This is a genomic window from Arthrobacter sp. P2b, assembly GCF_900168295.1.
Classification (GTDB): domain Bacteria; phylum Actinomycetota; class Actinomycetes; order Actinomycetales; family Micrococcaceae; genus Arthrobacter.
The window spans coordinates 282,606-337,452 of sequence record NZ_FVZL01000001.1 but is presented as its reverse complement, the minus strand read 5'-3'; the positions used below and the strand labels follow the sequence as shown (position 1 = coordinate 337,452).

Below are 54,847 nucleotides of genomic sequence, written 5' to 3'. Positions count from 1 at the left end.
CCGGCAGCCACCTGGACTCCGTTCCCGGCGGCGGCGAGTACGACGGTCCGCTGGGCGTCGCATCGGCGCTGGCCGCCGTCGACATCCTCAAAGCCCGCGGACTCCGCCCCCGGCGGCCGCTGGCCATCGCCGTTTTCCCCGAGGAGGAGGGCTCGCGGTTCGGCGTGGCCTGCCTGGGCTCCCGTCTATTGACGGGCCAGCTGGATCCGGACAAGGCGCGCCGGCTCAAGGACCCGGACGGCGACACGTTCGCCGACGTCGCTGCCGCCAACGGGCAGGACCCCCGGCTGATCGGTGCGGACTACAGGACGCTGCAGCAGCTGGGGGTCTTCGTGGAGCTGCATGTGGAACAGGGCAGGGGATTGGTTGACCTGAACCAGCCCGTGGCCGTTGGTTCCTCAATCCTGGGCCACGGCCGCTGGAAACTCAGCATCAGCGGGCAGGGCAACCATGCCGGCACCACGCTGATGGCGGACCGCAAGGACCCCATGATCGCTGCCGCCAAGATCATGGTGAACATCCGCGATACCGCCAGGAAGTACCGGGACGCACGTGCCACGGTCGGCAGGGTCCAGCCCGTTCCGGGCGGGACCAATGTGATCGCTTCCAGGGTGGACCTGTGGATCGACGTCAGGCACCCGGACGACTCCGTCACCGCGGCCCTGGTGGAAGCCATCGGCCTCAACGCCCAGGTGTTCGCCGCTGAGGAAGGCTGCGGCGCCAGCCTCACCATGGAATCGCTCAGCCCCACAGTGCATTTCGACGGCGGCCTGCGGGACCGGCTGAAGGAACTGCTTCCCGGAGCGCCGGTCCTGGACACCGGCGCCGGGCACGATGCCGGCGTCCTGGCAAGCCATATTCCCACCGCCATGCTGTTCGTCAGGAACCCCACCGGCATCTCGCATTCCCCGGACGAGCTGGTGGAGGACTGGGACGCGGAAGCCGGTGCCGTGGCGCTGGCAGATGCACTCGCAGGGCTGATGGGCGAGGCACGCGCCATCGGATAGCGGCTGTGGCCCGTCGTCTGAGTTGTTTGACGAATCCCGCGGCATCGGCGGACACCAGTTCCACTCCGGGCGGGGACTCCTTCAGCGTGCGGGAGAGGATGTAGGTGGCGACCGGCGGAATGCCGGTAGCCTCGTTGCTTGCCGAGCGGCTGCCCGGGTCTGCCTCGCCGCCCATGCCCTGGGCGGCGGCGAACTCCCACGTCTTCCGGCCCATCAGGATGGCATCCACCGTAGTCCAGTACTCGGCCATGATGTCTTCCACGTCCCTGCTGAAATGCAGCCAGTCAATGGCACCGCCGCTGCCGGCGATGTACCCGTCGAGGCTGCACGCCGCGCCATATGTCACGGTCCGCATGATGCGTCCTTTCCTCCTGCCCTACTTGCAGGGTACGCGCGTCCCGCATGTAAGGAAGGGGCTGGTGAAACTCGCGTGCGGACGACTGAAACCATCATTTAACACATCCGAAACCCACCCAAAAAAGCCCGCCATACAGTTGGAACCAGACGGCAATAGCCGCCCTCCGATGAACGTGGTACTGACTCCGCGTCCCTCCTCCGGAGTGGCTTTGACGGGCGATTTCCGTTCTCTCCTCGCATCACGAAAGGGGTTTCCCAATGGATTCGGGAAATGTCGCTTGGATATTGGCCAGCTCGGCGCTGGTCTGCATGATGATCCCCGCCCTGGCCCTGTTCTACGGGGGCATGGTGGGGTCGCGCCGCATTCTCAACATGATGATGATGTGCTTTGGCGGCGCCAGCCTGGTGGCTGTCCTCTGGGCACTGTTCGGGTACTCGATGGCCTTCGGAAATTCCGTGGGCGGACTGGGCCTGATCGGTGACGTCACCGAGTTCCCCGGGATGGGGCAGCTGCTGGCCGCGGATGAAGAGGCGTCCATCCCGGTCATCCTGTTCGCCGCGTTCCAGCTCTTCTTCGCCTGCGTCACCACGGCGCTGGTGGCGGGAGCTGCGGCCGGGCGCATGAAGTTCGGCGCGTGGATGCTGTTCGCCGGCATCTGGGCCACCATCGTCTATTTCCCCATCGCGCACTGGGTGTTCGCCTTCTCGTCGGCGGACGGCAGCGTGACCGGCGGCTGGATCGCCAGCGGCATCAAGGCCATCGATTTCGCCGGCGGCACCGCCGTGCACATGAACGCCGGCGCCGCCGCCCTCGCCCTGGCACTGGTCCTCGGCAAGAGCTCCGGCTGGCCCAAAGTGGAACACGCGAAACCGCACAGCCGGCCGCTGGTGCTCATCGGCGCCGGATTGCTGTGGGTGGGCTGGTTCGGGTTCAACGCAGGCTCGGCACTGTCCGCCGGCCAGTCGGCGTCGGTGGTTTTCCTGAACACCGCCGTGGCTGCTTCGGCGGGCCTCCTCGCCTGGGCACTCGTTGAGCGCCTCCGCCGCGGGGCCGCCACCAGCATGGGCGCGGCGTCCGGCCTGATTTCCGCGCTGGTCGCCATCACCCCGGCCTGTGGTTCCGTCAGCCCGTTGGGTGCCGTGGCTATCGGCCTGATTGCCGGTGCCGTCTGCTCGCTGGCCATCGAACTGAAGTTCCGCCTGGGCTACGACGACTCGCTCGACGTCGTCGGTGTCCACCTGGTGGGCGGCATCCTCGGCACCCTGCTGATCGGCCTCTTCGCCACCGACGCTGCCCCCAACGCCGTCAACGGCCTCTTCTACGGAGGCGGCGTTGAACTGCTCGGTGTCCAGGCGCTGGCAACCGTCACGGTGCTGGTCTACTCCTTCGGCATCACCTGGATCCTCGCGAAGATCCTGGACAAGACGATCGGCCTGCGCATCAAGCCCGAGGACGAAATGCGCGGCATCGACCTCGCCGCACACTCCGAGCTTGCATACCTCACGGACGAGGACCCGGTGGAGCTGGGCTCCCCCCAGCGTGCGTAGGGACCTCCCGGAAGTCCGGTAACCACTCCGGCGGACGAGTCAGGCAGAGGGCCAAACCTTGGACCGGTGCCAGCAGCAGCTGGCTTATAGTTCCAAGGTTTGGCCTTTTGTCGTGCCGGTTCTGCTGCCTGCTCTACTAGTGCCCGCTGCAGACCAGGTTGCCGTTCCGCACTTCCAGGACGGCCGCCCGGACGTGGCTGAGGCGTGTCCTGGGCTCCGGGTCCATGGTGCCGATGTCTTCGCCGCCCCAATACGGATGGGTGAAATACACCAGCAGGGCGCGTTCCCTGCCGTCCTCCCCGGGTGCCAGGGGAACCACGTCCGCATGGCGTCCGACGACGGGCCTTCCCTCCACGGATTCGGGGGCCGTGAGGATGAGGCCGCCACGGTGTTCCTGCCGCGTCCAGTTGCCTGTGGCGTCGGCGGAGCGGTAGATCGCCTGGCCACGCCACTCGTCCACGATCATCCAGTAGTGGCCCTCCAGCCGGAACACCTTCGGTCCCTCATGCGGGCGGCCGGGGATCGTGAGGCCTTCCACTACCCATGACGACGGGTCCTGGGGCCTGTCGCTGACCGCGCTGTAGGTGTTGGAACCCCGGGCCTCGTCCTTGTACCAGAGCCGGTAGCGGCCATCGCCGCAAGGTGCGACGGCGGCATCAATGACCCGGGGCGAGTCCAGGTCTACCTGCCCCAGGTACTCCCACGTCTCGAGGTCCGGGCTGGCGAACTGCACGATGGACGCACTCCCGGTCCAGTCCGTCCGGACACCGCCCAGGACGGTCAGGTACATGATCCACTGGTCCCCAATGCGTACGACGTCGGGCGCCCAGAGTGTAGCGGGACGTTCAGTTTCCGGCGGCACCAGTCCGTCCGCGGTGCCTTGGTAGTTCCAGGTGGCCCCGCCGTCGGAAGACCGCGCGACGCCGATGGCCGTGCCATGTACCCATTCCACGCCCGTCAGACCGGGTTTCGTGGCGCGGCGCTGGGTGTAGAAAAGCACCCACTCGCCCTTCAGGTGGTCGGCCATGAGGACCGGATCGGTGGGCCCGTCCCAGACGGGATCACGGTAGGGGACCGAAAACGCGTCCGCGCGCAGCGGAAGAAGATGCGGCAGGCGAGCCCGCCCGATAGACGGGAGGGCCACCGTGGCGGCGGGCTGCTGGTGCACGGTTTCTCCAACGTTGTAGTTTCTGGTTGCACCAAGAATAACGTGTCGAGAAGCCGGGCAGCAGCGGGGCAACTACTCCTTGAACAGCCCCGCCAGGTCCTCCGCCGTGATGGCGCCGCCGGCCAGGGCGTCGCCCTCCATCACGTCGGCGAACAGCTGCGACTTCCGGGCCTTGAGCGCCATGACCTTTTCCTCGATGGTGTCCTTGGCCACCAGCCGGTACACCATCACGTTCCTGGCCTGGCCGATCCGGTGGGTCCGGTCCACTGCCTGCGCCTCGGAGGCCGGGTTCCACCAGGGATCCAGCAGGAAGACGTAGTCGGCCTCGGTGAGGTTCAGGCCGAAGCCGCCGGCCTTCAGCGAGATCAGGAATACCGGGGCGCTGCCGTTCTTGAACTCACTGACCACGTCGGCACGGTTGCGGGTACCGCCGTCGAGGTAGCAGTACTCGATCTTCTCCTCATCAAGCCGCTCGCGCACCTTCCCCAGGAACCCGGTGAACTGGCTGAAGATCAGGGCACGGTGGCCCTCGGCAACGAGGTCCTCGAGCTGCTCGAACAATACGTCAAGCTTGCTTGAACGGACCCCCGAAAGCGACGGGTCAACCAGCGAGGCGTCCAGGCTGAGCTGCCGCAGCAGGGTCAACGACTGGAAGATGGTGAACCGGTTCTTGTTCACGTCCTCGATCAGCCCCAGGATCTTTTGCCGCTCGCGCTGCAGGTGTGTCTGGTAGACCTTCTGGTGGCGCGGGTTCAGCACCACTTCCAGGATCTGCTCCTGCTTGGGCGGCAGGTCCTTGATCACCTGGTCCTTGGTGCGGCGCATCATCAGGGGACGGACCCGGCGCCGGAGCTTGTCCAGCTGCCCCTTGTCGCCGTTCTTCTCCACGGGCTTCTGGTAGTACTCCGCGAAGCGCTTGGGGCTGGAAAAGAGGCCCGGTGCCACGATGGACGTCAGTGCCCAGAACTCCATGAGGTTGTTCTCCAGCGGCGTGCCGGTAATGGCCAGCTTGAAGGCGGCCGGCAGCTTGCGCGCGCACTGGTAGGCCTTGGACTGGTGGTTCTTCACGAACTGCGCCTCGTCCAGCACCAGGCCGGACCACTCCCGGGAGGCGTAGGCGTCGTAATCGATGCGGAACAGGGCATACGAGGTGATCACGATGTCCGCCCCGGCCAGCGCGTCAGCCACCTCCTGCCCGCTCTTTGCGAACGTCTCGCCGACTGCCTGCACCTTCAACCCGGGCGCAAAGCGCGCGGCCTCCGCCGCCCAGTTGCCCACCACGCTGGTGGGCGCAACCACCAAAAAGGGAGCCACGGCGTCGGGGGACTTCTCCCCGGCCTGTTCCTTCGCCGCGCACATCAGCGCCAGGGCCTGCACGGTCTTGCCGAGGCCCATGTCGTCGGCCAGGACGCCGCCCAGGCTGTGCCGGTACAGGAAGGTGAGCCAGTTGAAGCCCTCGAGCTGGTAGGGCCGAAGCTCGGCATTCAGGGTGGCCGGCAACGGCAGCCCGTCCACGCCGCCTTCCAGGAGGCCGCCCACCGCCGAACGCCAGGCGGCGGCCTGCTCGTCCACGATGCCCAGCTGCGCCAGCTCGTCCCACAGCCCGGCCTGGAAACGGCTGATCTGCAGCGGGGCGTCCTTGTTGTCCTGCAGCGACCGGGCTTCCTCGATCAGCGCCCGCAGCTGGTGCAGCTCCGGCAGGTCCAGCGAGAAGTAGGCGCCGCTGGGGAGCAGCATCTTGGTCTGGCCGGCGGCCAAGGCGGAGAACACCGCCGCGAAGGACACCGGCTGGCCCTCGAGGGAAATCTGGATGCCGAGGTCGAACCAGTCGCGTTGCTCGGTGGCCTTGGTGGAGATGGAGACGACCGGGGCTTCCTCGGCCTCGCGGTAATCGGCGATGTCGCCTGCCGTTTCCACGTCCACATCCGGAGCTTCACGCAGCCGCGGCAGCACTTCCTCGGTGAACGCCAGCGTGTCCAGGCCCGTGAGCTCGGCCGACGCCGCCAGGCGGGGAGTGCCCCAGCCGCCGGTCGCCGACTCGCCCAAGGCGGGAACCACCTCCCACGGGTGGCCGATGCCCTCAAGGATGCGGGCTTCTGCGATGTCGTCGCGGTAGCCGTGGTCGCCGGGGTGGCGCCACAGCGGCTGGGCGGTGACCAGGTTTCCGGTCTTGTAGTGCCACTCCCAATGCAGCCGCACCTTGTGGTCCGCGCCGTAGTTTGCCAGCAGCGAGAGCGTGGGAACGGCCAGCGCGGGAAGCTCGACGGATTCGTCCCGCGCCGTCACACGGGCCGCCTGCTTCAGCTTGGGATAGAACCCGGTGAGGAAACGGGACTCATCCTTGGCAGGAATATGCAGCGTGCTGCCGGCCGTGACGAACGCCAGCAGTTCCTCGCTCAAGCCACCCTCCAGCGGCGCCAGGGTGATGGTGCCGTCGGGGTCCGGAACTCCGGGCAAGGCAGCCTCGCCGGAGGTGAAGAACAGGCCGTGCGCAGGGCGGCCGATCGTCCCCACGGCGGCCGGATCAACCTCGACCCCCTCCACGGTGATGGTGGGCGAAAGCTCCAGCCCGCCGTCGTCGGACGCTTGCTGAGGCGCGTCGCCATCCCCTGCGGGGTCAGCGCTGCCTGCCGCGGGCGCGCCATACCGCCCGAGATTAAGCCCGACGGCGGCAGGGGCCTCCGCCAGGCGCACCGGTTCGGTGCCGCGCGAGTGGACCAGGGCGAGCCCGATCTTTCCTGCGTCGGACAGCAGGCTCCACAGGTTCTTCCCGGAGTAGGAGTTCAGGCCGAGCCACAGGCCGGACGAATTGTGCATCCGGCTGGCCGACGCGGAATGGGCGGCCAGGAACTCCTGCATCCACTCAACGTGCGCCTCGTTGCACTCGCGGCGGAAGTTCAGGTAGCTCAGCGTGTTCCAGGAGACGTCGCCGCGGATCCACTTGCCCTTGGCACCCATAATGACGGGGCGGGCCTTGAGCTGGCGGACGCTGCGCAGCGGATCCCGGCGGCCTGTGTAGGAGAAGTGCGGGGCCGGTTCCTCTATCTCGAACTGCAGCGCCAGCGGAACTCCGGTGCCCGAAGGCGCACCCCCTGGCTGCGAGATCAGCGGGCTGAGGGCCTGTTCCCAGTCGGACAGGGCGGCGGCCGACGGCTCCCGGGCCACTTGGGTGGCGGTTGCCGGTGACAGCAGCTGGACCCGGATGGCGGGGTTGTCCTCGGCCGCGAAGAGCAGCGCCGCAACGTGCTTGCAGTCCTTGCGGACGGGACAGCTGCACACCCCAACCGTGCAGCTCCAGCCGCCGGCTTTGCGGACCAGCTTGGCCGTGGTGGAGTACGGAACCTCGGCGCCTCCCCGGACCTTGCCCAGCATCAGGCCCGTGCCGGCATCAAACGAGATCCCGGAGACGCGGCTGCCCATGGCATAGGCCAGTCCCGCCGCAAGGGAGCGGTCGTTGATGGCGGGTGTCTGAATCGCCAGTGCCGCACTCTCGTCCGGTTGGGATGGCATGGTGCGCGCTACTTTCAGCAGGACACGGCGGAACCGCGTCCGGTGGTTGGTTATCTGATCCATCTTAGTTCGCTGCCGGGGCGGGGTGCGCGCCGCCCCTCGAGGAGTGAACAACCTGATCAGCAAAACATGCGGCAGAACGAACGAAGCCGTGGCATGCCGCTGCGGAAACAGCGGCACGCCACGGCCTGCGGGAAGGGTGGCTGGATGCTAGGAGAACCGCTCCGGACGGAAGGTTTCGAGCATGGGATGCCGTTCCCCTGTAAGGATTTCTCCCGCCAGGAGCTCGCCCGCGATCAGGCCGAGCGTCGCGCCGGAGTGCGTAAAGGCCACAAAGCATCCAGGAACCTTGCCGAGTTCGCCAAACACCGGTTCCCCGTCACCCGGGATCGGCTTGTATCCGATCTTCCACGACGCAGGCTTGAGCTCGGGGTTGCCTTGAACCAGCTTGGAGGCTTCGTCTGCCAGTTCCTGGACTACCTCATCGGGGATGCTGAAGCTGCCGTCAGCATGCTCAGTGATGTTCTCCTCGTACCAGTCGTGGTCCAGGGCGAGGGTGTTTCCGGGGTTGGGCCGCACGGCCGCGCGGGGCGTGTTCAGCACCGGGGCCAGGCCGTGCTCCACCGGCTTGGTGATAACCAGCATGGAGACCGGCGAACCATTGGGGATATTGACACCCAGCGGCGCCACAACGGCCGGGGTTGCGGCCCCGCAAGCAACCAGGACGGCGTCGGCACCGTGCACGGCACCCGAAGCGGCCTGGACACCGACAGCCCGCCCGCCTTCAACCACCACCGAGGCTTTTCCTGCATTAAGGACCAGTTCACCCCCGAGTTCGTGGAACTCCGCCATCAGGAACTCCACCAGGTCCGGCAGGCTCACCCAGCCTTCGCCGGGGTTGAAGATAGCGTTCTCGGGCACGGCTGCGGCATCCACGCCCGGGGCCGCCTGGGAGATCTCGGCGGGGGCCAGCAGCTTCGAGTCGTAGCCCTTGTTCCGTTCATAGCGGTGGCGGGCAGCCGTGGCATCCGCCTGGCCTTCCGCGTTCCACATCAGTCCGCCGTCAAACTGGAGCCATTCGCGGGACGGGTCGGCAGCGAACAGCGTCCGGTACCGGTCAACCCCCGCCATGCGGAGCAGGTGATAGGGCGTGGAGCGTTCCCCCGCGGAATTGAGCCATGAGAGCGACCTGCCTGAGGCCTCGCTGGTCAAACCGCTTTCGGTGAGCAGGACTACCGAGGCACCTTCGCGCAGCAGGTGGACGGCGGTGGAAACACCAAGGATTCCGCCACCGATAACGGCAACTTTCCTGGCGGAGTTGGTGGAAGACATGGGTACTCGCTTTCCTGTGTAAAGGGCTGTGCCGTGACGTGCTGTGTCAGGCAAGGGCATGGACTTCTTCAATGACTTTCAAGACTTCGACGGCGTCTGCCGGGTCAACCGGGAGCGGCGCCCCGCGGAGGAGTGCGTCGGCCAGGAGCCGGTAGAACTCGGGATAGGCCCCCCGCTCGGCGGGAACGGCGCTTGTGGCGCCGTCCACCCCCAGGACCCCCCAAGAGACCTGGGGGTCCACACCATAAGCGGGATCGGTGGGGAGGACCCCGGCATCAAGTGCACGTTCCTGCCCGTCCAGTCCCCACTTGGTGTACCCGGCGGCCGAGCCGAGCACATGGAACCGGGGGCCTGCCTGCGGGGCGGCGCCGTTCATCCAGAGCCGGGAGCGTACGCCCGAATCGTGCAGCAGGGACACGAAGGCTTCCTGTTCCGGGCCTGACCGGCCGGTGCCCTGCCCTGCTGTTTCGCCGTAGCTGCGCGCCACCGGCCCAAACAGCTGGATGGCCTGGTCGATGAGGTGGGCGCCCAGGTCATGGAGGATGCCGCCGCCCTCCGCCGTGGTGGCGGAGTCGCGCCAGTTCCCGAAACCTTCCGGGCGCCACCACTCGAACCGTGATTCGAACGTCCGGACCTCGCCCAGCTCACCGGCGTCCAGGAGCTTTTTGAGGGTCAGGAAATCCGCGTCCCACCGGCGGTTCTGGAAGACCGTCAGCTGAACGCCGGCGTCGGCCGCTCTGGCGGCCAGCTCTTCGCCGTGTGCGGATGTGGTGACGAATGGCTTGTCCACCACAACGTGCAGCTTGTGGGCGATCGCCCTCGAAGCGAAGTCGAAATGGGTGACCGGAGGGGTACCCAGGACCACCAGGTCAAGGTCGGCTGACAGCGCGAACAGGGCCTCCGCCGTCGGGACAATCCGGGCCCGCGGGTAGCGGGCTGCTGCTGCGGCAGCGCGGTCCGGGTCCGCAGTGACAATCACGTCCAGTGAATAGGACGGGTCCGCCTCGATCAGGGGTGCATGGAAGACGCGTCCGGAAATCCCGAAGCCGACGACGGCGGTACGGATGGGTCCTTTGCTGACATTCGCCATCACAGCACCTCGGAGAGGAAACGCTGGAGGCGTTCGCTCTTGGGGTTGTCGAAGATGTCCGCGGGCGTGCCCACTTCGACTACTTCGCCTTCATCCATAAATACGACCTGGTCGGCCACTTTCCGGGCAAAGCCCATTTCGTGCGTCACCACCACCATGGTCATGCCCCGCTTTGCAAGCGACGCCATGAGGGTCAGGACGCCCTTGACCAGCTCGGGGTCCAGGGCGCTGGTGGCCTCGTCGAAGAGCATCACTTCGGGTTCCATGGCGAGGGCACGGGCAATGGCCACGCGCTGCTGCTGTCCGCCGGAAAGGTCCCGTGGACGGTGGTCGGCACGTTCGGCAAGGCCCACCTCGGCCAAGCGGAGGCGTGCCCGCTCCCGTGCCTCTGCCTTGGGCATCTTCTTGACGCTCCAGAGGGCGAGGGCCACATTCTCCAGGGCTGTGTGGTCCGGGAAGAGGTTGAAGTGCTGGAAGACCATCCCGATCCGGCTGCGCAGGATGTCGGGGTTGACCTTCAGTACGCTCTCACCCGCCAGGAGCACGTCGCCGCTTTTGGGTTCGTGGAGCCTGTTGACCCCGCGGAGCAGGGTGGACTTGCCCGAGCCCGACGGCCCGATGATGCAGGTGGTGGTGCCGGGGGCCACGGTAAGGCTGACGTTGCGGAGCACCTCGATGTCCCCGTACGCCATAGTCAGGTTTTTGAGTTCCAGGCTGGATCCGTGGAAGGTCTGGATGTCAGCGGTGGGGTTGGCGCTGGTGCTGGTGATCATGTGTTGCTCCCGGTAGTGAGCGGCGAGGCCGCGTCGAGTTCCTTGACTTCCTTGAGGCCGCTGGAGGGGGCCGCGGGACGGCGTTTTCCTGCCCGGAAGCGGCTGTCGAAGTAGTTCACCAGGTGCGTCAGCGGCACGGTGATGATGAGGTAGAAGATGCCGGCCATCACCAGCGGGGAGAGGTTTCCGGAGAGGACTGCGGCGTCCTGGCCCACGCGGAAGAGTTCACGTTCGCTGACCAGCAGGCCGAGGAAGTAGACGAGTGAAGAGTCCTTGACGATGGCGATGAACTGGTTGACCAGTGCCGGCAGCACGCGGCGGATGCCCTGGGGAATGACCACGAGTGCCATTGATTTGCCGTAGCTCATGCCCAGGGCGCGGCAGGCCTCGCCCTGGCCCTTGTCCACGCTTTGGATGCCGGCACGGAAGATCTCACCGATGTAGGCGCTGGCGATCAGGCTTAGGGCGATGATGCCCAAGGGGTACGGCGAAGGGCCGAAGATGGACTGGCTCAGCCGGGCGAACCCCTGGCCGATCAGCAGGATGGTAAGGATGGCCGGCAAGCCACGGAACAGGTCCGTGTAAATGCGGGCCGGGACCCGCAGCCACCGGGACGGTGAAATGCCCATAACGGCGACGATCATGCCGAGCACCAGGCCGATGATCGTGGCTGAGACGGAAATGATGAGGGTGTTCAGGAGGCCCACGCCCAGAAGTTGGGGCAGGACTTCGACCATTGCTTCGAAGTCGAAGAAGGTGCGGATGATGGTGTTGAGCCAGTCCATGGTTGCTCTCAGACGTTGTTAGCTGGTGGAACGGGGGCGGTCATGGCGGGTAATTCCGGTGGACCGCCCCCGCAACCTTGGGAGGGGTTAGTTACTGGGCGCCGGGCTGGACGTCTGCTCGGCCTTGGGAAGGTACTGCTCGGGCATCGGGGAGCCCGGGAACCACTTTTCGTAGAGCTTCTTCCAGGTGCCGTCCTCCATGGCTTCGGCCAGGCCCTTGTTCAGGGCCTCCTTGAATTCGGTCTTGCCCTTGGCGACGGCGAAGCCGGCGGGAGCGTCGAAGGACGGGATATCAGCCGCGCTCACCAGGCCAAACTGTTCCTGGTAGGACTTGGCGGCCTCGTAGTCGAGGAAGTGCGCGTCGACAGCGCCGCTGTTGACGGCCGAGACTGCCGTGTTGTTGTCCGGGAAGCGCACCAGGCTTGCGGAGGTGAAATTCTTGACCGCGTAGGCCTCCTGCAGCGTTCCCTGGACAACGCCCAGGCGCTTGCCGGAGAGCCCTTCCGGATCGTTGATGCCGGACGTCTTGGTGGTGATGATGGTCAGGTAGCCGGCCAGGTAGCCGTCGGAGAAATCAACGGTTTCCTTGCGCTTGTCCGTGATGCCGATGGCGGCGACCCCGGCGTCGAACTGCCCGTTGGCGACGGCGGCGAGCAGGCCGGAGAAGTCCTGGCCGGTGAAGACCACGTTGTCTACACCGGCGCGGCGGGCCACGTCCGTAAAGAGTTCGACATCGAAGCCCGTGAACTTACCCTGGGCGTCGGTGAAGGTGTACGGCTTCGAGTCACCCAGGCTGGCGACACGGATGGATCCGGGCTCAATCAGGCCGTACGGGTTGTCCGCGGACGAGGATGAAGCAGGAGTGGATGCTCCGCAGCCGGACAGTGCCAGGACCGCGGCGACGGCCACGGCAACCAGTGTTGCGGGGCGGAAAGTCTTTCGAGTAAACACAGCGAGTTTTCCAATCGAGAGAAGCGGGAGTGGAGGATCGAGATCCGCCGTGGGGTGATGCTTGGCCGGTACCTCTTGCTGAGTCCGGTCTCAGTCTCTACGATTGAGACCGGACTCACACCGATTGATAGAAATGTAACCCAAGCCACAAAAGGGCGTCAAGCGTCCTACGGGAAAGGCCGAAATGAGTACTGACGCTTCACGACGACGCGATGTAACAGTCGCCGACGTCGCCAAGGCCGCACAGGTATCCAAGGCCCAGGCAGCACGTGCGCTGGGCAACTATGGCGCAGTGAGTGACGATGTGAGGGAGCGCGTACTGGCAGCAGCGGAAGAGCTGAACTACCGCCCAAATGAACTCGCGCGCAGCATGAACACGGGGAAGTCAAACACTATCGGCGTGGTGGTGGGCGACATCGAGAACCCGCACTTTGGCCTCGCGACCAGGGGCATTACTGACACCGCGAAGAAGAGCGGGTTCAACGTCATACTGGTCAATACCGATGAGGACACAGCAGCCGAAGTCGACGCAGTGAAGGTGCTGCTGGACAAGCGCGTTGACGGCCTGATCATCGCGCCGGCTTCATCGGTTGATACCCAGCACCTGGCAAGCGTTCACACGTCCGGAAGGCCCTTGGTGCTCCTCGATCGTAAGGCCCAGGGGGTGGAGGTGGACACGGTGGCGGTGGAGATGGAGGGGATCTCCTATGAATCCACCACTTACCTGATCGGGGAAGGGCACCGCCGGATTGCCTTCATTTCCACCATTCGGACGGATGAGCCTTACTTCGCCGGCCTGCCGCTGGACTCCTCGCAGATATCGGACCGCCGGGACGGTATGAAGCGTGCGTTCGACGAGGCGGGGCTTCCCCAACCCGAGGACCTGGTCCGGCTCAACGCCGGCGGTCCGGAGTCCATCAGGAAAATCACCCGTGAACTGCTGCAGCAGCCTGATCCCGCCACGGCGATCATTGCCTCGGACGGACTCATCGGCCTCAGCGTCGTCGAGGCGATCCAGGACCTGGGGCTCTCGATCCCGGACGACGTCTCATTCCTGATGTACGACGACTTTGCCTGGACCCGGCTCACCACACCGCCTCTGACCGTGATTGCGCAGCCCGTCTACGAGATGGGCGTCGCCGCCGCTGAAGCCCTCATCCGCCAGATCCAGGGCAGGAAGGCGCCCGCTGCAAAACCTGAATTTTCCGCAACCCTGGTCAAGAGGGGGTCTGTGGGAGTTCCCGGCAGCAGGGCGAACGGTTAACCCTTGTGCAGTTGCTGAAAACTTCGCTAGACGTTCACTTCCTCCTCAATGGGCCGGTAATCCCTCAGCCGTAGCGTGAAAAGTGTCCTGAGCACCACCAGCGAACAGCAGTAAGGATTGCCATGATCACCAGCCAGCAGCCCGTCGTCCTGACCAGCAGCAGCATCGAAGCCAGCGATGAGGAGGCAGTTGAGGCCAATGTGAGCGTGGTGGACGCCATGCACACCGCTCTTCTGCACACCGAGGAGATGTCGCCGGTGGCGGTCCGCAGCTACTACGTGGATTTCTACCTCACGCAGTCACTCGAGGGCGGCTTCGCGCAGTACTCCTTCATGGCCGTGGACCGGTCCGAAACGGACACCCTGATCCGCGAGGGTATGGCCGGCATGGGAGCAACCGCCCACCTGGACCTGTTCAACCGCGCTGTTGCGGCCTACGACGCCCTGACCGAGGAGGAGGCCGAGCACTACCTCGACGGCGGACTGGACCAGGGTGAAGAGACCCCCGACGCCGTCCTGCGGATGGAAGAGCTCGACGGCGAGTTCGAGGAGCTGCTGGAGCGGGAGAACATCACCGCACTGAATGCCGCCTGGCTGCGCGGACAGGCCGATCTCCTGGTGCTCGACGACGAAGAGGTGGGCGCGTACATCCAGCGGCTGGCTGCCTTGATCCCGGATCTGCCCGAACGCCAGGCCCAGGCAGAGGCCGAAGCGCTGGAGGACTCCCCGGACTTCGAAATCATCATCCGCGAGCTCTGCAGCGTTGCCGGGTACCAGCTCCTCAAGATCACCATGGGGGACCCTAACTACCTGCACGACGGCGAGAAGACCCTGGCCTGGCACTTCTCCACGGACCACGGCGACTTCCTGATGGTGGAGGAAGACGACGAAGCCTTCATGATCAACCCCGAAACCCTCGAAATCGTCGCAGCCGTGGAGTTTGAAGAGGCCGACGCGGACCTCGTGCAGGCCTAGAAACAGGTCGCACGTCCTTCCGGTCCGCCAATTCGCGGGACAGCCACCGGGGCCGCCGTGAATATCCGGCGACTCCGGCGCCTGTCCCGCGAATCAGCAATTTCCCTAGCTGTTCTGCTCCAGGGCCGCGGCCAGGATTTCCAGCAGCTCGTCGTCCACCTGCTCGGGGGACACCAGCCGCACCCGGAGCGTAAAGGGATCGTCCGCCCGTGTCCTGACCTGTTCCAGCCGGCCCCCGGCGGGAGCATCAAGGCGCAGGGTCACGTCCACCGCCGAGTTGGTGGACCGGGTCACCTGGGCGAACTTTCGGCGCGGGCTGTGCAGGGACACGTAGCCCTTCCGCATCTGGATCTGGACGCCGTCGGCGGCTGACGCCCAGGCAAGGATGGAATCGGCGATGGGCCGCAGCTGCGGGTGGTTGGCGTATTGGCCGTCGATCAGTTCGTCGGCGTCGCGCAGCATGAACTCCGGGTAACCGAACATCTCCCAGGACACCGCGTACTGGGCATAGCCCGTCACGCCAAAACCGTCCCGCATCCAGTCGCGGAGTTCCCGGTCGCTGCGGATGCCTGCCGCCCGGGCCTGCTCCACCCAATGGGCCGTATCCTGGCCGGTCTTCCGCAGGAGCAACGCCTTGTTGTTGTCCACCATGGATTGCCAGGTGCCGGCCTCTTTCCGGGGCGCACCGGTTTGTGTGTCGGACTGCTGCGGCTGGTTGCTGTTGGACATGCATCGATCGTAAGGGCGACGGTCCGGTGGTCCTGATACGGACGGGCAATAAAAAGATTTCCAGCGTCCGTAACCTTTCCGCTGCCCCCGGCGATGTAGGAGGTGATGGGTCCGCACGCCGGGCCCAACCCGATATGTTGTCCAGGTTTGGAGTACTTGATGTCTTTGTTCACCGTTCTCGCCACCAGTAAAGTCGCCGCCGGAGTCCTGGCAGCAGGCACCCTGGCCGTCGGCGGAACCGGCGCAGCCGCCGTTACCGGTGTCCTCCCCGCTGACGCGCAGCAGGCCGCGCACGAACTGTTCGGCGCTCCCGCCCCGCAGCTTGCAGCCGAGGCAGCCTCTGACGCCCAGGCCGGTGCGGAGTCCACCACGGATGCGGCAGCCGACGCCGATGCAACGGCAACTGCTGATGCAGCTGCCGACGCCACGGTCAGCGATGAGGAAGCCGCCGCCCAGGCTTCGGCTTCCGTTGCCGCCGGTACTGCCGTTGACGCAGCAGGCGCCGCAGCCTTCGGTCTCTGCACCGCTTTCACCAACGGCAGCCTCAACGCGTCTGCCCAGGGCTTCTCCTCGCTGGTTATTGCTGCCGAAGGCGAAGCTAACGTTGGGGACTTCTGCGCCGATGTTGTTGCGGACGCGGATGCCGCCGCCGAAGCCGGAGCGGCTGCCACAGGCTCCGCCGCCGTTGAGGTTGAACGTCCCGAGCTTCCGGCCGTTCCTGCCGTCCCCGCCGTCCCGGGTGTCGACGGCGAGCCCGCCGTTCCTGCCGTGCCTGCTGTTCCGGTTGAGGGCGCCGACGTCGTGGAAGCCCCCGCGGTTTCAGTCCGCTAGGCACCGTTGGCTAGGGTGGACCGCAGCTGTTTTGTGGCTGCGGCCACTCCGGACTGCAGGAACCATCCCCCCGTTCCTGCAGTCCCGCCTGCCGGCAGCGTGGTGCTGCCGCAGGCGGAAGAAGCAGCGGGGACAGGCAATCCGCACCGCACAACCGGGACAGGCGCACTCCGCGTTCCGGGATGGAGGAGCCGCTGGTGCTAGACACTTTGGCCCATGAAGAGATCGACATATTCGACAGTGCAGCCGGAACAGATCCCGCTGTGCTGTTCGGCGCTGCCTATCGGTCCTTCGCCGGCCCCGTCCAGGGCTACCTCAAGGCCCGCGGTGTTGACGACCCGGAAGCGGTAACGCAGGACGTGTTCCTGGCGTTCTATCCGAAGATCCAAGGGCTCACCGGCGGCCTGCAGGGCGCCAAATCCTTGATCTTCTCCATTGCCCACGCCCGCATGGTGGACCACTACCGCCGGCTGGAGCGCAGGCCGCAACTGACGCCCTACGATCCCCAGCATGACGGCCGCACAACGCCGTCGGCGGAGGACCAGGCCGTGGAACTGGACGGCGGGGCCGCCGCGATGCTGGACGGCCTCAGCGGCGAACACCAGGAAGTACTGGCGCTCCGCGTGGTGGCGGACCTGTCCATCGAACAGGTGGCGGGCATCATGGGCAAAAGCACCGGGGCCATCAAACAGCTCCAGCGCAGGGCCCTTCAGAACCTCAAAGCACAGACGCTCTCAAGAAACCAGGCGAATCATGAGTGACACCGCAGGATCCCGCAGCGACGGATTCGTTGACCAGCTGCTGCTGGAGGCAGGGCTGGACGACGACGGACAGCTCCATCCAGCGCTCCTGCAACTCCGCGCCCTGGGTGCTGTGACGCCGGAACCCTCCGCGGAGGTAGCGGCCCTGATGCAGCGTGCCGAGGAGGTGGCGGCTTCAACCAGTGCCACCGCACTTGCCGCGGCCGCGCCAGTTGAGACCGCAGCAGTATCCGCCGCCGCACCCCCCGATGAGCTGGCCGCGCGGCGCCGGGCCAAGCGGCGCGTCACCCTGACAGCACTGTCCGTGGCCGTCTCGCTGTCCGCCGGCGGAGCCGTCGCCGCGGCTTCCGACCAGGGGTTCCGGGACTCCTTCAGCCGGTTCAACCATGCCGTCGCCTCGTTTGTGACGGGATCCACCGGGGTTCCGGTGGGGAACCAGGCTGATGACCCCGCAGTCCCGGTTCCGGCCACGCCGGCAACCCCCGCCGCCGAAGAGACTGTCCCGGCCGCACCAGGTCCCGCCGCGCAACCGGCGGAGGTGACGCCGTCGAACGCTCCCGCCCCGCCGGAAACGGCAGCCGGGCAGGACGCCGCCCCGGGGAAGCCGGCCGGCCTTCCTGCTGCGGAGGACCTGGCCACCGCCGTTCCGGATGATCTCACCAACGGTGTAGGCCAGCCGCCGCAGGTGCCCGTCCCCGGCGCGTCAGAACTTCCGCTGCCCGGGACTCTCCCCGCAGTTCCGCTGCGCTAGCTGCGGTAGGGCGCCTGCGGCCCGTTTTCCCGGCCGCCGCCCGCCATTCAAGCCCTGCCGCGAAGAGCATGGAGGCGGGCCGGTCCGGCCGGCAAATCCAACTCAGTAGGCTGATGCACCGCCCATCTTGATCATGGCGCCGGACGGATCCGCCAGGTACCAGACGTCATTGACGCCCTGGCCCAGGATGTCGCCCGGCTTTGTGTCCTTCGCGAAGTAGTACAGCGGCAGTCCCTCCAGGGTTACCTGCTGCTTGCCATCCGGGGTGGTGATGGTGCCCAAGGCTCCCGTGACGCCCTCGGCGGACGGAGTTTCCGAGGAAGCAAAAACAGGGGGCCACGCAACCAGGCAGGCGTCAGTGCAGGCACTGGTTCCGGAGTCCTTCACATCCTTCGTGAAGAAGTACACGCTCATTCCCTTTCCATCCACCACGATGGTGCCGGCGCTTGTGGAGGCTGTCTTGAGGTCGACGCCGGCGCTGGCCGTGGTGGACGTTGCCGAGGGCGGGGACACCGACGCGGCGGGGGCCGTTGCGGACGTGGCAGGCGCGCCGGTGGTGACAGCGGGGCTGGTGGCCGGCGCGGTTCCGGTGCCGCCGGCGCAGGCCGTCAGTACCGCGGCAAAGGCCAGGATGGCGAGGCCTGCACCCGGGTGGTGTTTCATGGGTTGCTCCTTGGCTGGGCCCGGCGTCTGATACCGGACGCTAACCCCTACGACGCATCCGGGTGAAGAATGGTTCAAGCAGGATGAACTTTTTATCGGCCCGCGGCGTCTTTAGGACATCAGCAGGAATGTGGGACAGAACCACATCAGGAGGGACGGCATGCCGCTGGATGAGGACGTGGTGGCGTCCATCTACCGCGAACACGGCCCCGCCCTGCGCCGGTTCGTCCTCAGTGCCTCCCGGGACCCCCAACTGGCTGAGGACGTGGTGCAGGAGACCGTGCTCCGCGTCTGGCAGCACGCGCCGGAGATCAACGGCAGCCTCCGCAGCTACCTGTACCGGACGGCCAGGAACATCATGATCGACAACTACCGGCGTGCCCAGCGGCGCCCGGAAACACTGGAAAGCGGCCTCACGGATCACGGCGGGGCGATGGAAAAGGTGGATGAGCTGTTGATCCGGGTCTTGATCGAGGAGGCCCTGCTCCGGCTGAGCAAGGAGCACCGCGACGTCCTGGTGGCCCTGCATTACCGCCGTTTTACGGTCAATGAAGCCGCCGTCCAGCTCAACATCCCCAGCGGAACCGTGAAGTCCCGCGCCTATTACGCGGTCCGTGCCCTGCGCACCATCCTGGATGAAATGGGGGTGGAACGGTGAACGGTTTTGATCCCCACCAGTTGCTGGGTGCCTACCTCCTGGGCGGCCTGGACGACGACGACCAGGCGGCTTTTGCGTCCCACCTCAAGGACTGCGCCGCCTGCCGTGAGGAACTGGCCGGGCTTGAGAAGCTTCCCATGCTGCTGGATGCCCTTCCCGTGCCGGATGCCGTGGCGCTGACTGCCGTTGCGGCCGTAGCGGCCGGTCCTGTTGCCCCCGTTCCGGTTCCGCTCCTCAGCAAGCTGGCGCGCCGCCGTCGGACATCACGACGGCGGTGGGCGGCACTCGTGGGCGCCGTGGCCGCCGCCTGCCTCGCCTTGGGGCTCGCTGCTGGACCCTTGCTGGCGCGGCCCGAGCAACCCGACGCCACCTATTCCGTCCAGTCCGGGGGCGGGCTCCAGTTCAGCATCGACCTGGCCCGCAAGACCTGGGGGACCGAGCTGGCCGTGAACGGAAGCAGCCTCCCGCAGGACGGGACGTTGTCCCTGTGGGTCCGTGACCGCGCCGGCGGCGAGGACCGCGCGTGCGCCTGGTCGGCCACCCCCAGCGGCAGGGTCAAGGTCACGGGGGCCACGCCCATCCAGCTGGGGAGCATTTCCAGTGTTGAGCTGCGGGACGGCACGCAGCATGCCGTTGCCGTGATCACGGTGCCCTGAAGCCCAGAAGCACTGACGCCTGGCGCCTCGCGGGCTAGGGGAGCTCCGGCGAAGGCCCGCGGAGGGCACGGAACTCAGCTACCAGCGCCTCATCCTCGCAGGCGCGGGCGAACGCCTCGATCCGCCTCTCGATCTCGTGCCCCAGGAGCCAGGTGCCGATCCTCTCCATCAGCGGCCGCAACAGCGCCGGCCGGCAGGAAAAGGTGTACTTCCAGACCGCCTGCGTGCCGCCGTCGCCGGCCGTGAAGCGCCAGCCGCCGCCGAAGTTCCCGAAGAACCAGGGGCCGGACACCATGGTCATGCCCACGTTCCGCGGCGGGACGTAGGAGACGTACTCGCTGACCATCGTCAGCCCCAGGCGGGAGCGTGTCCTGGTGCGGACGCCCTTGCCGGCCGAGCTGGCTCCGGCCAGGAATGCCTGGGCCGAGATGAACGGGTCCCATCTGAGCCGGAAGGTGCCGGTGGTCTGGGAGAAGGCGAAGACCGTTTCCGGGTCGAGGCGGATGAAGCGTTCGGCGCGTACCTGGGGCATGGTCCCACCCTAGCCACCCCGGCGCTCAACCACTCGACGCGGCCATCGCGACGGCGGTTCCCTGGCCGTTTCCGGGTTACTGGGTCATTTTGGCCAGCCGGGCCCGCACGATCATGAACACCCCGTAGCAGATGAGCCCGGCGCCCACGGCTGCCAGCAGGTAGACGCCAAGGGGCTGGTCGCGCAGTGCACGGAGCCCGCCGTCCAGGCCGGTTGAATCCTCCGGGTGGGCCTGCAGGGTGGCGATAACGATGAGCAGGCCGGTCAGCAGCAGGACCACGCCCTTGGCCACATAGCCTGTCACGCCCAGCACCGTTACCGCAGTCCTTGCCTTTGGGGACGCGGGCATGACCAGATGCTTCTCGAAGGATTTCCTGAGCCCACGGATGCCGTACACCACCCCGGTCACAGCGATGCCGGCACCCAGCAGGACCAGCAGGGCTACGCCGCCGGGGGCTTTGATAAGGGAGACGGTCAGGTCACTGACAGCTCTTTGGTTGTCGCCGCCCGAACCGGTTCCCCTCGCGAAGGACAACAACGTCAGGGCGAGTCCGGCGAACACCAAAGCCTGGGCCCCGGCCTTGGCCTTTTTCCCGGCTTTTTCCTTGGTCGGCAGCCGGTTGTAGTCGAAGATGGCATCGCTGGCCTGCCACAGCGCAAGGGCAGCGCACGCCGCGAAACTCGCCCACAACAGGAAGGGACCGGCCGGCTGCGTGGCGAGCTCCGCCACGGCACCGCTGAAGTCCGCGTTGCCCGTGCCGCCCATGGCCAGCCGGATGGCAATTGCACCCACCAGCAGATGCAGTATCCCGCTTGCCGCAAACCCTGCCCTTGCCAGCAGTTCCAGAGTCCGCGAATTGGTGACGTTCTCTGCCGCGTCCACGGCCTGCTTCAGTTCTCTTTTGATGGCTGTTCCTTTGTGCGTGCGCAGTGCGCGGTGGTCCACTGGTGTGCGTGCCCCACACAAAGGCAATCGTGCCACGCGGACACGGTCTGGAACAGTACACGGCCTGGCGGTGTGGATCCGCGCCTCACTCCGGACATGCATGGGGAGGGATCCCCATCGCCCGGTCCCGGCGGCTGTGCCACCATAAGCAGCAGCGGAAGACACGCACCGAGGACTTCTCCGGGGGAACACCATGACCTTTTACGGCGCTGACGTCAGCCAGTTGCGCGCACTGGCCAAGGCGGCTGACCAGGCCGCGTCGCTGCTGAGCGCCCGGGCCGCCTCGCTGCACGGCCAGATCCAGTCCGCACCGTGGAAGGGAACGGACGGCGACCGGTTCCGCCAGGAATGGGCCGGCAGCCACCGCCCCGGGCTGGACAAGGTGGTGTCCAGCCTGCGGGAGAACGCGAAACTCCTGCTGAAGCACGCGGAGGAGCAGGAGAAGGCGTCGTCATCCGGCGGAACCGGCGGCACGGGCCCGTGGGACCCCCTCCAGTCGCTCGCCGGCCAGGCCCGGGACTGGCTGCAGGAACAGGCTGCAGCGGCGGCCGCGGCCGCGGAACACCGCAGGGAACTGGAAGCCGGCCTGGAGCGCATGCTGGATGCAACCCCCGCGGAGCAGGACACGTGGTGGGACAGCCTGTCCGCAGCGGACCGCAAGTACCTGATCGAGGGCGAGGGGGACGACGGCCCCTTCGCCGAAGACCTCATGCGCATGGACGGCGGCATCCCCGAATCTGCGCAGGAGCTGGCCAAGGACCACCTGCAGGAGCTGGCCAAGGCGGATATTCCCGTCTACTCCGAGGCCGGCCGGGCCTCTATCGAGGCGCGGGTGGCGTGGGTCCACGGGGGCGCCGAGGTAGGCACCGAAGTGGTGCAAAACGCGGACGGTTCCGCCACCATGAAGGTGTACGGGAACATGGGGCTGGGAGTGAACGACACCAGTGGCGCCGCCGGCGTCACCCTTAGCGGGGAAGTGTCCCGGGAGTACACCTTTGGCAGCGTGGAGGAAGCCATGGCCGCCCGCGGACAGATGTACCGCGACCTGCCGCCGGACAGCGTGGGCGAGATCAAGGACGTGGCGGGCAACCCGCCGGGCTACATCCTGGAAACCATCAACAATGCGGCCGGTGACAACGGGTCCACCGGGCTGACGGACAAAGCGAAGGGGACCCTGTCGCTGGAGGCCGAAGCGGAAACCGGGGCCGCGGCCGGATCCGCGAAGCTGGACCTGGCCTACGAGCGGAACCTCACGGACGGCACCTCCACCGCCAGCGGAGAGGTTTCAGCGCAGGGAACGCTCAACCTGGACGGGCGGATCTTCGAGGCCTCCGGCAAGGGCGGCCTGCAGGTCACCATGGACAAGGACAACACCATCAATTCAGTGTCGGTGTCCATGGACGGTACCGTGGCGCATGGGGTCACGGCGGGCACCGATGTTAAAGCTGCCAAGGTGGAGTCCTCGGTGACCGCCGGCACGCAGGGCACGGTCAGGATCGACGTGGAGTACTCGCCGGAGAACCGCCCCGTGATCGACAGCTACCTGCGCAACATAGCACTGGGTGATGAGGCAGGGGCGGCCCGGGATACCGCCCGGCTCTATGAGGCCGGGTCCGCCACGGTGCAGGTCAACAGCGTGGTCAGTGCGTCCACCGAAGCCGGCCTTGACGTGAAGCTGGGCGAGGTGGAGGTCAAGACGGAGAGCCAGGCCACCACCAACGTGTCCACCTACTACAAAGTCCCCAACGACACGAAGCTTGAAAGGCTGTGACCATGTCCGTGCACATCGAATCCCCGCTGGGGTTCACGGCAGACTTTCCCGAGCACACGCAGGTCCTCGGCGACTCCACGGCCGGGCCCAACAGCGGGCAATACGGACTCCCGGGCGATGTCCTGGTCACCGTTATCAAGGACGACACCTCGGTGCAGGACGCACCGCAGGCCAACGGCTGGGCGCACCTGATGTCCGGCTTCTACCGTGAGGAGCGGGGTGGAACCCTCCTGGCGGAGGGCGAACTGAACCTCCCCGGCAAAGCCGCGTACGCCGTGGTGGTGGGTTATGACGACGCCGGGGGCGCGGGGAAGGTGGCAGCCACCGTGGGTGTGTGGGAGCGCTCGCGTTTTATTGGCGTCGTGGTGATCTGGCCCTACGTGGACCCCGGCGTGGAGCCGCGGCTCGGCATGCTCGGGGAGATTGTGGCCGCCATCAGCGTGGGCTGACCTCCTGCTACCGCCGGCGGTAGCAGAGATCGAAGATCAGGCGCCCGGCCTCGTGGGCTTTCGCCTCGAAGCTGGTACGGATCCTGCCTTCGAACCGCGGAGCCCAGCCGCCCGTCTCGTCCACGCCCTCGTTGGGCCCGGTGTGCAAGGTGCTGACGGGGGCGCGGCCCTCACGGACCGGAGCGCCGCCCACCACGGACTCGACGCCGGACTGCCACACCTGCGTCAGCGGGCTTTCGGGTCCGCGGCGCTGGCCGTTGTGCAGGTTCTCGAAGTCCTCGGAACCGGCCAGGACATCACGGACGTGGACAGCATAGTTGGACCAGTCGGTGGCGATCCGCCACAGCCCGCCCGGCTTCAGGGCACGGGCGGCCAGTGCCGCGAACTCGGGCTGGATGAGGCGCCGCTTGTGGTGCCGTGACTTGTGCCAGGGGTCGGGGAAGAAGACCCACAACTCGTCAACGGATCCTTCGGGCAGCATGGTGGCCAGCACTTCGGGGGCGTTGGCCTCAACCACGCGGACGTTGCGCAGCCCCCGGCTGTTGATCTTGATGATGGTGTTCGCCAGCCCGGGGGTGTAGACCTCCACGGCCAGGAAATCGGTGTCCGGGTTCTGCTCCGCCGCGTGGCAGATGGCATCGCCCAGCCCCGAGCCGATCTCCACGATCAGGGGAGCCTTCCGGCCAAATTCCGCCTCGGCGTCGAACGTGTAATCCGGGTGGACGGAGGTGTTGGCGACGTGGCGGGGAACATCCACAGCCCACCGCTCTGCATGCTCTTCCCACGCAGCCTGCCGGCGGCCCTGCAGCCGGGTGCCGCGGCGGACAAAGCTGACCGGCCGGCCGCCATAGGTGCCGAAGGATGCCTGCGTGCCGGGGGTTACGGGCCGGGGGACATGCGGCTGCTGGGGGTTTTCGGGGGATTCACTCATCCCTTCAAGGATACCGGGGCGGGACCCGCCGGCGGGTCCGGTTCGTGGCAGGCGGGACTGGCCACGGCACGGCCGGCCTCAGCGCATCATGTACACGAACCGCAGGGTCATGAGGAGCCCCACAATGAAAATAACGCCGTTGATGCACAACGCTGCCAGCGCCAGACCGGACCCTTGACCGCGGAGTCCGGACTTCCGAAGAGCGGAGACGCCCAGCGATGCAGAGGCGATGCCGAAGATCAGGGGCAGGCTCCAGAACACCAGGGGAGCCAGCCAGGGATTTTTGGACGGGCCGTTGTACGGGAAGGTCAACAGCATGGCAAAACTGGCGAAGGGGGCCGTGAGGAGGAGGCTCGCGGGTGCCACGATCGCAAGGACGAGGCTTGCAACCGCTTTGCCGGTGTGGCCGCCGCCTGGTGGTGCCGGAACCACGGCCTGGGACTGCGGCGCTGTGGCTTCCGTCGCGGAATTGTTCTGCCCAGACTGAGGTGGCATGTCCATGGTTCTCCCTGATTGTGAATGACTGGCCCGGCAGCGTGCCCTTCAAACCTAGGGACGCTGCCCGTCTGCCAAAAGCGCGCGGGCCGCGTATGTGGACAACTCCTGTGGCAGTCGGCTCCTGCAACAATGGGCGGGTGACGGAAGCGACGAACGCCGAGGCAAGGAAGCAACGGCCGGGAAGCCCTGCCGGGGAGGCAGCACCGCAGGCCGGGGTTGATCCCGGCGCCCTGGTTGACGCGGAGATTGATGAAACGCCCGCACCCGGGCCAACCCGGGTGGGAAGCCGGCGGCAGCTCGCCTACCTCGGCCTGTGCCTGGTCCTGGTCGGGCTCAACCTGCGGACCGTGTTCTCCAGCTTCTCCGCCGTGCTGCCGGAGGCCAGCTCGCAGGCGGCGTTGCCCGGATGGGCGGTGGTGGTCCTGACAACTGTTCCCGTCACGCTGCTGGGCGTGTTCGCGCCGCTCGCCCCGGTCCTGGCGCGCCGGTTCGGTGCCGAGCGTGTCCTGCTCGGTGCCATGGCGGTCCTGACGGCGGGGCTGCTGCTGCGCCCGGTGGACACGGGGCTGCCCGCCGCCGGCCACCTGCCCGCGCTCCTTGCCGGGACGGCGGCGTGCGGAGCTGCGATCGCCCTGTGCAATGTCCTGTTGCCGGGGTTGGTGAAGCGGGACTTCCCGCACCGGCTGGGGCTGATGGGCGGGCTGTACACGACGGCGATCTGCGCGTCCGCCGCGCTTGGTGCCGGCTTCACGTACCCGGTCTACGTGGCGACGGGGGAGTGGACGCTGGCGCTGTGGTTCTGGGCGGTGCCGGCCGCCGTCGTCCTTCTGCTGTTCCTGCCGGTGGCCGTCCGCCAGCCCCGGATCAGGCACCAGGCTGCCAGGGACGGGGTGAACGTGTGGCGCTCCGCGGTGGCCTGGCAGGTGACCCTCTTTATGGTGCTGCAGGCGATGATGTCCTTCAGTGTTTTCGCGTGGCTGGCGCCGATCCTGCGCGAGCGGGGCGTGGACGGGGCGACGGCGGGCCTGATCGTCTCCGTCAGCATCGTGCTGCAGATGCTCGGTTCACTGTTCGCCCCGGCGCTTGCAGCCTGGCTCCGCGACCAGCGGGCCATCAACACCGTGGTTGCCCTGATGACAGGTGCCGGCTTCGCGCTGAGCATCTTCGGGCCCCTGGAGCTGGTGTGGGTGTGGGCCGGGCTGCTGGGCCTGGGGCAGGGAAGCCTCACGGCCGTTGCCCTGACCATGATCATGCTCCGCACCCGCGACGGCCACACCGCCGCGCACCTGTCCGGGATGATGCAGGGCGTCGGGTACGGGCTCGGTTCAACCGGAACCCTGCTGGTGGGCCAGCTGCACCAGGCCACCGGTTCCTTCACCGCCGCCGGATTCCTGTTCCTGGTGGTCGGCCTGCTCGCGGCCGTCTTCGGCTACCGCGCCGGCCGCGACCGGTACATCGGCTAAGGCCCACATGCCCGACTCCACGGTTCCAACCACCCATCCCGCCCCGCGCATCCTGCAGCGGCCGTACCTGTGGGTGACCATCGGCACGTGCGCCCTGGTGTTCCTCGCCGCGTTCGAGTCCCTCGCGGTGACCACCATCATGCCCCTCGTCAGCAGGGAGCTGAACGGCGCCGGCCTCTACGCCCTGGCCTTCGCCGGTCCGCTGGCCACCGGCGTGATCGGCATGGTGGCGGCCGGCAACTGGTCCGACCGCCGCGGGCCAAGGGCACCCCTGTACGCCTCCGTGGGGCTGTTCGTGGTGGGGCTGCTGATCGCCGGAACCTCCGCGTCCATGCCGATGCTCGTCGCCGGCCGGCTGGTCCAGGGGCTGGGCGGCGGAGCCCTCACCGTGGCGCTGTACGTCCTGGTTGCCCGCATCTACCCCGGCGTGCTGCACCCCAAAATCTTTGCGGCGTTCTCCGCGGCGTGGGTGATCCCGTCGCTGGTGGGTCCCTTCGCGGCCGGGATCGTGGCACAGGTGTTCAGCTGGCACTGGGTGTTCCTGGGCGTGGTGGGGCTGGTCATTCCGGCGCTGCTGATGATCGCGCCGGTGCTTCGCGGGATGGACCAGCGGCCCATGGACGCCGCAACCGTCCCGTGGGCTGCCGGCCGGCTCGCGTGGGCCGCCCTTGCCGCAATCGCGGTGCTGGCGCTGAACCTGTCTGCCGGCGTCCGCGTCCCCGGGGTTCCCGCGGCCACCGCTCTCCTGGCCATCGCCGCCGTCGTCCTGGCGCTGCTGGCCGTCCGGCCCCTGGTGCCACGCGGCACCCTGACCGCCCGGCGCGGCCTGCCCAGCGTGATCCTGGCACGCGGACTCGCCTCGGCCGGGTTCTTCGGCGCCGAGGTCTACCTTCCCTACCTGCTGATCGAGCAATACGCCTTTTCCCCCACCTTCGCCGGCCTCACCCTCACGGGCGGAGCGCTGGCGTGGGCGGGCGCGTCGGCAGTCCAGGGCCGCCTCGGGACCCGGCTGTCCCATCGCCGCGCGGTCCTGACCGGGGCGCTGATGGTCCTGGGCGCGGTACTGCTGGCCCTGGCCACCACGTCTCTCCACTGGCCGGCCGCCGTCGCGATTGCCGGCTGGATCTTCGCCGGCGGGGGCATGGGCCTGCTGTATCCGCGGCTCAGCGTGATGACCCTTGCGCTGTCCACCAAGGACAACGAAGGCTTCAACAGCTCCGCGATGTCCATCTCGGACTCGCTGGGCGGTGCGCTGGCGCTCGCCACCACGGGCATCGTGTTCGCGGCATTTACGACGACGACGGGATCCTTCGCGGGCGTCTTCGCCCTTGCCGCCGTGCTCGCCACAGCCGCGGCCTTCGTGGCGCCGCGCGTCATCGCGAAGGCCTCTTGAAAGGCGTCAGCCCAACCGGGTGGCCCGCAGGACGACGTCGGCGATGGTGGCGTGCTCGCCGTCCGGACCCGTCACCGGGCGCTCGCGGCTGGTGAGGACCTCAACCTGCCACCCGGGGCCGTCCAGCCCCAGTTCCTGGACAACCTCGTCGCCCGTATAGAACATGGCCCGGTGGGTGTGCCCGGCTCCGCCTCCCCACGGCGGCAGCCGGTCCGGGTGATGCCCCACCACCAGCAGGGTGCCGCCGGGTTTGACCGCCGCCGCGGCCGTCCGGAGCGGACCCTGCCAGGCGAGCTCCTGGGAGTGCAGGAACTGCGAGGTCACCAGGTCAAAGGGCCCACCGGGCTGCCACTGCTCCAGGTCGGCCTGCTGCCAGGTGATGCGGCTGGCAATCGCGCCCTCGCCTGCGTGCACGCTCTCCCTGGCCAGGGCGGCTTTCTCGTGCGACTGGGCCCGCTCCAGCGCCACAGCGGAAACGTCGACGGCGGTCACGGTCCAGCCCTGCTGTGCCAGCCAGATGGCGTCGGCGCCTTCGCCGCAGCCAAGGTCCAGGGCCTTCCCCGGCCGGAGGCCACCTGCCTCGCGAACCAGCTGCGGGTTGGGCTTTCCGCTCCAGATCTGCGGTTTTGCGCGGTACCGCTCGTTCCAGATGGAGGCGGCGTCATTGCCGCGGATGCCGGTGCCGATGCCGGTGCCGCTATCACCTGTGGAGGTGCCGTCGTCGTGTATGTCCTGGTGGTGCGCCACGTGTTCGTTCATGCCTCAACACTGCCCTGCACCGACTTCTAAGGCAACGCCCCCAACCAAGTAGCAGCAACTGTCGTTCCGGGGCCTCAATACGACACTTGGTGCTACTCAGTTGGGCAGCGGAAGCGACCCGAAAACGGGTCTGCTCCGCCGGGATGCTAGAATGGTGGAACTTGATGTGCAGTGATGCCCATGTACCCCTTCATTTAGGGGACAGGGCTTTTTTCATGTGAGAGGCACATCCTGCGTCGATGAACGCGTTCCATTTGGTCCCGGCCGCCGTTTTGCATAAGCGGCAGCAGGCTGGTTGATCACCTGAATTTTCTTCGGCGAACCCCTGGGCCAACCGGCATCGGGGGCCGATATCCGCACGGATACCGCCTGAAAGACCTTTGACTTTTGACTACTTTCGCTGCCCTTGGCACACCCAAAGCCCTCGCCGACACCCTCGCCGCGCAGGGAATCGAAACCCCCTTCCCCATCCAGGTGAAGACCCTGCCTGACACGCTGTCCGGACGCGACGTCCTGGGCCGCGGCCGCACGGGTTCCGGCAAGACCATCGCCTTCGCCATCCCGCTGGTGGCCCGCTTGGCCGAGCGCGAGGCTCCGTACTTCCGCAAGCCCGGCCGCCCCATGGGCCTGGTGCTGGCACCCACCCGTGAACTGGCCACCCAGATCAACGCCACCATCGAGCCGCTGGCCAAGGCTGCCGGCCTGAACACCACCGTGATCTACGGCGGCATCTCGCAGGCACGCCAGGAAAAGGCACTGCGCGCCGGCGTCGACATTGTCATTGCCTGCCCAGGCCGCCTGGAGGACCTGATCCGCCAGCGCATCCTCACACTCGAGGCCGTGGAGATCACCGTCCTGGACGAGGCCGACCACATGGCGGACCTCGGCTTCCTGCCCGTGGTGAAGAAGCTCATGGACATGACCCCCAGCCAGGGTCAGCGCCTGCTCTTCTCCGCCACCCTGGACAACGGCGTGGACAAGATCGTCCAGCGCTACCTGTCCAACCCGCTGACCCATTCCGTGGACGATCCGCAGGCCGCGGTGACCACCATGGAGCACCACGTGCTGGTGGTCAACGACCAGACCGTTAAGAAGCAGCTGATCGTGGAGCTCGCCTCCGGCGCCGGCCGCCGCGTCCTCTTCATGCGGACCAAGCACCACGCCCGCAAGCTGGCCAAGACCCTGACCGACGCCGGGATCCCCGCTGTAGACCTGCACGGCAACCTGTCGCAGAACGCCCGTGACCGCAACCTCGCCGAGTTCTCCAACGGCGATGTGCGCGTCCTGGTGGCTACCGACGTCGCAGCCCGCGGTGTCCACGTGGACGACGTCGAACTGGTGATCCACGTGGATCCGCCCACCGAGCACAAGGCATACCTGCACCGCTCCGGCCGTACCGCGCGTGCCGGTTCCGACGGCACCGTGGTCACGCTGACCCTCCCGGAGCAGCAGACCGACGTCAAGAAACTGATGAAGGCTGCCGGCGTGGAGGTCACCTTCGAGCGTGTCACCGCCAACTCCCCGATCGTGGCTGACCTGGTGGGCGAAATCGCCGACAAGGTTGACCCCCGCACCCGCGCCGCACTGCTGGCTGCCAAGGCCCAGAAGCAGGGCGGCGGAACCTCCACAGGCGCCAACGCCGAGCGCAAGCGCGCCCGCCGCCAGGCTGCTCCCACAACCGGTGGTCGCGGCGGCCGTGGTGGCCGCGGCAAGGTTTCGGCCGAACCGGTCCGCACCGACGTTCCCCGCGCCGAGCGCCGGGCAGCAGCCTTCGAAGGCCGCACCGAAGCCCGCGCAGCGTTCGATCGCAATGCCGAGCAGAACGAGGACCGCGCGATTGCCGCTGCGGCTGCCCGCCGCAACGCCCGTGGCCGCGGCACCGCCTCCACGCACCGCAACGACGTTCCCGCGGCAGGTGGCCGGGCATCGGCCGGCCGCGGTTCAGACGGACGTGCAGAATCCCGCGTAACCCGCAGTGACGCTCCCCGCGGCGGAACCGGACGCCCGGCTTCCACCGGCGGCCAGCGCAGCGGACGTCCGGCCACCGGCCAGCGTGCAGCAGCTGCAGGCACAGGTGCACGCACCGGCGGGCGCTCCGCCGGCGCAGGTGCTGCTGCGGCCAGCGGCGGCAACAAGGCTGTCTGGTCCTCCAACACCGGCGGCACCTCCGGCGGATCCTACGCTGCCGGCAACGGCGGTGGCCGCTCCGGTGGAGGCCGCTCCGGCGGTCCGCGCCGTGCATCGGCTCCGGCGTCCAACGAACGCCGCGGCCGCTAGCGTTCCGTTTTCGGTGGTTGAGCCTGTCGGGTTTTGACAGGCTCAACCACCGCGTTCCTCACCAGCCCCGGGCGCGCCACTCCTCAAGGTGTGGCCGCTCGGCACCGAGGGTGGTGGGCTTGCCGTGGCCGGGATGCACGACGGCGGTATCAGGATAGGTGCCGAACAGCCGCTCCGTGACGTCGCTGAGCAGCTGGTTGAACCGCTCCGGGTCCTTCTGCGTATTGCCCACGCCGCCCGGAAACAGCGAATCACCGGAAAAGATGTGCGCCGGGCCCTCCGGGTCCTGGTACACAAACGCGATCGAGCCCGGCGTGTGCCCCCTCAGGTGGACAGCCGTGAGCTCAAAGCCGTCCACGGCCACCCGGTCCCCGTGCCCAAGCCGCCGGTCCACCGGAACAGGCAGCGCGTCGGCGTCGTCCGTCCCTGCGGCGGTGGGCGCACCCGTCGCCGCAGCCAGCTCCTTCAGCGCCCGGACATGGTCCCAGTGCTGGTGGGTGGTGGCGATCAGCGCGAGCCGGGGCGGAGCCGCCGTGTCCGCGGAGGCGTCCGCCAGCAGTTGCTGGATGGCGGGAAGGTCGTCCGCTGCGTCGATGAGCACCTGTTCCCCGCTCGCCTTCGCGGTCAGCAGGTACACGTTGTTGTCCATCTCGCTGACGGAGATCCGGCGGATGGTCAGGGCCGGCAGGTCGTACTGAAGTGAGTCCATGGGACGAGTCTATTCACGGCCCTCCGACACCCACTGCGGATCCGCGGAACGGGAGCCGACGACGGCGTCCGAGGCCGCGTCCAGGGCGTCCAGTTGCGCCGGGGTGAGGTCCAGGGCCAGCGCGCCCAGGTTTTCATCGATCCGGTTCCGTTTACGCGTACCGGGGATGGGAACGACCGGCAAACCCAGCCGCTTGCCCTGCGCCAACAGCCAGGCCAGGGCCGTCTGGGCGGGCGTCGCACCAAGGTCGCCGGCCACTGACCGGACGGCCGACACAACTGCCTGGTTGGCGCTGGCGGCGTCCGGGGAAAACCTTGGAATCCGGCGCCGGAAGTCATTGTCTCCAAGGCTGGCGGCGTCAACGGTGCCGGTGAGGAATCCCCGGCCCAGCGGCGAATACGGCACAAACCCCACCCCCAGGGCGGCTGCGGCAGGAACAACGTTGCGTTCCACGTCGCGGCTCCAGATGGACCATTCACTCTGGACCGCTGCAATGGGGTGGACAGCGAAGGCATCCTCCAACTCCCGGGCGGTCACTTCGGACAGGCCCAGGTGCCGGACCTTGCCCTGCTGCACAAGCTCCGCCATGGCCTCCACGGTTTCCACAATCGGAACGCGGAGGTCACGGCGGTGCATGTAGTAGAGGTCAATGACGTCGGTGCCCAGCCGCTGCAGGCTCCGGTCCACCGCCTGCCGGATATACGCGGCGTCGTTCCGGATGTCGGTGTAGCCGCCGGCCGGGTTCCCGACGAGCGCAAACTTCGTGGCCAGCTGCACCTCGTCCCGGCGCTCCCTGAGCAGCCGGCCGATCAGTTCCTCATTGCTGCCTCCGCCATAGACGTCCGCGGTGTCGATAAAGCTGACACCGGAGTCCACGGCGTGGTGCAGTGTTTTGAGTGCGTCGGCCGGGTCCACCTCGCCGTACACGGGAGTGAGGGCCATGCCGCCGAACCCGAGCGGGCTGACGTCGAGGCCGTTGCCGAGTGCCACCATGCGTTCTCCTCTTCGCTTGTCAGTACCAGGGAATGATGCGGTCCGCGCCGGGCTTGGTGGCCTGGATCAGCCGGGCATTCGCCTCGTCCGGGCCGTTTGCCCAGGCTTCGGCTGCCGCCTGGTCCATCCCGAACGACACATGCCTCGCCACCAGCCGTTCCAGCCGCAGCTCCCGCGGCGTGTCCACAAACCAGACCTCGTCCAGCTGGGCCCGGACCTCTTTCCAGGGCTCCTGCTCCGCGAGCAGGTAGTTTCCCTCGGTGATGACCAGCGGCACTTCGGCCGGGACGGCGATGGAAGCGGCCACGGGTTCGTCAAGGGTGCGCCGGAATTCCGGGGCGTAGACCACTGCCTCGTCCCGGCGGACGAGGCGGCGGAGCAGCGAAAGGTACCCGCCGGCGTCGAACGTGTCGATGGCGCCCTTGCGCCGGCGAAGGGGCGTGCCCTCGATGATGGCGTTTCCCAGGTGGAAGCCGTCCATCGGGACCACTATGGCCGTGCCGGGGGCGAATTGCTGCTGGATCCATGCCGCGAGGGTGGATTTTCCGGAGCCGGGCGCCCCTGTGATGCCCAGGATGGTCCGCGTACCGGGAACCAGCCGGCGCCGGAGGGCGTCCATGGCCTGGGAGATCTCGGGGGAGTCCATGGCAAAAGCCTAAACGGTGCGCCGAATCTCCCCACCTTTGAATCCGGGAGCGCCAAGGACGACGGCGATTCGCCGGGACACGCCGTCGGCGCGCCTCAAAGGTGGGGAGAGTCAGCGCGGGAGACTCAGCGGTGGGAGGTCTCACGGGCAGGCTGATCGGGAGCCGGGTGCCCCTTCTCCCCGGGAAGTGCCTTCAACCCGGCCGCGCAGCCCACGATCCCGGCGATGAACAGCACCTTCAGCACGCTGAAGGGCTCCACGCCGGTGGCCATGGCCCAGCCCACCGTCAAGGCAGCCCCGACGCCCACCCAAATGGCGTAGGCAGTGCCCAGCGGGATGCGGCGGATGGCCATGCCAAGGCCCAGCATGCTCAGCGCGGCGGTGACGATGAATACCAGGGTGGGCACCGGTTTGCTGAAGCCGTCGGAGAGGCCCAGGGCCGTGGCCCACACTGCTTCGAGGACGGCGGAGGCCAGGAGGACCAGCCAGGGGAGGGAACGCCGCAGCATTACGCCACCACCTTCAGGCCCACCACGCACGCGGCGATGCCGGAGAGCAGGAGCAGGCGCGCCGCCGTCGGACGTTCCACCTTGGTGATGATCGCGTAGGCGGAGGTCAGGACCACGCCAACACCTACCCAGACGGCGTAGGCGGTGCCGGTGGGAATGGATTGCATGGCGATGGCCAGGCCGGCGGTGCTTGCGGTCACGGACACCAGGAACAGGGCGGCTGCGGCGACGCGGCGGCGGCCGGTGGTTTCGAATGCGCGGTGCAGGGCTGCGGCCCAGACGGCTTCAAGGGCGCCGGAGGCCAGAAGGATTAACCAGGACATTACAGATCCTTTGGCCAGTCTTGTCGCGTTCCGGGTACTGGACCGTCGTCCGGAGGCTCCGGATGGGAGCCTTGGTTTCCAGCGTAGCAACGCCCGACGGCGGGTGGCCACGTTGGTGGCCAACTTCACCGCCGGGGGTGAACCCAAGTAAGTAGCGCTAACTGTCGCTTTGGGCCGTCAAAACGACAGTTAGCGCTACTCAGTTGGGGGGGGCGGCGGTTAGAGTGTGCCGCCGGCCGCTACCGGGGCGGCACTGTCGCGGCCGCCGTCGCCGACAGTTTCACGGGCGATGAAGTTCTCAATGTCGAACAGGTTGTCCGCGCGTTCGGCGATGTTCAGCAGCGTGGTCATGGACGCCACCTCCTCCACCTGCTCCTTGAGGAACCAGAGCATGAACTGCTCGCCGAGGGCGTCGTTCTCGCCGCGGGCCGCCCGGAACAGGTCCTCGATATTGCGGGTGACTTCCTTCTCCTGCTGCAGGGCGAGGGCCAGCGGCTCAGTGACGGAGGCGAAGTCGTTGCGGACGGCCGGGACGCCGGGAATGGTGAAGGGGATGTGCCGGTCCAGCATGTACTGCACCATCATCATCGCGTGGTTCCGTTCTTCCACGGACTGGCGGTAGAAGTAGCGGGCCAGCTGCGGAAGGTCCTGGTTGGCGAACCAGGTGGCTACGGCAATGTACTGCTGCGAGGCCGTGAATTCGTTGCCGATCTGGGTGGACAGGAGCGCGTTGAATGTTGAAGTGGTCATAGCCTGAGTCTAGGGACGGCGGCTACCGGTAACCAGTGTGGAAAGGCTCTGCTTCCGAAGGCGAGGCTGGCCTATCCGGGGTACGGGCTAGTCCTCAACGGGGTCGATGGAGACGACGGCCAGGAAGCCGCGGCCAAGGATGTTTGGAGTGTCGGCATCAGAACCGACGACGGCGTCGTACCGGCCCAGGTCCGTTGGGTCACCGTCGCCGGCGCCCACCGTGGCCTGCCCCTGCAGCAGGATCCCCAGCTGCCCTTCGAACACGGGGTGGGCGCGCTTTTTGGACAACTCGATGATGGACGTAAAGCCCTTGAAGGCCCCGGCCCGGGTGATGACGTTAAGGTTCCGGACATCGCCCATGGGCAGTTTGCTGACGGTGGCTGCTCCACCGGCGAACCGGAACGGGCGGTACTTCTCCATGAGGTGTTCGGCCCCGTCCACGGAGAGCAGCAGGAGTTCGCCCTCGACCACCGTGAGGACGCGCTCCATGCCGGGAAACGGGGAAAACTCACCGGCCTTGGTCACATCCGCGATGCTGACCCGCCAGTCCCAGCCACCGTCGCCGGCCCCGCCCTGGACGGGGGATGCAGGCGTGGGCCGGCTCGCGATCTGCCGTGTCACCCCGCCGCCGTTGCGCCACGGTTCGGCTTTGAGGTCAGCGAAGCGGATGATTTCCATCAGCCCAGCCTAGTTCGTCTGGTGCGGGCATCGCGGGGTGGGGCGTTGCCTGCTACTCTCCTCCGGGGGGTCAACACGAAAACAGCCTGAAGGAGCCGGGAATGTTCGTCAAAGTGTGTGGTCTCAGTACACCCGAATCCATCCGTGAGGCGGTGGACGCCGGCGCTGATGCTGTGGGTTTTGTCCTCACCGCCAGCCCCCGGGTTGTCTCGCCGGGCCAGGTGACCTCGCTGCTGGCGGAGGTCCCCGCAGGGGTGTCCCCGATCGCCGTGTTCCGCCACGAGCCGGTGGCCGACGCCGTCGCCATTGCCCGGGCCGCGGGACTGGAGTGGATCCAGCTGCATGGCTCCCGCTCCCGCCAGGACGTGGAAACAGTGCACGACGCCGGCATGAAGCTGATCAGGGCCGTTACGATGGGTGCCGCCCGGTCAGAGATTGAAGACTGGGGCGAGGACCTGCTGCTGATCGACTCCGCGGTTCCCGGTTCGGGTGAAGCGTGGGATTACGCCGCCATGGCCGAGGTGCCCGAACTCCAGGGGCGCCGGTGGCTGCTCGCCGGCGGCCTGGACCCCGCCAACGTGGCGCAGGCGTCCGTGGCGGCCAACGCGTGGGGCGTGGACGTGTCCTCCGGCGTGGAGGCATCCCGCGGGGTCAAGGACCTGGCCAAGATCCGCGCCTTCGTGCAGGCCGCGAAGTCGGACGCCACGGTCTGACGGCCCGCGGGGATGCCCCCGCCAGGACTTCCGTTTTCAGGGTCCGGTCAGGGGATCCCCCTACATCCGGGTGGAACCTGCCGGGGCACAATGGATGGATGAAGACACTGCTCAACATCATCTGGCTGGTTTTCGGCGGGTTCTGGCTGGCGCTCGGCTATTTCGCGGCCGGGGTGATTTGCTGCCTGCTGATCATCACCATCCCGTGGGGCATCGCCTCATTCCGGATCGCCGCCTACACGCTCTGGCCGTTCGGCCGGACCGTGGTGGACAAGCCGGGCGGCTCGGGTGTCTTTTCGCTGCTGGGCAACGTGGTCTGGCTGCTGGTGGCGGGCATCTGGATCGCCATCGGGCACGTGGTGACGGCTTTTGCCATGGCCGTCACCATCATCGGCATCCCGCTGGCCATCGCCAACCTGAAACTGATTCCGGTGTCATTGATGCCGCTGGGCAAGCAGATCGTGCCGACCAGCGCACCGTTCGTGGCCGCATACCGGTAAACAGCTGCGCGTCAGCCGGCCTGTACGTCCCGAGGGCGTAAAGACAACCGCAGGTCAACGGCCTGGCAGGGTGCCGGGGATAGTGCTGAAGGCGCCGTTGACCAGGACAGCCACGGAGTCGCTGTCGTCCAGTTCGGCGGCGATGTCCACGTCGTCCCCGTAGCCCGCGCCCAGCAGCTCCCGCCCGCTGGCGCACCCGTGCAGCATCTCGCGCAGCCGCGGCTCCGCGGCCTCGAACACGGCCGCCGCCGCCACCGCCTCCGGTGAATAGCCATGCCTGCCGTCCTCGGCCTCGTAACCGCCCTTGCCGGCAGCCACCAGCCCGGCGATGAAAGCGCCCGCCCCGATCTGGTCCTCCACGGCGGGACGGAGGGTGCCGTCCGGCCAGCGTTCACCCGCGGCCACCACGGCGATCACCGCATCCTCCGGAAGGTTGGCCGCCACCCAGTCCGCGGTGGCTGCGGCGTTGCGAAGGCACACTGCCGCTACCAGCGGGACCTCGGCTGCCAGTGCGTGGCACAGGGAGGAGCCGTTGGGGGAGGGCAGGACCACCCGCTCCAGCGAACCAGCCGCGCGGAGGCTGGCCGGGGACAGGCTGAGCCCGCCGCCGTGGCGGGGACCTGCCAGCTGGGCGTGATGGTGGGCTGCGAAGTCCTCCGCGGTGGTGTCCTTCCAAGGATAGGGAAACACCGTGGCGCCGCGGTCCAGGGCAACGCTGACGCACGTGCCGAAGGACAGGACGTCCACCACCACCGCAAGGTCCACGCCGGACGTTACGGTCCTGGCGCCGTCGAGCCCCCACTCCAGCCGCACCGTATAGGGGAGTTGCCGGTGCGCCGCACTTGCGGAATACACGTGCAGCGCGTTCGAATGCGGCGCGTTCATGTCAGTTCACCCTTCAGGTTCCGGTGCGCGGCAGCCAGCCACAGCTCCTGCGCCCGCTCGGTATGGAAGAGCGGGTCAAGTTCCAGCAGATGGCGTACGACGGCGGCGCGTCCCGCCGCGAAGTCGGCGTCGCCAATGTGCGCAAAATCCTGCCGGACGGCCGCGAGGTAGCGGGCATAGTCATCCGGTTCCCCGCCGAGGACGGACAGATCGGCGTCGCACAGGAGGGCGCCGTCGCCGTCCCCTGCCCCGGGGCGGTGGTCGCTGGTCAGCAGGACCAGCCTCGCCACCTCAGCCACCTCGGCGTCCGGCAGGCCTGCGGCGCTAAGCCGGTCCTCGGCCAACCGGGCGGACTCCTCCTCATCCTCTCCGGCGATGCCGCGGTAAACGGCGTCGTGGAACCAGGCTGCCAGGAGCACGGTGCGCGGCGGGTCGGCAGGATCGGTCAGCAGGTCCAGGGACTCCAGCACCGAGAGCAGGTGCGTGCAGCCGTGATACCGGCGGTGTGGTTCGCTCCAGCGGTCCAGCAGGTCGAGGAACAGGGCGTCATGGCCGGGCATGATGGCGTCCCAGCGCAGCTGCAGCGGCACCTTGAGTGACTTGTTCCGCTGCCGGGCGGGAATGCGCAGGCCGCTGTCGATCAGCTTGCGGACCAGGATGCGGGCTTCCACCGGAACCGCTCCGGCCGCCACCAGGTCCTCGAAGCGGCGCTCCGGGACGTCGTAGTGGTCTCCATCGAAGGCCCGCTCCGGGATGCCCGCCTCAGCGGCGAAGGCATGAAGCTCCGCCAGCGATGTGTCCGAAACCAGGTGGGAGAAATGCGTTCCGTGCGCAGGCCACAGTGGCGGGTCGATGAAGATGGACATGGAGGAAGTCTAGTGTGCTGCCCCGACGGCGGATCGGGGGCTGATCATAATCGAAAAAGCGGATCAAAGCAGGAGAAACGTCCGCATCTGCGGCCTATAGTGGGGAAATGACCATCATCCGCGTCGCAGAAGCGGCCCGCCTGCTCGGCGTCAGTGACGATACGGTGCGCCGCTGGACGGACAACGGCTCCCTGGCTCCGCTCCGGGACGATTCCGGCCGGCTCGCCGTCGACGGCCTCGAACTCGCCCGGCATGCCCAAAAGCTGGCGCAGCTCCCGGACGATCCGCACCGGACCGGCAGTTCCGCCCGCAACAGGTTTACCGGGCTGGTCACCGGCATCACGGCGGACACGGTGATGGCGCAGGTGGAGCTGCAGTGCGGGCCGTTCCGGGTGGTGTCCCTGATGAGCAGCGAGGCTGTCCGGGACATGGGGCTGGAGCTCGGGTCGGTGGCCACTGCGGTGGTCAAAGCCACCACCGTCATCATCGAAACCCCCCAGGGAAAGGGTGCCCCGTGAGAGGGAGAATTCCCGCAGTGCTGGCAGCGGCGGCCCTCACGCTGGGCCTCGCCGGTTGCGCAGGCAACGCTTCCCCCGGCGATGACACAGGGGAAGGGACGCTCACGGTCTTCGCGGCGGCCTCCCTCACATCCAGCTTCAGCGAACTGGCCGAAATGTTCGAGGCGCAGCACCCGGGAACGGACGTCACTGTCAGTTTTGCGGGATCGTCGGACCTGGCAACCCAGATCAGCCAGGGCGCTCCGGCGGATGTCTTTGCCTCGGCCGACACCCGGAACATGGACAAGCTTGGTGATGCCGGACTGCTGCAGGGAGAACCCCGGATATTCGCCACCAACACCCTGGCCATCGCGGTCCCAACGGGTAACCCTGCCGGCATCAACTCCTTCGCCGACCTCGCAAGGGCAGGAACACGGCTGGTGACCTGTGCCCGGCAGGTGCCGTGCGGGGCGGCCGCCGCCGCTCTCTCGCAACAGCACGGAACCGGGCTCAGTCCGGTCAGCGAGGAGAATTCGGTCACCGACGTCCTGGGCAAGGTCATCTCCGGAGAAGCCGACGCCGGGCTGGTCTACGTCACGGATGTGCGCTCTGCCGGGGACAGGGTGGAAAGCGTGCCGTTCCCGGAAGCGGCCGGGGCAGTGAACACCTATCCCATCGCAGTGCTGGCGGGGAGCAGGAACACCACCACCGCCGGCGCGTTCATGGACCTGGTGGCCGGCCCTGAAGGCCGGCAGGTGCTGGCGCAGGCAGGCTTCGGGCCGGCCACGCAATGACAGGCGCAGTAATGCTCCGCCAGCAATCCCGCAAGCCATGAGGGGGATGAAAGCGCGCGCGGCCTACACCGGGGTCCCTGGCTGGCTCTATGCACTGGCGGTGGTGGCCGCCCTGGTGGTTGTCCTCCCGCTGCTGGCCATTGTGGCAAGAGTCAACTGGGCCAACTTCCTTCCCATGGTCACCTCCGAACCGGCGCTTTCCGCCCTCGGCCTGAGCCTGCGCACCTCGGCTGCCAGTACTGCGCTGTGCATCGTGCTGGGTGTGCCGCTGGCCCTGGTCCTGGCGCGGGGAAGGTTCCCGCTGCAGGGGCTGCTGCGCTCGCTGGTGCTGCTTCCGCTGGTGCTGCCGCCCGTGGTGGGCGGCATCGCACTGCTCTACACGTTCGGCCGGCAGGGACTCCTGGGCGGGGCCCTGGAGGTGCTGGGGCTGCAGATCGCCTTCTCCACCACTGCCGTGGTCCTGGCCCAGACTTTCGTGGCGCTGCCGTTCCTCGTCGTCAGCCTGGAAGGCGCGCTGCGGACCGGCGGGTCGCGGTATGAGGCGGTGGCGGCAACCCTTGGTGCGCCGCCGAGGGTCGTTTTCCGGCGCGTGACCCTGCCGCTGATACTGCCCGGCCTGGCATCCGGCGCCGTGCTGGCCTTTGCCCGCAGCCTGGGCGAGTTCGGCGCCACGCTCACCTTCGCCGGCAGCCTGCAGGGGGTGACACGGACCCTGCCGCTGGAAATCTACCTGCAACGGGAAACGGACCCGGACGCCGCCGTCGCGCTCTCCCTGGTCCTGGTGGCCGTCGCCGTAGCCGTGGTGGCACTTGCCTACGGGCGCCCTGCCGGCGGCCGCACAGCCGGCCAGGTCTCCGGAAAGCGGACGACGGCGCCTGCTCCGGCGGGAGGGAACGTTCCGTGACGTTCTCCTTCCAGGCAGCCGTGGCAGGGCGCGGCTTCGACGTGGCCCTGACGGTGGGGCCGGAGGAAACCCTTGCCGTGATGGGACCCAACGGGGCGGGCAAATCCACGCTGCTGGCCAGCATCGCCGGTCTGCTGAAGCCGGACAGCGGCCGGGCCGAACTCGACGGCCGCACGCTGTTCCACCTGGATCCCAAACAGCACGCATGGGTGCCTCCGCATCACCGGGGCACCGTACTGCTCGCGCAGGAACCGCTGCTGTTTCCGCACCTCACTGCCTTGGAGAATGTGGCCTTTGGGCCGCGAAGTGGCGGTACGCCCAAGCACCTGGCCAACAGCCGGGCGATGCATTGGCTTGCAGAGGTAGAGGCCGCTGACCTGGCGGACCGCCGTCCTGCGGAGCTTTCCGGCGGGCAGGCGCAGCGGGTTGCGGTGGCCCGCGCGCTCGCCGCCGATCCTGCCCTGCTCCTGCTGGATGAGCCCCTGGCCGCGCTGGACATCCACTCGGCGCCGCTGCTGCGCCGCCTGCTCAAGCGCGTCCTCGCCGGGCGGCAGGCCATCATCGTCACCCACGATGTCCTGGATGCCCTGATGCTTGCGGACAGGGTGGCTGTCCTGGAGGGCGGACGGATTGTGGAGGCGGGCCCCACCCGGACGGTGCTGGAACGGCCCAGGAGTTCCTTCGCTGCCGGACTGGCCGGCCTGAACTTTGTCCCCGGAACCATGACGGGCACCGGGATCCGGGCGGGCAGGGGCCGGGAGATTTCCGGCCACCTCGAGGAACCCGGCGATGCCGGCGGGAACAACCGGCCGGGCGTGGCGGTTTTCCCGCCGTCGGCCGTGTCAGTGTTCCTCACCGACGCGCACGGCAGCCCCCGCAACTCCTTCCCGGTGTCCATCACAGATCTCGAGCCCCATGGCGACCTGATCCGGGTGCGCGCGGGCGGCCTCGCCGCAGACATCACGCCCGCGGCGTCGGCGGACCTGGGCCTGGTTCCCGGCATGACGGTGCACTTTGTGGTGAAGGCCGCCGCCGTGTCGGTCTACGGGACCTAGCTGTACACCTGGCCCTGGCACCCCGCTTGTGGATTCTTAGAGTGCTGCGCCGGATTTTCCGATGACTGCTGAACTGATGACCCGCTTCATGCCCGGGATGCCGGCAAGCCGGATGGCGGTGCGGCGGGCGAATGCGGCTCGCCTGGTTCCCGGGACAAACCACTGGGCGGCAGCTGCGCCGGCCTTCTGGTGCTCCAGTACCGCGGGGCGCACCCTGGCTTCGAAGGATTCCAGGGCACGGCTGATCGTTGAGTGGCGCCCCAGTTCCTCGGCCAGCACACCGGCAGCAGCCATGCCGAGGGATGCGCCCTGGCCCGCGAGCAGTGAAACGGCTGCAGCGGAGTCACCCACCAGGACAACGCGGCCCGTGTGCCAGCGGGGCATCCTGATCTGGGCTACCTGGTCGTAGTAGATGTCCCGCGGGCATTGCTCCAGGGCGGCAGGGCAGATCCACCCCAGGCCGCCGTACCTGGACCGGAGCAGTGCCCGGGGATCCTCCGGAAGCCCGGGACTGTCCGTGCGGTGGACGGCCATGGCGGTGATCCGGCCGTCACGGAGCAGGTAGAAGAACATCGCCTCGTTCCGGGTGTCCGTGATGGCGAACCGGTTCCCGAGGCGGGCGGCGAGTTCCGGGTCGCTGAAGGAGTAGGCGCCCACGTGGAAGCCGAGATAGCGGAAGAACCCGTCTTCCGGGCCGAAGGCGAGCTCACGGGTCACGGAGTGGATCCCGTCGGCGCCGATGAGCAGGTGGGCCTCCAGCACCTGGCCGTCGTCAAGGGTCACCGCCACGGACTCCCGGCTCTGGCCCACCGACACTACGGTGCGGCCGTACTGAAGCTCCACGCCGGGAGGCACTGCTTCGCGAATGGCACGTTCCAGGTCCGGGCGGAGGATGCTGACCAGCCCGCCACCGGCAACCTGCGCGAATCCGGAGAAGGGAAGGGTGGCCCGTGCCCTGCCTTTCCGGTCAACGTAGTCCACCTGCCGGACCCGGTAGCCCAACTCATGGAGCCGGGGGACGATGCCCAAACTGGCCGCTGCACGCCACCCGGGGCCGAAGAAATCGATCATGTACCCCAGCAGCCGAGGACCCTCGGACTGCTCCACCACAACCACGTCCCAGCCGCCACGGGCCAGGAACGCCGCGCTGGAGAACCCACTGATTCCGGCCCCGCAGATGACAGCTTTCACCGGGGTTCCCGATCGACCGGTTGGGCTCTACATTCCCGGCAGGTCCAGGGATTCGTACACCTGGATGCTGGAACCGGGCATCATCAGGTGTGGGTGGCCGTCGAACAGGGCCTGCGCGGACTCAAGGTTCTCCGCCTGGACAATGGCATAGCCGGCCACGCCGTTTGTGGTGTCAGACGCGCCGGTGCTGGTAATTTCCTTGCCGGCCCCCAATGGATTGCCCATGTCCAGAATGCCCTCACCGGCGCGGGCTGCCCACTCCATCCAGGCTTTCATGCCCTCCTGGGCCGCTTCCGGCGTGCTTTCCTGCATCTGCTCCTGGGCTGCCTTCGGTCCAAGGTAAAGAACAACGAACTTCTTCATTGACTGTCCCCTCTCAAAATGGGCCGGCGGAACGTCCACCGCGGTCCCACGCCCGATCCTAGAGTGCGCAGCCCGGGAAGGGGAACCACCATTATGTGGGCCCAATAGGGCCGGTAGCCCCTGTCGCCAGCGTTATCGAGGTGTTTTGCTGTAGGCAAACAGGGTATGGAACCGGCCCAAAACCAGAGTTGAGCGTAGTAGACTCAACTTAGAAAACTTTATCCCCGAAAGGAGCTCTCTTTGGACGTCAAATTCACTACCAAGAGCCAGGAGGCTCTCTCGGCTGCGGCCATGAACGCCTCCACGGCAGGCAATCCGCAGGTGGAACCCGCCCACCTGCTCAAGGCGCTGATGGATCAGCGCGAGGGCGTCGCCGTCGCGCTCTTGCGCGCCACCGGCGCCGACCCGGACGCCGTCAGTGTCCAGGCGAGCAGCGCCATCAAGGCGCTGCCGGCCACTTCCGGTGGCTCCAGCCAGCAGGCACAGCTTTCCCGTCCTGCCCTGCAGGCCATCCAGAATGCCAAGGAAGAGGCGGACCGGCTGGGCGACACCTTCGTCTCCACCGAGGTCCTCCTGTTGGGCCTCGCGGGCGGAAACGATGCAGCAGCCCGGGCGTTGCGCGACGCCGGCGCCTCCCGTGAAGCGCTGCTCGCCGCCCTTCCGGGTGTCCGCGGTGACCGCAAGGTGGATAACCCGGACCCGGAGAACACCTTCCAGTCGCTGGAGAAGTTCGGCACGGACCTTACCGCCATGGCGCGGTCCGGAAAGCTTGACCCGGTGATCGGCCGGGACACGGAGATCCGGCGCATCGTGCAGGTCCTGAGCCGCCGCACCAAGAACAACCCCGTGATCATCGGTGAACCCGGCGTGGGCAAGACCGCCGTCGTCGAGGGGCTGGCCCAGCGCATCGTGGCCGGGGACGTGCCGGAAAGCCTGCGCGGCAAGACCCTGATCGCCCTGGACCTGGCGTCCATGGTGGCCGGCGCCAAGTACCGCGGTGAGTTCGAGGAGCGGCTGAAGGCCGTGCTGGAGGAGATCAAGAACTCCGAAGGCCAGATTGTCACCTTCATCGATGAGATCCACACGGTGGTGGGTGCGGGTGCAACCGGCGATTCCTCCATGGACGCGGGCAACATGCTCAAGCCCATGCTGGCCCGCGGCGAGCTGCGGCTGATCGGTGCCACCACGCTTGATGAATACCGCGAGAAAATCGAAAAGGATCCCGCCCTGGAACGCCGCTTCCAGCAGGTGTACGTGGGCGAGCCCAGCGTGGAGGACACCATCGGCATCCTCCGCGGACTCAAGGAGCGCTACGAGGCGCACCACAAGGTCACCATCTCCGATTCGGCCCTGGTGGCGGCCGCTACGCTCTCCAACCGCTACATCTCCGGCCGCCAGCTTCCGGACAAGGCCATCGACCTGGTGGACGAGGCCGCGTCCCGGCTCCGGATGGAGATCGACTCCGCACCGGAGGAAGTGGACCAGCTGCAGCGTGTTGTGGACCGGCTCACCATGGAAGAGCTGGCTCTGCAGGGTGAAAAGGACGAGGCCTCCGTCGAGCGCCTTGCTGCCCTGCGGGCTGACAAGGCGGACAAGGAAGAGGAGCTGAACGCGCTCAAGGCCCGCTGGGAGGCTGAAAAGGCCGGCCTCAACCGGGTCGGCGACCTCAAGGCAAAGCTGGACGAGCTGCGTGGCGCCTATGAAAAAGCGGCGCGTGAAGGCGACCTGGAGACGGCGTCCCGCGTGCTCTACGGCGAAATCCCTGCACTGGAGCGGGAGCTGAACGCCGCCGCGGAGGCCGAAGCCGCCGTCACGGACAAGTCCTCGCAGATGGTGGCGGAGCAGGTGACCGCGGACGACATCGCCGAGGTCATCTCCGCCTGGACCGGCATCCCGGCCGGCCGCATGCTGCAGGGTGAAAGCCAGAAGCTGCTCCACATGGAGGAGGAGCTGGGGAAACGGCTCATCGGCCAGGGCAAGGCCGTCACGGCCGTGTCCGACGCCGTCCGCCGTGCCCGGGCAGGCATCAGCGACCCCAACCGGCCCACCGGTTCGTTCCTCTTCCTGGGCCCCACCGGCGTGGGCAAGACCGAGCTGGCCAAGGCCCTGGCGGACTTCCTGTTCGACGACGAGCGCGCCATGGTCCGGATCGACATGTCCGAGTACGGCGAGAAGCACTCCGTGGCACGGCTTGTGGGTGCACCTCCGGGCTACGTGGGCTATGAGGAAGGCGGCCAGCTCACGGAGGCCGTCCGGCGCCGGCCTTACTCAGTGGTGCTGCTGGACGAGGTGGAGAAGGCCCACCCCGAAGTCTTCGACATCCTCCTGCAGGTGCTCGACGACGGCCGCCTCACCGACGGCCAGGGCCGTACCGTGGACTTCCGCAACGTCATCCTGGTGCTGACCTCCAACCTGGGCAGCCAGTTCCTGGTTGACCAGAACCTGGACGCCGAAGCCAAGCGGAACGCCGTGATGGCAACCGTGAACGCCTCCTTCAAGCCGGAGTTCCTGAACCGGCTGGACGAAGTGGTGCTGTTCGACGCGCTCACTGTGGAGGAACTCTCACGCATCGTGGAACTGCACGTGGGTGAACTGGGGCGGCGCCTGCACGAACGCCGGCTCACGCTGGAGGTTACCGACGGGGCGAAGGCCTGGCTCGCCATCTCCGGCTTCGATCCCGCCTACGGCGCCCGGCCGCTCCGCCGCCTGGTCCAGCGCGAGATCGGCGACCGGCTGGCGAAAGCCATCCTCTCCGGGGACATCAGCGACGGCGACACCGTGCTCGTGGACACCGCGGCCGACCTAGGGGAGTTGGCAACAGGCGACGTGGACGCCCTGACCGGCGCGTCAAATTCCGGACTCTCCGTCCGTCGGAAGGACTAAACGCATAAAGGGTGTGCTGCCCTGGCGGCCTGGCCGCTAGGGCAGCACGCTCGCGTTGATGACGTTGCCGCCGTCTGCAGTCACGTAGCAGTCCACCCTGCGGTCCCCGGAGCCCCAGCTGGTATCGCTGGGGAAGCTGCGCTGGAAATTGAGCGGGTACTGGTCGGCCGCCGGGCCCAGCCTGGCAGCCTGGCAGGCTTCCAGTGCTTTGGCCTTGAGCGCGTCCGCCCCGGGGTAGTCCCCGGCCTCCGGGTAGCGGAAGACTGCCACCAGCTGTGCGGAATGGCCTGTGTCGCACGGGACCACCCTGGACGCCAGCGCTTCGGGGTTGAAGTCGGCGAAACAGTCGCCCAGCGCATACTCAGTGGCCGGCACTCCTTCCCGCGGCAGGGGCAGCGGTGTTGCGGGCGGGGTGACAGAGGTCTCAAGCACGCCGGAAGTTTCGGCATCCGCTGTTTGGGAACCTTGGCCGGAATTCAGCCAGATTGCGAGCCACACCAGTCCGCTGACCACGGCCAGGAGCACGACGACGAAGAATGCCTTCCACAGCGCGCGTTTGGTTCGTGCCCGCATCCTTGGCTTCGCTTCCGGCACATGCTGGGACCAGGTGACGGATTCGGGAGCGGGGGCAGGGCCTGCGGCTGGGCTGTGCCCGCGGCCGGGGTCCTCGTTCCCGGCAGGAACCTTCGGAAGGCCGCCAGTGGGCGGCGAGGTGGGCTTCGGCGGGACGTCCTGGTTGTTCACGTGGGTGCATCCTCCTGCGTTCTTTCCGCGGTGGCAGCCTGTCAGCCGTCCAGTTTCGGCAGTTGTTTTAGCGACTCTACCGAAGAAAAAAGCTGGAAACTCGCGGGTGGAGCAGGGGAATAGTAGCGCAAACCACGGCAGGGCGTCCCGTCTGGCAAGCAGGGCAGGCGGAAAGCATGTAATCTAGGTGTACGACAAATTGACCAAACATTCCGGGGCCTCACCTACGCCAAGGTGACCACCTCCGGTCCAAGTACAAAAGGGGGTCACGCCATGGGGCGCGGCCGTCAAAAGGCAAAAGCTACCAAGCAGGCTCGGGATATCAAGTACTACTCCCCGAACACTGACTACTCGGCACTTCAGCGTGAGCTGACGGGTCCAGGCAGTCGTGCCACGAGCCATTATGCGAATGAGCCGGTCGAACCGGACTATTCGGCTTATGTGGATAAGTACGCGGATGATTTGGAAGAAGACGACGACGAGGTAGACACCCGTCGGATCGGCTAGTTGTCGCAAGCTGCCAACGCCTGAGGGCGGCAGCCCTGTGACGCCGCGGCACCAATGGATGCAGCAGGTGTTTCTGCAGTTTCCGATGGATCAGTGCAGCGCTTCTTTTTCAGTACCCTGATTCCAATGGATCCAGGGTCCTGACTTCAGTTGGAAAGCCCGCTGTCCGCACCTTCAAAGGTGCGGGCAGCGGGCTTTTTGTTGCCGGTTTGCCGGGCAGTCCTGCCCGCACTGGTAGCCTGACCGCATGACTGCCCGCACCAAGTACGCCGAGGGTGAGCCCTGCTGGGCGGACCTGCAGACACCCGATGTTGCCGCTGCCAAGGACTTTTACGCGACGGTGTTCGGCTGGACGTATGAAGACCTGCCCACGCCGGATGGCCGCAGCTTCGCCCGGGCCTTCATGAATGGGCAGCTCGTCGCGGTCATCGCCCCGCAAAACCCGCTGCAGCAGGCTGCCGGAACCCATGCCCAGTGGAACATCTACCTCGCCTGCAGTGATGCCGCAGCCACTGTGCAGGACGCCGGCCACGCCGGCGGGGCTGCGGAGTTCGGACCCGAAACAGTAGGGGATACCGGCGTCCTCGCTTTTCTGAGGCCTCCCGGGGGCGGTACTACCGGCATCTGGCAGGCCGGAACGCATACAGGAAGCCACCTGTACGACGAACCCGGTGCACTGGCATGGGCGGAACTGTCAACGCCCGAACCGCAGGCCGCCGTCGGCTTCCTCCAGCAGCTTTTGGGGCATGAGGTCACCGAATATCCACAGGACGATGGCGGCAGCTACAGCACGCTGCTGGTGCAGGGTGAGGAGGTGGCCGGGGTTGTCCCTGCCGAGGCGGGGGAGGAAGCCGGCTGGCAGATTTACTTTGGTGTTGCCGACCTTGCCGCAGCCGTACAGTCCGCAGTGGCCGCTGGCGGCGGGATTCTTGTGGAGCCGGACGACCGCCCGGGGAATGGTTCGTTGGCCACCATCCGCGATGCGCAGGGCGGGATCCTGAATCTCATCCAGGTACAGGGTTAAACGCAGCGGCGCCCCGCAGCCGCCCGTCAAAGGGCAGCCGCGGAGCGCCCGCGGGAGTAGTGCTTACGCGTAGGCGTTGACCAGGCGGACTGCGCCGCCGTCCACGCCCTTGGCGCCCTGGACATAGTCCGGGCCGGACTTCAGGATTGAGTCCGAATCCTCCGTGACGGTGCCCATGACCCAGGACGGGAGGCCACGGTCGTTCAGGCGGGCTACGGCGGCGTCCGCTGCTTCGGGGGAAACGATGGCCACCATGCCCACGCCAAGGTTGAGGGTGCGCTCCAGGTCCGCCAGCGGGACGTTGCCCAGCTCGGACACCAGCTTGAAGATGGCCGGCAGTTCCCAGGTGGCGCGGTCCAACGTGGCCACGAGCCCCTGGGGGAGGACGCGCGCCAGGTTGGCGGCGAGGCCGCCGCCGGTCACGTGGCTGAAGCCGTGAACGGCAGCGCTGCCCGTCACCGGGAACGTGCGGGCCAGGTCCAGGCAGTCCGCGGCGTAGACGCGGGTGGGCTCCAGAAGCTCCTCGCCCAGGGTACGGCCGAGTTCGGAAACCTGGCGGTCCAGTGCCCAGCCGGCGTGGTTGATCACGCGGCGCACCAGGGAGTAGCCGTTGGAGTGCAGGCCTGAGGAGGCCATGCCGATCACCACGTCGCCCGCGCGGACGCGCTCCGGGCCCAGGAGGTGGTCCGCCTCGATGACACCGGTGGCAGCACCGGCGACGTCGTACTCGTGCTCGCCCAGCAGGCCCGGGTGCTCGGCGGTTTCCCCGCCCACCAGCGCCGTGCCGGCAACTGAGCAGGCAGCCGCGATGCCGCGGACGATGTCTGCGATGCGCTCCGGCACCACCTTGCCGCAGGCGATGTAGTCGGTCATGTACAGGGGTTCGGCGCCCACCACTACGATGTCGTCCACCACCATACCCACCAGGTCGAAACCGATGGTGTCGTGGATGTCCATGGCCTGGGCGATGGCAACCTTGGTGCCCACGCCGTCGGTGGAGGTGGCAAGGAGCGGCTTCTTGTAGGTCAGCAGCCGGGAGACGTCATAGAGGCCGGCGAAGCCGCCTACCCCGCCGATCACCGAGGAGTTGTGGGTTGCCTTGATGGCACCCTTCATGAGCTCGACGGCGCGGTCGCCGGCTTCAACATCGACGCCGGCGGAGGCGTAGGTGATGCCGGAGTTGTTGGCGGGGCTAGCGGAAGTCATACGGACTCTTTCTTGTCAGCGCCGGCAGCGGCGTGTACGTCTGGCACGAGGTCGGCTTCGGTCAGCAGGTTTTCAAACTCGGAGTCCGGTCCGGGGTCGCAGCCGGTGGCACCGGACTTCTCGGCCGGGTCCACTTCGGGGTCCACGGCAAGGGCCGCAGTTTGGCCCGGGAGGGCGGACGGGGAGGGCTTCAGGCCGCCCAGGTCGGTGCGCTCCAAAAGGTTCTTGCCCAGCTTGTCCGAACCCGGGAGTTCGATGGGGTACTTGCCGGTGAAGCAGGCGGTGCAGAGGCGTTCGCGCGGCTGCCGGGTGGCGCCGATCATGCCGTCCTCGGAGATGTACGCCAGCGAGTCGGCACCGATGGCCTGCGAGATCTCCTCGATGGTGGCGCCGTTGGCGATCAGTTCCGCCCGGGAGGCGAAGTCGATGCCGTAGAAGCAGGGCCACTGGACGGGCGGGGAGGAAATCTTGACGTGCACGGCGGCGGCGCCGGCCTCCCGGAGCATCCGGACGATGGCGCGCTGGGTGTTGCCGCGGACGATCGAATCATCCACCACCACCACGCGCTTGCCGCGGATCACGGACTCAAGGGCGTTGAGCTTGAGCCGGATACCCAGCTGGCGGAGGGTCTGCGAGGGCTGGATGAAGGTACGGCCCACGTAGGAGTTCTTGACGAAGCCGTGGGCGAAGGGGATGCCGGATTCCTCGGCGTAGCCCACCGCGGCAGGGGTGCCGGATTCCGGAACCGGAATGACGATGTCCGCAACCTGGGTGTTTTCCCGGGCCAGCTGGCGGCCCATCTCCACGCGCGATTCGTAGACGGAGCGGCCGGCGATGGCGGCGTCCGGGCGCGCAAGGTAGACGTATTCGAAAACGCAGCCGGCCGGCGTCGGCTCGGCGAAGCGCTTGGAACGCACGCCCTCTTCGTCGATGGCGATGAACTCGCCGGGCTCGATTTCGCGGATGAAGCTGGCGCCCACGGTTGCCAGTGCGGACTGCTCCGAGGCGACCACCCAGCCGCGCTCCAGCCGGCCAAGGACCAGCGGGCGGATGCCGTAGGTGTCCCGCGCGGCGTAGAGGGTGCCTTCGTCCATAAAGACAAAGCAGAAGCCGCCCTTGATCTTGGGCAGGAGTTCGGTGGCGGTCTCCTCGAGGGTCTTGCCCTCTTCGCCTTCCAACAGGGCCGTGACCAGGGCGGTGTCCGAGGTGTTGCCCTGCTTCATTTCACCGGTGAGGTTGCCGCCGTTGCGTTCCAGGATCATGGCGTTGAGCTCGGCGGTGTTGGTCAGGTTGCCGTTGTGCGCCAGGGCCACGGTGCCGGTGCTGGTGGCACCGAGGGTGGGCTGGGCGTTGGCCCAGTGGCTTGCGCCGGTAGTGGAGTAGCGGCAGTGGCCGACGGCCAGGTGCCCGGTCAGGGTGTTCAGCGTGGTCTCGTCGAAGACCTGGGAGACAAGTCCCATGTCCTTGTAGACGTTGATCCGCTTGCCGTCGCTGGTGGCTATACCAGCCGACTCCTGACCGCGGTGCTGCAGTGCATACAGCCCGTAATAGGTAAGTTTTGCTACTTCTTCACCTGGTGCCCAGACTCCGAAGACGCCACAAGCGTCCTGCGGGCCTTTTTCGCCAGGGAGAAGATCATGGGAAAGTTTTCCATCGCCGCGTGCCACTGGTCGATTATCTCACGACATGGGGTATGACTTTTCCGGCCCGCGGTTTATGACCGGAGCTAGGGCTGGGGATCGGTGTCCGGCTCAGAGTCGGGAACTGACTCCACCACGGCCCGCTGCCGGCGCTTGATACTGCGGCGGTCCAGGATAAGGGCCAGCGCGGCGCCCAGGATGGCACCGAAGCCGGCAAACATCACCAGGAAGAAGCCGAAGACCGAGCCGGCATCGAAGCTGGCGTTCCCGGGAAGGCCGTACGCCACTACCGCCGCGGCCGCAATCCCCACCAATGCGCCAAGGATCAGGAAGGGCACATATTTGGGGGCCCGGCGCACTGTTACTTCGCGCCGCTCGGCAGGGGGTTGTTCAGAAGCCATGCCATCCAGCCTACTGCGGGCAGCAGATTAAGCACTCCGTACTGATATATCTATTGACAGGTGCTGTGGCCACTGTCATATTTTCCTGTAGCGCTATGCGCAATTGGTTGTGTAATACGCAATTGGTTGCGGCTGGCAAACCAGGAGGACGGCCTCGTCAGGCACATTTGCGTCAGCTAGATTGGCACGTGGTGCCGAGTCGCCGGATCCGCCCGGGTCCAGGAAAGGAACACGAGAACAATGGTCCATAAAGTTCAAGCCGTCATCGCCCGGGAGAAGGATGCCCCGGTGTCGCTGGAGACCATCTTGGTGCCGGACCCGGGTCCGGGGGAGGCGCTGGTGGATATTCTCACCTGCGGCGTCTGCCACACTGACCTGCATTACAAGCAGGGCGGCATCGGTGACGAGTTCCCGTATCTGCTGGGCCATGAGGCCACCGGTGTGGTCAGTGCTGTTGGTCCGGACGTCACCGAGGTCGTCCCGGGCGATCGCGTGATACTGAACTGGCGTGCGGTGTGCGGCCAGTGCCGGGCGTGTGCCAAGGGCCAGCCGCAGTACTGCTTCAACACGGCCAACGCCACCCAGAAGATGACCCTGGAGGACGGCACCGAGCTGTCTCCCGCGCTGGGTATCGGCGCGTTTGCGGAGAAGACGCTGGTCGCGGCGGGGCAGTGCACCAAGGTGGACCCTGAAGCTGATGCTGCCGCGGTGGGCCTGCTCGGTTGCGGTGTGATGGCCGGCATCGGCGCGGCGATCAACACCGGCGAGGTCAAGCGCGGCGAGTCCGTGGCCGTGATCGGCTGCGGCGGTGTGGGCATCGCGGCGATCGCCGGGGCCAAGCTGGCCGGTGCCACGACGATCATCGCCGTGGACATTGATGACAACAAGATCGAGATGGCCAAGTCCCTGGGTGCCACACACGGGGTGAACTCCAAGCAGGAAGACGCCGTCGAGGCGATCCGTGCGCTGACCGGCGGCAACGGCGCTGACGTGGTGATTGACGCCGTCGGCCGTCCCGAAACCTACAAGCAGGCGTTCTACGCCCGCGATCTCGCCGGCCGGGTGGTCCTGGTGGGCGTCCCGACGCCGGAAATGCAGCTCGAGCTGCCGCTGCTGGATGTCTTCGGCCGGGGCGGGTCGCTGAAGTCCTCCTGGTACGGCGACTGCCTGCCCTCCCGCGACTTCCCGATGCTGGTGTCCCACTACAAGCAGGGCAACCTGGACCTGGACGCCTTCGTGTCGGAGCGCATCACCATCGACCAGGTGGAGGAAGCCTTCGAAAAGATGCACCAGGGCAAGGTCCTGCGCTCGGTGGTGGAACTGTAATGGCAGTACAGATTGAAAACCTGGTCACCTCGGGGACGTTTTCGCTCGACGGCGGCACGTGGGATGTGGACAACAACGTCTGGATCGTCGGCAACGACGAGGAATGCGTGATCATTGACTCCCCGCACGATGCCGCGGCGATCATCAACCAAGTCCGCGGCCGGAAGGTCAAGGCCATCCTGCTGACGCACGCGCACAACGACCACATCGGCGCCGCCCGGGAGGTTGCGGACGCCGTGGGCGCCCCGATCGTGCTGAACCCGGAGGACCTGGTGCTGTGGGAGCAGGTCTACCCGGACACGAAGCCGGACCGGGAGCACCACGATGGTGACCTGTTCGAAGTCGGCGGCGCGACGCTGCGGTCCATCCACACCCCTGGCCACTCGCCGGGCTCCACCTGCTTCTACCTGGAAAGCGAAGGAACGGTCTTCACCGGAGACACGCTGTTCAACGGCGGTCCCGGGGCAACAGGCCGGTCCTACAGCGACTACCCGACCATCCTGGCCTCGATCCGGGAGCGGCTGCTGGTGCTGCCGGCCGAGACTGTGGTCCGCACCGGCCACGGCGACAACACCACCATCGGCGCTGAGCAGGAAACCCTGGCGAAGGTCGCCCAGTAGCCATTGAAGTAACAGCAGTGTCCAGCAAAGGCGCGCCAGGAACCTTGGTGCGCCTTTGCTGGTGCCAGAACTACGTATGCCGGTAAGGAAGTTGGAACAATGAAGTTCGGTAAGCAGCCCGCACCCGTTGCGGACATCAACGAGGACGACCTCGAAGTCCATAAGCCCAAGACCGAGGCGGCCGGCGTGAAGGCCGTGATGGTCGCCCTGGAACGTGCGGTGGCGCAGGCGGGTGTGACCCGCACGGCCCAGTCGTTGCTGCGGCTGAACCAGCGCGGCGGTTTTGACTGCCCGGGCTGCGCGTGGCCGGAGTCGGACAAGAAGCGAAAGGCCGCCGAGTTCTGCGAGAACGGCGCCAAGGCCGTGGCCGAGGAAAACACCCTTCGCACGGTGGGGGCGGAGTTCTGGGCTAAGCATTCCATCGCGGAGCTGTCTACCAAGACGGAGTATTGGCTGGGCAACCAGGGCCGGCTGAGTGAACCGGTGGTAATCCGCGAAGGTGACACCCACTACTCACCGATCTCCTGGGCTGAGGCGTTCGAGCTGATCGGTGAGCACATGCGGGCTACCACGGCTGACCGGTGCGTGTTCTACACCTCGGGCCGGACCGCGAACGAGACCGCGTTTATGTACCAGCTGTTCGCACGGGCGCTGGGCACCAACAACCTGCCGGACTGCTCCAACATGTGCCACGAGTCCTCCGGCTCGGCACTGAACCCGACCATCGGCATCGGCAAGGGCACCGTGTCCCTGGAGGACATCCACGATTCCGAGCTGATCTTCGTGGTGGGCCAGAACCCCGGCACCAACCACCCCCGCATGCTGTCCGCGCTGAAGGAATGCAAGGACAAGGGCGGCAAGGTGGTGGCGGTCAACCCGCTGCCCGAGGCGGGCCTGTTCAACTTCAAGGACCCGCAGACCGTCTCAGGTGTGGTGGGCGGCGGCACGCCGCTGGCTGACGAGTACCTGCAGATCAAGGTCGGCGGGGACCTGGCCCTGTTCCAGGCGCTGGGCCACCTGCTGCTGGCCGAGGAGGAACGGAACCCCGGGACCGTCGTGGACCATTCCTTCATCGCCGCCCAAACCGACGGGTTCGACGCCTACCGCGACGCCCGCAAGGAGCTGGACTGGGCCGAGACCGAGCAGGCCACCGGCCTGTCCCGGGAACAGATCGAGACCGTCGCCGGGATGCTCATCAAGTCCAAGGCCACCATCTTCTGCTGGGCGCTGGGCGTGACGCAGCAGCCGCACTCGGTGGACACCATCAAGGAAATGGTCAACGTCCTGCTGCTG

At 67.2% G+C, this 54,847-nt stretch carries 55 protein-coding genes, 1 pseudogene and 1 riboswitch (2 of these 57 only partly in view); of the genes and pseudogenes, 26 read left to right on the top strand and 30 right to left on the bottom strand.

The features are described from left to right. A protein-coding gene (locus B5520_RS01520) for an allantoate amidohydrolase (protein ID WP_254865438.1) crosses the window boundary here: on the top strand, window positions 1-1,007 show its 3' portion. The gene continues 292 nt to the left of window position 1, outside the view; the window shows 1,007 of its 1,299 coding nt (coding positions 293-1,299); the start codon falls outside the window, past its left edge; its stop codon occupies window positions 1,005-1,007. 82 nt (window positions 1,008-1,089) lie between these two features. On the opposite strand, the pseudogene B5520_RS23210 reads toward B5520_RS01520, so the two are convergent. Beyond that, window positions 1,090-1,362 (bottom strand): annotated as a pseudogene (locus B5520_RS23210) (dihydrofolate reductase family protein); the annotation flags it as partial. A 260-nt stretch (window positions 1,363-1,622) separates the two neighbouring features. Between B5520_RS23210 and B5520_RS01510 the strand changes: the two are divergent. Beyond that, a complete protein-coding gene (locus B5520_RS01510) occupies window positions 1,623-2,912 on the top strand; it encodes an ammonium transporter (RefSeq protein ID WP_079595291.1) in 1,290 nt (429 codons plus the stop codon). 136 nt (window positions 2,913-3,048) lie between these two features. Here B5520_RS01510 and B5520_RS01505 read toward each other — a convergent pair whose 3' ends face one another. The 7 genes from B5520_RS01505 to B5520_RS01475 form a co-directional block, all read right to left on the bottom strand. After that, the gene (locus B5520_RS01505; protein ID WP_079595290.1) at window positions 3,049-4,080 is read right to left on the bottom strand and encodes a family 43 glycosylhydrolase; all 1,032 of its coding nucleotides are present in this window, start codon (window positions 4,078-4,080) and stop codon (window positions 3,049-3,051) included. A 72-nt stretch (window positions 4,081-4,152) separates the two neighbouring features. Beyond that, complete coding sequence (locus B5520_RS01500) at window positions 4,153-7,590, bottom strand: DEAD/DEAH box helicase (RefSeq protein ID WP_079595861.1); 3,438 nt, start codon at window positions 7,588-7,590, stop codon at window positions 4,153-4,155. Between the two features lie 210 nt (window positions 7,591-7,800). Then, the gene (locus B5520_RS01495; RefSeq protein ID WP_079595289.1) at window positions 7,801-8,922 is read right to left on the bottom strand and encodes an NAD(P)/FAD-dependent oxidoreductase; all 1,122 of its coding nucleotides are present in this window, start codon (window positions 8,920-8,922) and stop codon (window positions 7,801-7,803) included. Between the two features lie 46 nt (window positions 8,923-8,968). After that, on the bottom strand, window positions 8,969-10,012 hold the full coding sequence (locus B5520_RS01490; RefSeq protein ID WP_079595288.1) for a Gfo/Idh/MocA family protein: 1,044 nt from the start codon (window positions 10,010-10,012) through the stop codon (window positions 8,969-8,971). After that, complete coding sequence (locus B5520_RS01485; protein WP_079595287.1) at window positions 10,012-10,785, bottom strand: amino acid ABC transporter ATP-binding protein; 774 nt, start codon at window positions 10,783-10,785, stop codon at window positions 10,012-10,014. The genes B5520_RS01490 and B5520_RS01485 overlap by 1 nt, the downstream gene beginning before the upstream one ends. Continuing rightward, window positions 10,782-11,570, bottom strand: a complete 789-nt coding sequence (locus tag B5520_RS01480) for an amino acid ABC transporter permease (protein WP_079595286.1) — start codon at window positions 11,568-11,570, stop codon at window positions 10,782-10,784. The genes B5520_RS01485 and B5520_RS01480 overlap by 4 nt, the downstream gene beginning before the upstream one ends. A gap of 87 nt (window positions 11,571-11,657) precedes the next feature. Further along, a complete protein-coding gene (locus B5520_RS01475; RefSeq protein WP_079595285.1) occupies window positions 11,658-12,521 on the bottom strand; it encodes an ABC transporter substrate-binding protein in 864 nt (287 codons plus the stop codon). 184 nt (window positions 12,522-12,705) lie between these two features. On the opposite strand from B5520_RS01475, the gene B5520_RS01470 reads away from it, so the two are divergent. Together B5520_RS01470 and B5520_RS01465 are read left to right on the top strand one after the other, a co-directional pair. Beyond that, window positions 12,706-13,785, top strand: coding sequence for a LacI family DNA-binding transcriptional regulator (locus tag B5520_RS01470; protein ID WP_079595284.1), 1,080 nt, complete (start codon window positions 12,706-12,708; stop codon window positions 13,783-13,785). A gap of 122 nt (window positions 13,786-13,907) precedes the next feature. Further along, on the top strand, window positions 13,908-14,759 hold the full coding sequence (locus tag B5520_RS01465) for a DMP19 family protein (protein ID WP_079595283.1): 852 nt from the start codon (window positions 13,908-13,910) through the stop codon (window positions 14,757-14,759). A gap of 105 nt (window positions 14,760-14,864) precedes the next feature. On the opposite strand, the gene B5520_RS01460 is transcribed toward B5520_RS01465, so the two are convergent. Further along, complete coding sequence (locus B5520_RS01460) at window positions 14,865-15,488, bottom strand: DUF5655 domain-containing protein (protein ID WP_079595282.1); 624 nt, start codon at window positions 15,486-15,488, stop codon at window positions 14,865-14,867. A gap of 159 nt (window positions 15,489-15,647) precedes the next feature. Between B5520_RS01460 and B5520_RS01455 the strand changes: the two genes are divergently transcribed. The 3 genes from B5520_RS01455 to B5520_RS01445 all read left to right on the top strand — a co-directional run bounded on the left by B5520_RS01455 (window position 15,648) and on the right by B5520_RS01445 (window position 17,831). Then, window positions 15,648-16,319: a protein tyrosine phosphatase gene (locus tag B5520_RS01455; protein WP_079595281.1), complete on the top strand. Its 672-nt coding sequence runs from the start codon at window positions 15,648-15,650 to the stop codon at window positions 16,317-16,319. A 182-nt stretch (window positions 16,320-16,501) separates the two neighbouring features. Continuing rightward, window positions 16,502-17,080: an RNA polymerase sigma factor gene (locus B5520_RS01450; protein ID WP_079595280.1), complete on the top strand. Its 579-nt coding sequence runs from the start codon at window positions 16,502-16,504 to the stop codon at window positions 17,078-17,080. Next, window positions 17,073-17,831 (top strand): hypothetical protein, encoded by a 759-nt coding sequence (locus B5520_RS01445; RefSeq protein WP_079595279.1) that lies wholly within the window; start codon window positions 17,073-17,075, stop codon window positions 17,829-17,831. Before B5520_RS01450 ends, B5520_RS01445 begins: the two co-directional genes overlap by 8 nt. A 102-nt stretch (window positions 17,832-17,933) precedes the next feature. On the opposite strand, the gene B5520_RS01440 is transcribed toward B5520_RS01445, so the two are convergent. Beyond that, window positions 17,934-18,494, bottom strand: coding sequence for a COG4315 family predicted lipoprotein (locus B5520_RS01440; RefSeq protein WP_079595278.1), 561 nt, complete (start codon window positions 18,492-18,494; stop codon window positions 17,934-17,936). A 160-nt stretch (window positions 18,495-18,654) separates the two neighbouring features. On the opposite strand from B5520_RS01440, the gene B5520_RS01435 reads away from it, so the two are divergent. Beyond that, on the top strand, window positions 18,655-19,152 hold the full coding sequence (locus B5520_RS01435; RefSeq protein WP_079595277.1) for a sigma-70 family RNA polymerase sigma factor: 498 nt from the start codon (window positions 18,655-18,657) through the stop codon (window positions 19,150-19,152). Beyond that, window positions 19,149-19,808 (top strand): zf-HC2 domain-containing protein, encoded by a 660-nt coding sequence (locus B5520_RS01430; protein ID WP_079595276.1) that lies wholly within the window; start codon window positions 19,149-19,151, stop codon window positions 19,806-19,808. Before B5520_RS01435 ends, B5520_RS01430 begins: the two co-directional genes overlap by 4 nt. Window positions 19,809-19,842: 34 nt before the next feature. Here B5520_RS01430 and B5520_RS01425 read toward each other — a convergent pair whose 3' ends face one another. Beyond that, window positions 19,843-20,340, bottom strand: coding sequence for an SRPBCC family protein (locus B5520_RS01425; protein WP_079595275.1), 498 nt, complete (start codon window positions 20,338-20,340; stop codon window positions 19,843-19,845). 76 nt (window positions 20,341-20,416) lie between these two features. Further along, complete coding sequence (locus B5520_RS01420) at window positions 20,417-21,286, bottom strand: DUF1206 domain-containing protein (RefSeq protein WP_254865437.1); 870 nt, start codon at window positions 21,284-21,286, stop codon at window positions 20,417-20,419. A 193-nt stretch (window positions 21,287-21,479) separates the two neighbouring features. Here B5520_RS01420 and B5520_RS01415 point away from each other — a divergent pair, with 193 nt between their 5' ends. Together B5520_RS01415 and B5520_RS01410 are read left to right on the top strand one after the other, a co-directional pair. Then, window positions 21,480-23,057, top strand: a complete 1,578-nt coding sequence (locus tag B5520_RS01415; protein WP_079595273.1) for a hypothetical protein — start codon at window positions 21,480-21,482, stop codon at window positions 23,055-23,057. 2 nt (window positions 23,058-23,059) lie between these two features. Further along, entirely contained in the window at window positions 23,060-23,506 is a 447-nt protein-coding gene (locus B5520_RS01410) for a hypothetical protein (protein ID WP_079595272.1), read from the top strand. 7 nt (window positions 23,507-23,513) lie between these two features. On the opposite strand, the gene trmB is transcribed toward B5520_RS01410, so the two are convergent. Beyond that, on the bottom strand, window positions 23,514-24,437 hold the full coding sequence (trmB, locus tag B5520_RS01405) for a tRNA (guanosine(46)-N7)-methyltransferase TrmB (protein WP_079595271.1): 924 nt from the start codon (window positions 24,435-24,437) through the stop codon (window positions 23,514-23,516). Between the two features lie 78 nt (window positions 24,438-24,515). Next, a complete protein-coding gene (locus tag B5520_RS01400) occupies window positions 24,516-24,932 on the bottom strand; it encodes a hypothetical protein (protein WP_139386196.1) in 417 nt (138 codons plus the stop codon). 140 nt (window positions 24,933-25,072) lie between these two features. Here B5520_RS01400 and B5520_RS01395 point away from each other — a divergent pair, with 140 nt between their 5' ends. Both B5520_RS01395 and B5520_RS01390 read left to right on the top strand, forming a co-directional pair. Then, window positions 25,073-26,398: an MFS transporter gene (locus B5520_RS01395; protein ID WP_176156720.1), complete on the top strand. Its 1,326-nt coding sequence runs from the start codon at window positions 25,073-25,075 to the stop codon at window positions 26,396-26,398. A 7-nt stretch (window positions 26,399-26,405) separates the two neighbouring features. Then, window positions 26,406-27,791: an MFS transporter gene (locus B5520_RS01390; RefSeq protein WP_079595269.1), complete on the top strand. Its 1,386-nt coding sequence runs from the start codon at window positions 26,406-26,408 to the stop codon at window positions 27,789-27,791. Between the two features lie 6 nt (window positions 27,792-27,797). Here the strand turns inward: B5520_RS01390 and B5520_RS01385 are convergent, their stop codons facing one another. Further along, complete coding sequence (locus tag B5520_RS01385; protein ID WP_079595268.1) at window positions 27,798-28,550, bottom strand: class I SAM-dependent methyltransferase; 753 nt, start codon at window positions 28,548-28,550, stop codon at window positions 27,798-27,800. 387 nt (window positions 28,551-28,937) lie between these two features. On the opposite strand from B5520_RS01385, the gene B5520_RS01380 reads away from it, so the two are divergent. After that, window positions 28,938-30,827, top strand: a complete 1,890-nt coding sequence (locus B5520_RS01380; protein WP_079595267.1) for a DEAD/DEAH box helicase — start codon at window positions 28,938-28,940, stop codon at window positions 30,825-30,827. Window positions 30,828-30,885: 58 nt separating this feature from the next. Here B5520_RS01380 and B5520_RS01375 read toward each other — a convergent pair whose 3' ends face one another. From B5520_RS01375 to B5520_RS01345, 7 genes are all read right to left on the bottom strand, one after another. Next, window positions 30,886-31,536 carry an MBL fold metallo-hydrolase gene (locus B5520_RS01375; protein WP_079595266.1) on the bottom strand — a complete coding sequence of 217 codons (651 nt, stop codon included), beginning with the start codon at window positions 31,534-31,536 and terminating at the stop codon, window positions 30,886-30,888. Window positions 31,537-31,545: 9 nt separating this feature from the next. Further along, entirely contained in the window at window positions 31,546-32,529 is a 984-nt protein-coding gene (locus B5520_RS01370; protein WP_079595265.1) for an aldo/keto reductase, read from the bottom strand. Window positions 32,530-32,548: 19 nt separating this feature from the next. Continuing rightward, window positions 32,549-33,175, bottom strand: coding sequence for a nucleoside/nucleotide kinase family protein (locus B5520_RS01365; protein ID WP_079595264.1), 627 nt, complete (start codon window positions 33,173-33,175; stop codon window positions 32,549-32,551). Window positions 33,176-33,300: 125 nt separating this feature from the next. Next, complete coding sequence (locus B5520_RS01360; protein WP_079595263.1) at window positions 33,301-33,684, bottom strand: DMT family transporter; 384 nt, start codon at window positions 33,682-33,684, stop codon at window positions 33,301-33,303. Beyond that, window positions 33,684-34,007, bottom strand: coding sequence for a DMT family transporter (locus B5520_RS01355; protein ID WP_079595262.1), 324 nt, complete (start codon window positions 34,005-34,007; stop codon window positions 33,684-33,686). Before B5520_RS01355 ends, B5520_RS01360 begins: the two co-directional genes overlap by 1 nt. 9 nt (window positions 34,008-34,016) lie before the next feature. After that, a riboswitch (guanidine-III (ykkC-III) riboswitch) is annotated at window positions 34,017-34,082 on the bottom strand. A gap of 144 nt (window positions 34,083-34,226) precedes the next feature. Beyond that, entirely contained in the window at window positions 34,227-34,757 is a 531-nt protein-coding gene (locus tag B5520_RS01350; RefSeq protein WP_079595261.1) for a ferritin, read from the bottom strand. An 87-nt stretch (window positions 34,758-34,844) separates the two neighbouring features. Beyond that, the gene (locus B5520_RS01345) at window positions 34,845-35,435 is read right to left on the bottom strand and encodes a HutD/Ves family protein (protein ID WP_079595260.1); all 591 of its coding nucleotides are present in this window, start codon (window positions 35,433-35,435) and stop codon (window positions 34,845-34,847) included. A 101-nt stretch (window positions 35,436-35,536) separates the two neighbouring features. Between B5520_RS01345 and B5520_RS01340 the strand changes: the two genes are divergently transcribed. Together B5520_RS01340 and B5520_RS01335 are read left to right on the top strand one after the other, a co-directional pair. Further along, complete coding sequence (locus B5520_RS01340) at window positions 35,537-36,148, top strand: phosphoribosylanthranilate isomerase (protein ID WP_079595259.1); 612 nt, start codon at window positions 35,537-35,539, stop codon at window positions 36,146-36,148. 98 nt (window positions 36,149-36,246) lie between these two features. Then, window positions 36,247-36,648 (top strand): YccF domain-containing protein, encoded by a 402-nt coding sequence (locus tag B5520_RS01335; protein ID WP_079595258.1) that lies wholly within the window; start codon window positions 36,247-36,249, stop codon window positions 36,646-36,648. Window positions 36,649-36,702: 54 nt separating this feature from the next. Here the strand turns inward: B5520_RS01335 and B5520_RS01330 are convergent, their stop codons facing one another. Beyond that, on the bottom strand, window positions 36,703-37,533 hold the full coding sequence (locus B5520_RS01330) for a 2-phosphosulfolactate phosphatase (protein ID WP_079595257.1): 831 nt from the start codon (window positions 37,531-37,533) through the stop codon (window positions 36,703-36,705). Next, window positions 37,530-38,399 carry a DUF4031 domain-containing protein gene (locus B5520_RS01325; protein ID WP_079595256.1) on the bottom strand — a complete coding sequence of 290 codons (870 nt, stop codon included), beginning with the start codon at window positions 38,397-38,399 and terminating at the stop codon, window positions 37,530-37,532. The genes B5520_RS01330 and B5520_RS01325 overlap by 4 nt, the downstream gene beginning before the upstream one ends. A 107-nt stretch (window positions 38,400-38,506) precedes the next feature. Between B5520_RS01325 and B5520_RS01320 the strand changes: the two genes are divergently transcribed. The 4 genes from B5520_RS01320 to B5520_RS01305 are packed head-to-tail and all read left to right on the top strand — an operon-like array spanning window position 38,507 to window position 41,649. Beyond that, window positions 38,507-38,917 carry a TOBE domain-containing protein gene (locus tag B5520_RS01320; protein ID WP_079595255.1) on the top strand — a complete coding sequence of 137 codons (411 nt, stop codon included), beginning with the start codon at window positions 38,507-38,509 and terminating at the stop codon, window positions 38,915-38,917. Then, entirely contained in the window at window positions 38,914-39,690 is a 777-nt protein-coding gene (modA, locus tag B5520_RS01315) for a molybdate ABC transporter substrate-binding protein (RefSeq protein ID WP_079595254.1), read from the top strand. Before B5520_RS01320 ends, modA begins: the two co-directional genes overlap by 4 nt. Window positions 39,691-39,736: 46 nt before the next feature. Next, window positions 39,737-40,594, top strand: coding sequence for an ABC transporter permease (locus B5520_RS01310; protein ID WP_079595253.1), 858 nt, complete (start codon window positions 39,737-39,739; stop codon window positions 40,592-40,594). After that, a complete protein-coding gene (locus B5520_RS01305) occupies window positions 40,591-41,649 on the top strand; it encodes a sulfate/molybdate ABC transporter ATP-binding protein (protein ID WP_079595252.1) in 1,059 nt (352 codons plus the stop codon). The genes B5520_RS01310 and B5520_RS01305 overlap by 4 nt, the downstream gene beginning before the upstream one ends. Window positions 41,650-41,685: 36 nt before the next feature. Here B5520_RS01305 and B5520_RS01300 read toward each other — a convergent pair whose 3' ends face one another. Both B5520_RS01300 and B5520_RS01295 read right to left on the bottom strand, forming a co-directional pair. Next, window positions 41,686-42,840: an FAD-dependent monooxygenase gene (locus B5520_RS01300; protein WP_079595251.1), complete on the bottom strand. Its 1,155-nt coding sequence runs from the start codon at window positions 42,838-42,840 to the stop codon at window positions 41,686-41,688. A gap of 27 nt (window positions 42,841-42,867) precedes the next feature. Then, window positions 42,868-43,203 carry a YciI family protein gene (locus B5520_RS01295; RefSeq protein ID WP_079595250.1) on the bottom strand — a complete coding sequence of 112 codons (336 nt, stop codon included), beginning with the start codon at window positions 43,201-43,203 and terminating at the stop codon, window positions 42,868-42,870. Between the two features lie 240 nt (window positions 43,204-43,443). On the opposite strand from B5520_RS01295, the gene clpB reads away from it, so the two are divergent. After that, window positions 43,444-46,086 carry an ATP-dependent chaperone ClpB gene (clpB, locus tag B5520_RS01290; protein ID WP_079595249.1) on the top strand — a complete coding sequence of 881 codons (2,643 nt, stop codon included), beginning with the start codon at window positions 43,444-43,446 and terminating at the stop codon, window positions 46,084-46,086. Window positions 46,087-46,122: 36 nt separating this feature from the next. On the opposite strand, the gene B5520_RS01285 is transcribed toward clpB, so the two are convergent. Then, the gene (locus tag B5520_RS01285; protein WP_079595248.1) at window positions 46,123-46,830 is read right to left on the bottom strand and encodes a septum formation family protein; all 708 of its coding nucleotides are present in this window, start codon (window positions 46,828-46,830) and stop codon (window positions 46,123-46,125) included. 273 nt (window positions 46,831-47,103) lie between these two features. On the opposite strand from B5520_RS01285, the gene B5520_RS01280 reads away from it, so the two are divergent. Both B5520_RS01280 and B5520_RS01275 read left to right on the top strand, forming a co-directional pair. Then, window positions 47,104-47,337 carry a DUF3073 domain-containing protein gene (locus B5520_RS01280; RefSeq protein ID WP_050053419.1) on the top strand — a complete coding sequence of 78 codons (234 nt, stop codon included), beginning with the start codon at window positions 47,104-47,106 and terminating at the stop codon, window positions 47,335-47,337. Between the two features lie 247 nt (window positions 47,338-47,584). Continuing rightward, entirely contained in the window at window positions 47,585-48,361 is a 777-nt protein-coding gene (locus B5520_RS01275) for a VOC family protein (RefSeq protein WP_079595247.1), read from the top strand. Window positions 48,362-48,424: 63 nt separating this feature from the next. Here B5520_RS01275 and purM read toward each other — a convergent pair whose 3' ends face one another. The 3 genes from purM to B5520_RS01260 are packed head-to-tail and all read right to left on the bottom strand — an operon-like array spanning window position 48,425 to window position 51,608. Beyond that, window positions 48,425-49,567: a phosphoribosylformylglycinamidine cyclo-ligase gene (gene purM, locus B5520_RS01270; protein ID WP_079595246.1), complete on the bottom strand. Its 1,143-nt coding sequence runs from the start codon at window positions 49,565-49,567 to the stop codon at window positions 48,425-48,427. Next, complete coding sequence (gene purF / locus B5520_RS01265; RefSeq protein WP_079595245.1) at window positions 49,564-51,234, bottom strand: amidophosphoribosyltransferase; 1,671 nt, start codon at window positions 51,232-51,234, stop codon at window positions 49,564-49,566. The genes purM and purF overlap by 4 nt, the downstream gene beginning before the upstream one ends. Window positions 51,235-51,293: 59 nt before the next feature. Next, entirely contained in the window at window positions 51,294-51,608 is a 315-nt protein-coding gene (locus tag B5520_RS01260; RefSeq protein ID WP_079595244.1) for a hypothetical protein, read from the bottom strand. Window positions 51,609-51,848: 240 nt separating this feature from the next. On the opposite strand from B5520_RS01260, the gene B5520_RS01255 reads away from it, so the two are divergent. The 3 genes from B5520_RS01255 to B5520_RS01245 all read left to right on the top strand — a co-directional run. Continuing rightward, entirely contained in the window at window positions 51,849-52,934 is a 1,086-nt protein-coding gene (locus B5520_RS01255) for an S-(hydroxymethyl)mycothiol dehydrogenase (protein ID WP_079595243.1), read from the top strand. Continuing rightward, window positions 52,934-53,554 (top strand): MBL fold metallo-hydrolase, encoded by a 621-nt coding sequence (locus B5520_RS01250; protein WP_079595242.1) that lies wholly within the window; start codon window positions 52,934-52,936, stop codon window positions 53,552-53,554. Before B5520_RS01255 ends, B5520_RS01250 begins: the two co-directional genes overlap by 1 nt. 99 nt (window positions 53,555-53,653) lie before the next feature. Next, on the top strand, window positions 53,654-54,847 hold the 5' portion of the coding sequence (locus tag B5520_RS01245) for an FdhF/YdeP family oxidoreductase (protein WP_079595241.1). The gene runs 1,158 nt beyond the window's last position; the window shows 1,194 of its 2,352 coding nt (coding positions 1-1,194); the start codon lies at window positions 53,654-53,656; its stop codon lies beyond the right edge, outside the window.

What these genes read in the sequence shown, in the direction of transcription:
- B5520_RS01375 (WP_079595266.1), bottom strand. Translation starts at nt 31,536, where the DNA reads ATGGACTCACTTCAGTACGACCTGCCGGCCCTGACCATCCGCCGGATC.
- B5520_RS01325 (WP_079595256.1), bottom strand. Translation starts at nt 38,399, where the DNA reads ATGTCCATCTTCATCGACCCGCCACTGTGGCCTGCGCACGGAACGCAT.
- B5520_RS01415 (WP_079595273.1), top strand. Translation starts at nt 21,480, where the DNA reads ATGACCTTTTACGGCGCTGACGTCAGCCAGTTGCGCGCACTGGCCAAG.
- B5520_RS01370 (WP_079595265.1), bottom strand. Translation starts at nt 32,529, where the DNA reads ATGGTGGCACTCGGCAACGGCCTCGACGTCAGCCCGCTCGGGTTCGGC.
- B5520_RS01465 (WP_079595283.1), top strand. Translation starts at nt 13,908, where the DNA reads ATGATCACCAGCCAGCAGCCCGTCGTCCTGACCAGCAGCAGCATCGAA.
- B5520_RS01260 (WP_079595244.1), bottom strand. Translation starts at nt 51,608, where the DNA reads ATGGCTTCTGAACAACCCCCTGCCGAGCGGCGCGAAGTAACAGTGCGC.
- B5520_RS01275 (WP_079595247.1), top strand. Translation starts at nt 47,585, where the DNA reads ATGACTGCCCGCACCAAGTACGCCGAGGGTGAGCCCTGCTGGGCGGAC.
- trmB (WP_079595271.1), bottom strand. Translation starts at nt 24,437, where the DNA reads ATGAGTGAATCCCCCGAAAACCCCCAGCAGCCGCATGTCCCCCGGCCC.
- B5520_RS01255 (WP_079595243.1), top strand. Translation starts at nt 51,849, where the DNA reads ATGGTCCATAAAGTTCAAGCCGTCATCGCCCGGGAGAAGGATGCCCCG.
- B5520_RS01460 (WP_079595282.1), bottom strand. Translation starts at nt 15,488, where the DNA reads ATGTCCAACAGCAACCAGCCGCAGCAGTCCGACACACAAACCGGTGCG.
- B5520_RS01345 (WP_079595260.1), bottom strand. Translation starts at nt 35,435, where the DNA reads ATGGAAATCATCCGCTTCGCTGACCTCAAAGCCGAACCGTGGCGCAAC.
- B5520_RS01320 (WP_079595255.1), top strand. Translation starts at nt 38,507, where the DNA reads ATGACCATCATCCGCGTCGCAGAAGCGGCCCGCCTGCTCGGCGTCAGT.
- B5520_RS01350 (WP_079595261.1), bottom strand. Translation starts at nt 34,757, where the DNA reads ATGACCACTTCAACATTCAACGCGCTCCTGTCCACCCAGATCGGCAAC.
- B5520_RS01400 (WP_139386196.1), bottom strand. Translation starts at nt 24,932, where the DNA reads ATGCCACCTCAGTCTGGGCAGAACAATTCCGCGACGGAAGCCACAGCG.
- B5520_RS01410 (WP_079595272.1), top strand. Translation starts at nt 23,060, where the DNA reads ATGTCCGTGCACATCGAATCCCCGCTGGGGTTCACGGCAGACTTTCCC.
- B5520_RS01445 (WP_079595279.1), top strand. Translation starts at nt 17,073, where the DNA reads ATGAGTGACACCGCAGGATCCCGCAGCGACGGATTCGTTGACCAGCTG.
- B5520_RS01340 (WP_079595259.1), top strand. Translation starts at nt 35,537, where the DNA reads ATGTTCGTCAAAGTGTGTGGTCTCAGTACACCCGAATCCATCCGTGAG.
- B5520_RS01390 (WP_079595269.1), top strand. Translation starts at nt 26,406, where the DNA reads ATGCCCGACTCCACGGTTCCAACCACCCATCCCGCCCCGCGCATCCTG.
- B5520_RS01365 (WP_079595264.1), bottom strand. Translation starts at nt 33,175, where the DNA reads ATGGACTCCCCCGAGATCTCCCAGGCCATGGACGCCCTCCGGCGCCGG.
- B5520_RS01330 (WP_079595257.1), bottom strand. Translation starts at nt 37,533, where the DNA reads ATGAACGCGCCGCATTCGAACGCGCTGCACGTGTATTCCGCAAGTGCG.
- B5520_RS01485 (WP_079595287.1), bottom strand. Translation starts at nt 10,785, where the DNA reads ATGATCACCAGCACCAGCGCCAACCCCACCGCTGACATCCAGACCTTC.
- B5520_RS01355 (WP_079595262.1), bottom strand. Translation starts at nt 34,007, where the DNA reads ATGTCCTGGTTAATCCTTCTGGCCTCCGGCGCCCTTGAAGCCGTCTGG.
- B5520_RS01470 (WP_079595284.1), top strand. Translation starts at nt 12,706, where the DNA reads ATGAGTACTGACGCTTCACGACGACGCGATGTAACAGTCGCCGACGTC.
- B5520_RS01500 (WP_079595861.1), bottom strand. Translation starts at nt 7,590, where the DNA reads ATGCCATCCCAACCGGACGAGAGTGCGGCACTGGCGATTCAGACACCC.
- B5520_RS01425 (WP_079595275.1), bottom strand. Translation starts at nt 20,340, where the DNA reads ATGCCCCAGGTACGCGCCGAACGCTTCATCCGCCTCGACCCGGAAACG.
- B5520_RS01490 (WP_079595288.1), bottom strand. Translation starts at nt 10,012, where the DNA reads ATGGCGAATGTCAGCAAAGGACCCATCCGTACCGCCGTCGTCGGCTTC.
- purM (WP_079595246.1), bottom strand. Translation starts at nt 49,567, where the DNA reads ATGACTTCCGCTAGCCCCGCCAACAACTCCGGCATCACCTACGCCTCC.
- B5520_RS01360 (WP_079595263.1), bottom strand. Translation starts at nt 33,684, where the DNA reads ATGCTGCGGCGTTCCCTCCCCTGGCTGGTCCTCCTGGCCTCCGCCGTC.
- B5520_RS01510 (WP_079595291.1), top strand. Translation starts at nt 1,623, where the DNA reads ATGGATTCGGGAAATGTCGCTTGGATATTGGCCAGCTCGGCGCTGGTC.
- B5520_RS01310 (WP_079595253.1), top strand. Translation starts at nt 39,737, where the DNA reads ATGAAAGCGCGCGCGGCCTACACCGGGGTCCCTGGCTGGCTCTATGCA.
- B5520_RS01455 (WP_079595281.1), top strand. Translation starts at nt 15,648, where the DNA reads ATGTCTTTGTTCACCGTTCTCGCCACCAGTAAAGTCGCCGCCGGAGTC.
- B5520_RS01450 (WP_079595280.1), top strand. Translation starts at nt 16,502, where the DNA reads ATGGAGGAGCCGCTGGTGCTAGACACTTTGGCCCATGAAGAGATCGAC.
- B5520_RS01480 (WP_079595286.1), bottom strand. Translation starts at nt 11,570, where the DNA reads ATGGACTGGCTCAACACCATCATCCGCACCTTCTTCGACTTCGAAGCA.
- B5520_RS01440 (WP_079595278.1), bottom strand. Translation starts at nt 18,494, where the DNA reads ATGAAACACCACCCGGGTGCAGGCCTCGCCATCCTGGCCTTTGCCGCG.
- B5520_RS01385 (WP_079595268.1), bottom strand. Translation starts at nt 28,550, where the DNA reads ATGAACGAACACGTGGCGCACCACCAGGACATACACGACGACGGCACC.
- B5520_RS01335 (WP_079595258.1), top strand. Translation starts at nt 36,247, where the DNA reads ATGAAGACACTGCTCAACATCATCTGGCTGGTTTTCGGCGGGTTCTGG.
- B5520_RS01295 (WP_079595250.1), bottom strand. Translation starts at nt 43,203, where the DNA reads ATGAAGAAGTTCGTTGTTCTTTACCTTGGACCGAAGGCAGCCCAGGAG.
- B5520_RS01280 (WP_050053419.1), top strand. Translation starts at nt 47,104, where the DNA reads ATGGGGCGCGGCCGTCAAAAGGCAAAAGCTACCAAGCAGGCTCGGGAT.
- B5520_RS01495 (WP_079595289.1), bottom strand. Translation starts at nt 8,922, where the DNA reads ATGTCTTCCACCAACTCCGCCAGGAAAGTTGCCGTTATCGGTGGCGGA.
- B5520_RS01250 (WP_079595242.1), top strand. Translation starts at nt 52,934, where the DNA reads ATGGCAGTACAGATTGAAAACCTGGTCACCTCGGGGACGTTTTCGCTC.
- B5520_RS01435 (WP_079595277.1), top strand. Translation starts at nt 18,655, where the DNA reads ATGCCGCTGGATGAGGACGTGGTGGCGTCCATCTACCGCGAACACGGC.